The sequence below is a fragment of the Donghicola sp. XS_ASV15 genome, from assembly GCF_041224595.1.
Classification (GTDB): Bacteria; Pseudomonadota; Alphaproteobacteria; order Rhodobacterales; family Rhodobacteraceae; genus Donghicola.
On sequence record NZ_JBGFGN010000119.1, the window covers coordinates 1 to 54,972 of the forward strand.

Consider the following 54,972-nt stretch of genomic DNA (forward strand, 5'->3'; position numbering starts at 1 on the left):
CCTTCAAATACAAGTCCACGGTGTATATCCCCAAGCCCTCCCGAAATCCGAAAGGGCAAAAGTGGACGACTTTTACGCCGCCCGCGACAACACTATGCCGTCGCTACCGTGGCCGAGTATTGCTCCGCCGTTCACACCCAATGGGTCACCGCCATCGGCATCAGACCAATGGTGACTGCGATAGAAAGCCATGCCACCACATGCGCCGAATTCATCTGCGTGCTCAGCTGCTTGGCGATCAAGTAGCTCGTGGCCAGCCCAAGCGATGTTCCGAGCATCGCAATGTGACCTGGATCCAGTTCTCGAAACCCGGGCCGCAAAATGACAACCGCGCCAAGCAGTGCAATCCCCACCGCGATCAATCTGCGCAGCGCGAGCCGTTCCCCTAGAAACAGGCTCGCGCCCAAGGTCACGTAAATTGGATTCAGGTAATTCAGCGCAGTGACATCCGCCAAGGGAATGCGCACCATCGCATAGAACCAAAGAGACACGCCGATGGTGTGCGCGACGCCGCGCGCCGCGATCAACCGCACTTGTCGGCCGGTAGGCAAAGCACGCATCAGCGACGGCACCAACGGGATAAAAAACACCAGCCCCAAAGCGAACCGAAGAAACGCGCTTTGATAGACCGGGATCGCCGTCCCCAGTGATTTTACCAGAGCCGTCATCCCGACGAACTGGAAGCCGGTCAGAACCATCCAGAAAATGCCCCGACCGGGACGATGTGCGCGTGTGTCTTCCATAGCGCTATCACACCCGAAATCCGTGCGTGCGCAAGCCCCTAGAAACGCAGCCCCATCCCTGCAGCAGAAAACACCACTGCTTCTTTTTGCCTTAAATACTCAAAAGGGCGCGCCGGTTTGACCGGTCGCGCCCTTGATGCTTTGCAGAGATGACAGCAGATCAGAGCTGCGCCATGACCTCGTCGCTGGCTTCAAAGTTGGTAGTGACGCGCTGCACGTCATCATCATCTTCGAGCGCGTCAATCAGCTTCATCAGCTTCTGCATGCCTTCCAGATCCAGCTCGGAGGTGGTGGTGGGCTTCCAGATCAGCTTCGTGGATTCCGACTCGCCAAGGTCCGCTTCCAGTGCGTTCGACACTTCGGCCAGATCGGTGTCCGCTGTGTAGATGGTGTGACCATCTTCGGACGACTCGACGTCTTCGGCGCCCGCTTCGATCGCGGCCATCATGACGTCGTCAGCATCGCCGACCGACGCGGGATAGGTGATCTCGCCCTTGCGTTCGAACATAAAGCCGACAGAGCCGGTTTCGCCCAAGTTACCGCCATTCTTGCTAAAGGTCGAACGCACGGTCGATGCGGTGCGGTTGCGGTTGTCGGTCATCGCTTCGACGATCACGGCCACGCCGTTGGGACCGTATCCCTCGTAGCGGATTTCTTCGTAATCGTCGCCTTCGCCCGCCTGCGATTTTTTGATGGCGCGGTCGATCACGTCCTTGGGCACAGAGTTCGACTTGGCTTCCTTCACGGCCAAACGCAGGCGCGGGTTCTTGTCCGGATCTGGGTCACCCATCTTTGCAGCGACGGTGATCTCTTTCGCGAGTTTCGAAAACAGTTTGGAGCGAGCCGCGTCCTGACGACCTTTGCGGTGCTGGATGTTAGCCCATTTAGAGTGGCCGGCCATGGGTGCCTCCGATTACCTAATTCTCAGCTTTGTGCCTCTATAAGGTAGGCACGCGGTGGGCTGCAAGCGCCCCCGTGTGCACAAATCTGGCCAAGCTTAGTTATAAAGAGGCCAAATCATCGGAATAAGCGCCGCAGAGATCAAGCCGATGCTCAGGTTCAAGGGAATGCCGACGCGCATAAAGTCGGTGAACTTGTATCCGCCGGGTCCGTAAACCAGCGTGTTGGTCTGATAGCCAATCGGGGTCGAGAAGCTGGCAGACGCCGCAACCATGACCGCAACAACCAGCGGCCTCGGGTCTGCGCCGATGGCTGCCCCAAGGCCGATGGCGATCGGCGTCACCACCACAGCCACCGCGTTGTTGGTCACCAACTCCGTCAGCACTGAGGTCAGCAAGAAGATCGACCAGATGATGATGAACGGCGGCATGGTTTCCAGCACGGGGGCCACGCCGGACACGATCAGGTCGACCGCGCCCGAGTTCTGCAAGCCCGCTCCGATCGCGAGCATCGAGAAGATAAGTGCGAGCAGTCGTCCTTCGACAAACTCGAACGCCTCGTCGGCATCAATGCAGCGCGTGACCAGCACGATCGCCACCGAAAAGACCGAGAGCATGAGGATGGGCGCGACACCGATTGCGGAGAGAAAAACGATCGCGAACAGGGCGATGATCGCGATGGGAGCCTGCTTGCGGCGATACGCTCGCTCGGTCGGCTGCGCGATATCGACCAGCTCCATGTCGAGGGCGAGACGTTGGATGTCCGCCGGAGAGCCCTCGAGCAGCAGCGTGTCACCGACGCGGACCACCAGATCGTCTAACTGGCGGCCGATGTTCTGGTTTCGGCGATGGACGGCCAAGGGATAGACGCCGTAGCGACGACGCAGACGCATAGAGCCTAGGCTGCGGCCAACCATCTTGCATCCGGGGGTGATCAGGACTTCGACAGTCTGCGTTTCAACCGAGGACAGCTTGTCGACCATCTTCAGGTCTTTGGATTGCTGTAGGCCGAGAAGTTCGGTCATCTCGGTGCGTAGAACCACGCGGTCGCCCGCTTGTAGGACGACAGTCGTTAGATCGCGGCGGAGCGACGCGTCCCCGCGAAGTACGTCGATCAGGCGGACACCGTCGCGCTTGAACAGGTCAATGGACACCACATCCTGACCAATCAGGGCACTGTCTTCGGGGACCGCAACCTCGGTAAAGAACTTCATTTTTGAGCGGTTGCCGACCATACCAGCAAGGCTGTCGCGCTTGGGTAGCAGGCGGCTGCCGATAAACACCATGTAGATCGCGCCCCATGCGACGAGGACGATGCCCAAAGGTGTGACCTCGAAGATGGTAAATGGTTCCATTCCTTGATGGCGGGCGACACCGTCCACCAACAGGTTGGTCGAGGTCCCGATCAGGGTGGTCGTACCGCCTAGGATCGTCGCGAAGCTCAGCGGAATCAGCAACTGCGAAGGCATCATGTTCAGCGTGCGAGATAGCTGAATGAACACGGGAATCATCACAACGACCACTGGCGTGTTCGAAACAAATGCCGAAAAGACAACAACCGCGATCATCAACCCCATCAAAGCCAGCTTGGGATTCTGCTTCGCCTTGAAATCGGCAAATTGGGTAAAGGCCGCCAATGCCCCAGTCCGCACCAAAGCGCCCATTACAATGAACAGAGCGCCGATGGTCCACGGGGCCGGGTTCGACAAAATTTCGAGCGCCCCCTGATAAGGCAAAATCCCCAAGGCCATCATGAGCGCTGCGCCACAAATGCCCACAACTTCAGTGGGATAGGTCTCGCGCATGAACAGAACGAACATGCCGATCACGATGATCAACGCGAGGATCGCCTCATAGGCGTCTGGTAGTGCAAACACTTAAATCAGTCTCCGCTCCCTAGGGCACAGCAGAGGCATTCTTTCGCATGTGCAACTATAGAGCAAGCACGCTGTGCTCGAACATCGCTTTGAACTACGAAGAATGTTAGCGCATTAGGCATCCTCTCAGGACGCAACTGGTCCCGAAGCCTGAAGTCGTCCGCCCTGACGCACCATGCACACTGTTTTTGCCAGTCCCGTGCGGTCGTCGGTTTCGACGTAGACGCCAGACAAGGTCGCCTCGCCATTGGCGGGGGTATAGCGGCCCTTGGACATGCCGGTCACGAATCGGCGCAGGGGTTCTGCTTTGTCCATGCCGATCACACTGTTGTAGTCACCGCACATGCCTGCATCGGTCATGTAGGCTGTGCCGCCGGACATGATCTGGGTGTCGCCGGTGGGGACGTGGGTGTGCGTGCCGACCACAAGACTGGCCTTGCCGTCCATCCAGTGCCCAAGGCCCATCTTTTCACTGGTTGCTTCGGCGTGGACGTCCACGATCGCAGCATTTACGGTTGCGCCCAACTTGTGCGTCTTTAGCACTTGGTCAATCGCTGAGAACGGATCATCAAACGGGCGCTTCATAAACACCTGACCAAGGATCTGCGCCACCAGCACCTTGCGCCCGCCCGGGGCGTTAAAGATGCGGAAACCGCGACCCGGCGCGGTCTTGGCAAAGTTGATCGGGCGGATGATCCGGCTGTCGCTCTCGATATGCTGGAGCATGTCCTTCTGATCGAATGCGTGATCGCCAAGGGTGATGCAGTCCGCGCCAGCCTGAAAGATCAGGTTTGCGTGCTCTGCGCTCAGGCCCATGCCGTTCGAGGTGTTCTCACCATTCACGACCACAAAATCCAGCGCCCACTCTTCTTTCAAGCGGGGCAGGTGCTCTTGGATGGCTGCGCGTCCTGCGCGGCCCACAACATCGCCGAGGAACATTAGTTTCATGGCCTGTCCGTAGGCCCATGCTGGACCAAGAGCAAGTCGCAATGCCGCCGCAGTTCGTGCGAAACCGCAATTTTCCGCCTGAGTTTGCACGACGCTCGTGTGCTTCGTCGGTCTTTCGCGCGCTGTTCTAGCCGATGGCCCATGGGTTGCTGCGATCTGTGTGAACGCGCATCCTCAGGAGAACGATTATGGCCAATATTACCTTTCAATCCCCCATTATGACCCGTGACAAGACCGTCTATGCCGTCGCTGGCAATACACGCACTATCCTTGCCCTCGCAAAGGAATTTAGCATTCCGATCCCCTTCGAGTGTGGCGATGGCAACTGTGGGTCCTGCCTGATCGAGGTGAAGTCGCTGGAAGAAAAGCCCCGTATGAGCATGGCTTTGACAGAAAAGGAGAAGGCACGCCTGAAAGAGCTGCAAAAGCTGTCAGACGCGGAAATTCAGAACGCCGAAGTCAATGACACGCCGCCGCGCTACCGTCTGGCCTGCCAGTTCATTGCCCGCGACGAAGATGTCGTTGTTCGCTTTCCTGGCACGCCCGGTGGGTCTTTCTGATTTAGGGCTGCGATTGGGCGCAATGTTATGGCCCCGCCCGAGAGGACGGGGTCGACTGCCGCTAGATAAGCCGGCGGAATGTTGGCGTCTTTCGGCCTGAACGTTCGAAAGCCGACAAAGCGCGTGTTTGGTGCCACTATGCGGTTCTGAGCCTGTTCACCAAATTGTGCCTGTACGTGCGAGCGGTTCGGTTAGAATGAGTCGATCCGGCAGCACAGACGACCACAGGACGATTCCATGAATACAGGCACAAAGGCGCTGGCGTTTGCCCTGCTCGCCGCAGGGTGTAGCTCTACCAACCACGAAGAAAAGGCAGTGATGGGGTACTATTCTCCGCCATGGCAATCGGGCCTCAAGGAGATCCGGCCCTATCCTTTCCAGAATAGCATCTGCAAAGAGATCGGCTACAATCTGGTGTCGCGCGATTTCTACGACGACTCCAAGCTGCTGGTCGGCTGCCCACGTACCGAGCAAGACGCAATTGCAGACCGGATCGCCGAAGGTGGGGTCGAGGTTGGCTATGTCCATCATTGGACGCTTTTGCACATGCCCAAGCGCTGAGCCAGAACGGGCTCGCGCTGACAGATGGTCGCAGGCCCGATTGATTTTCCTGAATAATTTTTGGTCACTTCGTCCGTGTCCGGCGCACCGACACACGAGATCTCGCGCGGTTTTCCATTTTTGTTGATTGACTAGTCAATAAAAAAACTACTTACTAAGGGCCAAGCCGAGAGGAAAGCTATGCCCAAAGTCGGAATGGAACCGGTGCGCCGCAAAGCGCTTGTCGAAGCCACGATCCACGAGATTGGTCGGGCGGGGACTCTGGACGTGACGGTCAGTCAGATCGCCAAACGCGCAGGTATGTCCAGCGCGCTGGCCCACCATTACTTTGGCGGCAAAACGCAGATTTTCATGGCGGCCATGCGGCACATTCTGTCCCAATACGGGCTCGAGGTGCGGCGCCGCCTGAAAAAGGCCAAGACCCACGAGGAACGCTTGCGCGCCTTGGTCGATGCGAACTTCGCCCCCTCGAACTTCCGCGAGGAAGTGGTGAGCGCGTGGATGAACTTCTACGTGTTGGCCCAGAATGTCGAAGAAGCGCGGCGCCTGCTGACGGTCTATTACCACCGTCTCCATTCCAACTTGGTACACGACCTGCGCCCCTTGGTCGGGGACGAGGCGGTCATCATTGCCCGCCGTATCGAGGCGCTGATCGATGGTGTCTACCTGCGGCAAAGCTTGCGAAACGAACCCGCAAATCCGGCCACCGCGTCGGAATTGGTTCTCGGCACACTTGAAAACGAATTGGCTCGCTGCGGGGCACAGCGCCCTGCGGCCACACTCAGCCTGATTGCACAGAAGGAACGCTCCGAATGACGATCGACGTAAAGCCGACCGCCAGCCATTTCATCAACGGTGAATATGTCGAAGGTGGCACCGAGGATCTGCCCGTTATCTACCCCTACACCGGCGAAGCTGTCGCGACACTGAAACTTGCCGACGATGCGCTGGTGGATCAAGCGGTTGCCGCAGCCAAAGCCGCACAGCCCACTTGGGCCGCCATGTCTGGCGTCGAACGCGGCCGCATTCTGCGCCGCGCCGCCGATATCATGCGCGAGCGTAACCGCGAGCTGTCCGAGATTGAAACCATGGACACCGGTAAACCCCTGCAGGAAACGCTGGTCGCAGACGCTGCCAGCGGGGCAGAGGCTCTTGAATACTTTGGCGGATTAGCTGCCTCTTTGGGCGGTGAACACATCCAGCTTGGGGATGATTTCTGCTATACCCGCCGCGAGGCTTTGGGGGTTTGCGTTGGTATAGGTGCATGGAACTACCCGATTCAGATCGCCAGCTGGAAGGCCGCGCCTGCGCTGGCGTGCGGCAACACCATGGTCTTTAAGCCGTCGGAAACCACGCCATTGTCGGCGTTGAAACTGGCGGAGATCCTGATCGAAGCGGGCGCCCCTGCGGGCGTCTTTAATGTCGTGCAAGGCAAGGGCGCTGTCGGCTCGCGCTTGGTCACGCACCCCGATGTGGCCAAGGTGTCGCTGACCGGTTCGGTTCCGACAGGCCGCAAGGTTTACGCCGCCGCCGCCGAGGGCCTGCGCCACGTAACCATGGAGCTTGGCGGAAAGTCCCCGCTGGTCATTTTTGACGACGCCAATATCGAGAATGCCGTAAGCGCAGCGATCAACGCGAATTTCTATAGCTCTGGTCAGATTTGCTCGAATGGCACCCGCGTTTTCGTCCAAAAGGGCATCAAAGAGGCGTTCCTGTCGCGTCTGGCCGAACGGCTGAAGGGCGTGAAGATGGGCGATCCGATGGACGAAGAGGTCAACTTTGGCCCTATGGTCAGCGAACAGCAGATCAGCATCGTCGAAGGCTATCAGGCGAAAGCACAGGCGGAAGGTGCGCGTCTGATTGCAGGCGGCAAACGTCTGGACGGCCCTGGCTATTGGATGGAACCGACCGTTTACGCCGACGTCACCGACGACATGACCATCGCCAAGGAAGAGATCTTTGGCCCCGTCATGTCTGTTCTGGACTTCGAGACCGAGGAAGAGGCGATCACCCGCGCCAATGCGACCGAATTTGGTCTGGCTGCAGGCGTGTTCACCAACGATCTGTCGCGCGGCCACCGTGTCGCCGCCGCGTTCGAAGCAGGTACGACTTGGATCAACACCTACAACCTGACGCCGGTCGAAGTGCCTTTTGGTGGCTCGAAGATGTCCGGGGTGGGCCGAGAAAACGGTCGTGCTGCGATCGAGCATTATTCCGAGTTGAAAACTGTTTACGTCGCCATGGGTGACACCGAAGCGCCGTTCTAAGGAGGCCCCGATGCAAGCCGATTACGTCATCGTAGGCGCGGGCAGCGCCGGTTGTGCCATTGCCTATCGTCTGGCAGAGGCGGGGAAATCCGTGATCGTCATCGAGCATGGTGGTACGGATGCAGGCCCGTTCATTCAGATGCCCGCCGCTCTGAGCTACCCGATGAACATGCCGATTTATGACTGGGGCTTCCAGTCAGAGCCCGAACCCCATCTGGGCGGACGCCGTCTGGCGACTCCGCGTGGCAAAGTGGTCGGCGGATCGTCCTCGATCAACGGGATGGTATATGTGCGTGGTCACGCGCGCGACTACGACCATTGGGCCCAATCGGGCGCACGCGGTTGGAGCTATGCGGACGTCCTGCCGTACTTCAAGCGGATGGAGCAGTGGGACGACGGCGGCCATGGTGGCGACAAGGAATGGCGCGGCAAGGACGGCCCGCTGCACGTGACGCGCGGTGCCCGCGAAAACCCGCTGTTTGACGCCTTTGTTCAGGCGGGCAAGCAAGCTGGCTATCCGGTCACAGGCGATTACAACGGCGAGCAGCAAGAGGGCTTTGGCCCGATGGAACAGACGGTCTACAAGGGCCGACGCTGGTCTGCCGCGAATGCCTATCTGAAGCCCGCGATCAAGACCGGCAAAGTCGAGGTCGTGCGCGGGCTGGCTTGCCGCATCGTCATCGAAGAGGGGCGGGCCCGCGGAATTGAAATCGAGAAAGGTGGCGACAAGCAGATCATCAAGGCCACCAACGAGGTCATCATCTCGGCATCTTCGATCAATTCGCCCAAGCTGCTGATGCTGTCCGGCATCGGCCCCGCTGAACATCTGGCCGAGCACGGGATTGACGTCATCGCGGATCGCCCCGGTGTGGGGCAAAACTTGCAGGATCACCTAGAGCTGTATCTTCAGGTCGCGTGCAAGCAGCCGATCACACTGTTCAAGTACTGGAACCTCTGGGGCAAGGCGCTGATCGGGGCCCAGTGGCTGTTCACCAAAAAGGGTCTGGGGGCGTCGAACCAGTTTGAAAGCGCCGCGTTCATCCGGTCCAAAGCTGGGGTGGAATATCCCGACATCCAGTACCACTTCCTGCCCATCGCAGTGCGCTACGATGGCCAAGCCGCCGCCGAAGGGCACGGGTTCCAAGCTCATGTCGGCCCCATGCGCAGCCCCTCGCGCGGGCATGTCACGCTGGCGTCGAGCGACCCCAAAGCCGCGCCTAAAATCCTGTTCAACTACATGTCCAGCGAACAGGATTGGGAAGATTTCCGCACCTGTATCCGCCTGACCCGTGAAATCTTTGAGCAGGACGCGTTCAAACCCTACTACAAACACGAGATCCAGCCGGGTGCGGACGTACAAAGCGACGAAGAATTGAACGCCTTCATCAGCGAGCACGTCGAAAGCGCCTATCATCCCTGCGGCACCTGCAAGATGGGCGACCGCAATGATCCGATGGCTGTCGTTGACGAAGAGTGTCGCGTGATTGGAGTGGATGGTTTGCGTGTCGCGGACAGCTCGATCTTTCCGCAAATCACCAACGGTAACCTGAATGGCCCGTCGATCATGACCGGCGAAAAGGCTGCGGACCACATTCTGGGCCGCAAGCTGTCGCGGGATGAAAGCGAGCCGTGGATCAACCCCGACTGGCAAACGTCCCAGCGATAAAGCAAAGAAAGAGGCGAGTTTGATGCGTATCAAAGTCGCCTTTTTTCTGTGCGGTTACTCTGACTGTGAACTTCAAGAGTAAGGAGCCGAGAATGTCTCACACACCGCACCAGCTGACAGAAGAATTCCCGCAGCATGTTGACGCGATCGCGCGCCTAAAGGCCGAGGACGCTCACTTTGCCAAGCTGGTCGACACCTATAACGAGGTGAACCAGCGTGTGTATCTGGCTGAAAGCAACGTCCAACCCATGGAGCAGCTGGCCGAAGAACAACTGCGCAAGGAACGTTCTCTGCTCAAGGACCAGATCTGGTCGGCGCTGTCGGCAGTTTCTGCCTGAATAACGCTGCTAGAGAACTTGGGGTCGGAGTGCCGGAGGGGGCGCTCCGGCCCTTTTTATTTGTCTACGCGGTAGGGCAGCACGCCGCGCTCGTCGGGGGTGATGGTCAGGCGACGCTCCAGCGGTGGGACGGAGCGTTGATGGCAATCCGTGCGCTCGCAAATGCGGCAGGATATGCCGATGGGTTCGAAGGCCGCTGAATTGGTCACGTCCAAGCTGTCCGCATAGACCAGATCACCAGCGTGGCGGACCTCGCACCCAAGACAAATCGCGTAACGACGGGTCGGCGCTCCGAATGCACCCCCCGGTTTTGACACGTCGCGCGCAAGGCAGAGATAACGCACGCCATCGGGCGTTTCGGCCAGCTGGCGCAGGAACTGCGCGGGCGTTTCGAAGGCGCGGTGCACGTTCCAGAGGGGGCAGGCGCCGCCGAAGCGAGCGAATTGCAAGCGTGTGGCCGAATGGCGTTTGGTGATCGTGCCAGCTTGGTCTACGCGAACGAAGAAGAAGGGGATGCCCTTGTTTCCCGGCCGCTGGAGGGTCGAGAGGCGATGCGCGACCTGTTCGATCGACGCGCCGAAACGGGTGGCCAGAAGTTCTAGGTCATGCCGGTATTTCTTCGCTGCCTCGAGAAAGCGGGTGTAGGGCATGAGCGCCGCGCCCGCGAAATAGTTGGCGAGGCCGATCTTGGCGATGGATCGTGCTTCGTTCGAGTGGAAGCGGGCGAGGTCGAGCGTGGCGTCCAGCAGCTTGTTCTGGGTGATCAGCGCGAGTTGCAGCAGGATCTGGAAGCGACGCGTCTCGGGCGCAGCGCGGTTCGAAATCGACAGCACCATGTTTTCGGAATCGAAATGGCGCAGGCGCGCGCCTTCGGTCAAACGCAGGGTAATGCCGTTGTCATTCAGGGCGTGCTCTGCGCCCATAGGGCCTGCGAACTTCTCGGCAAAGTGTTCGGCGGCGCGGTCGACCGCGTCGATGTAGTTGTCGCAGTAGTGGAAGAAGTCGCGCACCTCTTCCCAAGGCGAGGGCTGTACGCGGGCATCCTCGCGGCCCAAGGCTTCGTCCAAGGAAGCCAGTCGTTCGTGGGATTGCCGATAGGCGCGATGTAAATGCAGGAAGGCGCGTGCCAGCGCAGGGGCGTTGCTGGCTGCCAGTCGTAGGTCGGCCAAAGGCGGCGGTTGGTCAGTGAACACTGGGTCTGCAAGGGCTTCACGCATGTCAGACACGAGCCGCTCGCTGTCGCCCGCTGATAGCTCTGTCACATCGAACCCGAACTCCGACGCCAGAGCCAACACGACCGAGGTACTGACGGGGCGATTGTTGTTCTCCATCTGGTTCAGATAGGGCAGGGAGACGCCAAGCTTGGCGGCGAATTCCTTCTGGGTCAGGCCAAGCCGCGAGCGCAGTTCGCGCAGTTTCACGCCTGCATAGAGTTTCTGGGGTGCCATCTGGGTGCCTTTGCGGGTTTGCTAATGCAGATCATACCATTTGCAAATTACAGCCTCAACGGACCAGTTGTCGCTCTCGGTGGTAGACGTAGAAGATGGCCAGAATCGCGGCCACCGCGCTGGCGAACATGATCAGTAAAAGTGGCACTGCACCGGTTTCGAGCGTCAGGAGCGATCCGGCAAGGGCCGACAATGCCGCGCCGCCCCCGATCATGATCGCACCGCCTAAACCGGACGCTGTGCCCGCAAGATGCGGGACCACAGACAAGGAGCCCGAGGTGGCGTTAGGAATCACCATTCCGTTGCCAAAGCCCACGGCTGTCATGAAACCAAAGAACACCAAGACAGAGCCAGCACCGCTCAGGTGGATGAGCAGGGAAATCCCGACGCCCACAGCATTCACGACCGATCCCCACAGAATCATCCGGTTGATTCCCCAACGGCGCGAAAACTTGCCTGACATGAAGTTTCCGGCGAAATAGCCGATGGCAGGGGCACTAAAGTAGAAGCCCAAAGTCTCGGGCGGGAGCTTGTAGATTTCGCTGCCCACAAAGGGTGCGCCGCCGAGATAAGCAAAGAAGGCCCCCGAGGCAGCCGCCGCAGCCAGCGCATATGCCCAAAACCGGCGCGAGGTCAGGAGTACGGGATACTCTCCGAATTGGCGAAAGAGCGAGATGTCGCGCGGGCGGCCAGTCTCCCCCAAGTCGGCCCATGTGAGCCAGAGCATCACGCAGCCCAGTAGGAACAGTCCCCAGAAGTTTGCCTTCCACCCAAAGGCCGCATCTAGCACGCCGCCAATGGCGGGGCTGATCATCGGGACCAAGGCCATGCCCATGGTCACATACCCGATCATACTGGCCGCAGAGTCTTGGTCATGGACGTCGCGGACGATGGCGCGGGACAGGACCATGCCAGTGACGATGACGGCTTGGCTCATCCTGAATACCAAGAAAAGTCCGGCAGTTGGCGCGAACAGACAGCCCAGAGTGGCCACCAAAAACAGCGCAATTCCCCAAAGCAGAACCGGTCTGCGCCCATAGCGGTCCGCGATCGGCCCGATAAACAGCTGCAGCACCGCATTCACGCCTAAATAGAGTGCGACGGATAGCTGCATCAGCCGGTAGTTCGTCTGAAAATACGTCGTCATCCCCGGCAGCGATGGTAGAAAAATGTTCATCGAAAGGGCGGCGAGTCCTGCGAGCATAATCAAGGTCGCGATGTGCGGCGCAGTATTCTTGTTGAGCATTTTAAAAGCCATCTCGGATCTGGACGTAGGCCTGACGCTACGGGGTCGGGGGCTCTGATGTCCAATTCCGATTAGTGATTTAGCAGATTTGCATTTTCAATCGGAGTTGCTGCGAGGAATTTGCAAATTTGCCAATGATTGCTTTGCGGGCGCAGAAACGCACCCTATGGTCGCGTCAAAGCGGAGGGCACAGATGAAAGATATCCTGCAAGAACTCGAAGATCGTCGCGAACTGGCGCGTGCCGGTGGCGGTCAGAAACGCATCGACTCGCAGCACGCCAAAGGCAAGCTGACAGCACGCGAGCGCATCGAATTGCTGCTGGACGAAGACAGCTTTGAAGAGTTCGACATGTTCGTGGCGCACCGCTGCACCGAATTCGGGATGCAGGAAAACCGTCCCTATGGCGACGGCGTTGTCACCGGTTGGGGCACCATCAACGGCCGCATGGTCTATGTGTTCTCTCAGGACTTCACCGTGTTTGGTGGTTCGTTGTCGGAAACCCACGCGCAGAAGATCTGCAAGATCATGGATATGGCGATGCAGAATGGCGCGCCTGTGATCGGCATCAACGACTCTGGCGGCGCGCGTATCCAAGAGGGCGTTGCCTCGCTGGCCGGTTATGCCGAAGTGTTCCAGCGCAACATCGAAGCGTCGGGCGTGATCCCGCAGATCAGTGTGATCATGGGCCCCTGTGCCGGTGGCGCGGTGTACTCGCCTGCGATGACCGACTTCATCTTTATGGTGAAGGACAGCTCCTACATGTTTGTGACCGGTCCTGATGTGGTGAAAACCGTGACCAACGAACAGGTTACCGCCGAGGAACTGGGTGGCGCGATCACGCACACCAAAAAAAGCTCGGTCGCTGATGGCGCGTTCGAGAACGATGTCGAGGCTTTGACCGAAGTGCGCCGTCTGGTGGACTTCCTGCCGCTGTCTAACCGTGAAAAGGCCCCTGTGCGTCCGTTCTTTGACGCGCCGGACCGTGTGGAGAACAGCCTTGATACGCTGATCCCCGAGAACGCGAACACGCCCTACGATATGAAAGAGCTGATCAACAAGATCGCGGACGAGGGTGATTTCTACGAAATTCAGGCCGAATACGCCAAGAACATGATCACCGGCTTCATCCGCCTTGAGGGTCAGACCGTTGGTGTTGTTGCGAACCAGCCGATGGTTCTGGCGGGCTGTCTGGACATCGACTCCAGCCGCAAGGCCGCGCGTTTTGTGCGCTTCTGCGACTGCTTCGAAATCCCGATCCTGACTCTGGTCGACGTTCCTGGCTTCCTGCCCGGTACCAGCCAAGAATATAACGGTGTTATCAAGCACGGTGCGAAGCTGCTGTTTGCTTACGGCGAAGCGACCGTTCCCAAAGTGACCGTGATCACCCGCAAGGCGTACGGCGGCGCGTATGACGTTATGGCGTCCAAGCACCTGCGCTCGGACTTCAACTACGCATGGCCGACCGCGGAAATCGCGGTGATGGGCGCCAAGGGCGCGACCGAAATTCTGTATCGCAGCGAGTTGGGAGATCCCGAAAAGATCGCAGCCCGCACCGCAGAATACGAAGAGCGATTCGCGAATCCCTTTGTCGCGGCAGAGCGTGGGTTCATCGACGAAGTGATCATGCCGCACAGCACCCGCCGCCGTGTGTCCCGCGCCTTTGCGGCGCTGCGCCAGAAGAAGCGCAGCATGCCGTGGAAGAAGCACGACAACATTCCTCTCTAAGGCTGGATAACCATTCAAATGGCAAAAACACGCTGGCATATCGTCAAGGACGGGCAGGGGGGCATCACTTTGTCTCGCCAACTTCCCGCCCGTTTCGACTTTGCGGTCGCAGCGACAGTGCCGGCGTGTCACCCTGTCCGGCTCGCCCATCAGGTGCGGCAGGACATGTGGCGCGCATTACAAGGGTTGCGCGGATTTCTCCCTGTGGTAGAGATCGTTAAGGATGGCAACCAAATGTACATTCGTGCAGGGGGCGCTGTTCAAGGAAGCTTGCCTTTAGCCTATGTTCAGGGTTTAGTTTCACAAATTCTTCATGATCCGAAACGCCGTGCACGTTGGATCATGCACGCAGGGCGGGCAAAGTGATGACTCGTCTTGTAAGCTACAGTTTCGTCGCCCTCCTGGCAGTGGCGACCACGGTTCGGGGGCAGGAGGGGGCCCCCGCCGTGCCCTCGGGCCTGGATCTGACTTTGTACGAGCTGATTCTTGAGGATCAGCCCGATGGTCAGATCTGGGCCCGATACCGTTTTGTGGCACCGGATCTCAAGCAAGAGGACTTCGATCGGGTCGCCGGGGACTTTCCCGCAATCTGCGCGGGCTATGCCTTGCCCGAGCTTGATTCTCGGGGCGCCCATCCTGCGATGATTGTCCTGAGCTACGCAGACCGGCCCATTCCCTTTGGCGAGGCTGCACCTGACGCGGTGCAGTTCGTCGAGAGCTTTCGAATCGATCAGGGTGCGTGCATCTGGGAGGTCTATTAATGAGAGCCTCTCTGAACCGTTTTCCCCTTTGTACACAGGCTTATGGTGATTTTGAGCCACAGGCTGAACATGCAGAATCTGCCCCGTATCAATCGGTAGAGATTCGCGTTATCGTTGCGCTGGGAGTATCCCAAGACCCCCATACCTCGAAGCAGTGGTCGGGGAAGGGCCAAGGGTCCGTCCCGGCAGATAACAATACAAGTACATACAGGAGACACGCATGTCGAAAGTCGTCATCACCTTTGCTGCGCTCGCAGTTGTTGCATCGGTTGCAGGCTGCGCGAAGAAGCCCGCAGAAGAAGAATTCGTGGTCGTTCAGCCCGAACCCATTTCGGTGGAACCCACTTACACCGGCAAGTACAAGTAACCGTACTCTGACGAAACCGGGGCGGGCCGTCGGGCCCGCTTTCACAGGCCGCGACCATCGCCCCTACACCCAAAGGGGGCTTGTATGCTGAAACATCGTGGCTTCCCGGGCCGTATGCCCGGAACTGATTATCAATTCGTAATTCGCCGCGCGAACCCGCGCGGAGTGACGCCGATCAAGGCGATTCGCCGTTTTCCTGACCGCAAGCCTGCGGACAAGAGAGCTGACGAATGCTTCCTTGCCGCACTCTGGCTTCACTTTGGCGAAGAGACCTTTGAGCGGGGCAACCTTGATGCCGGACGCCTGAACTGGCTGTTCGAGCGCGAAGTCGTGCCGGCAGAAGAGCCCTTTGATCCCGCGAATTACGGCGCACTGCTGCGCATCGACATGGACGAAGCAGAGCGGTCCTTTCCTCAGATCTTCAACGGGAGTTCGGAATGGGTCGGCTAAGCTTTGCCCAGTGCATACAGGCAGTTAAGCGGATTTCGGCGCACGTTTTTCGTGCGCCCGCCGCCATGCTTGCAAGCACGGGCGAAGCAGCCAATCTAGGGCTGTGTAAGTCGCGCATTGCGCGGCGGACGATGTCTCTTACCGAGACCCCTTCCCCGACTTGCGCGCTGGGCTCTACAGGCCTGAGCGCGCATTTTTTCGGATTGCCTCACGGTTTCGTGTGGTCTGCTTCTAACGGGCGTGGGAACCAGGTGCAGGGGGGTGACGTTGCTTACACATCAGAACGTCGCACCCGTGTGGGTGGACACGGGATTGTTGAAAGGATTGCACAATGCTTAAGAAAACTTGGATCGTTGCTTCGGTTGCTCTGCTTGGTCTGGCCGCGTGTGGTGACACGCTTGGCGAGCAGGCTCTGCTGGGTGCAGGCGCAGGCGCAGCAGCAGGTGCTGTCACCGGTGGTGACATGGTCACTGGTGCCGTCGTCGGTGGCGCAGGCAACGTCGCGTACTGCCGCACTTACCCCTCGCGCTGTAACTAAGCAGCCGCGCGGCAACGCGCTTATCCATTCTTATGGCTTTTTGGCCACCGGACCTCGTCTGTCCGGTGGCCTTTTCTTTTGCCCAACGGCCGGGATGACCGGCCGAGGCACACTCTGATAAGACGAAAGGGACGGAGACAAATGATCGACAAGATCCTCATTGCCAACCGTGGCGAGATCGCATGCCGCGTGATCAAGACGGCGCAGAAGATGGGCATCAAAACGGTGGCCATCTATTCGGACGCAGACAAGAACGCTCTGCATGTGAGCATGGCAGATGAGGCGGTCCACATCGGTCCTCCGCCCGCGAACCAGTCGTACATCGTTATCGACAAGGTGATGGATGCGATCCGTCAGACTGGCGCCAATGGTGTGCATCCCGGTTATGGCTTCCTGTCGGAAAACTCCAAATTCGCCGAGGCTCTGGAAGCCGAAGGCGTCGCGTTCGTTGGCCCGCCCAAAGGTGCGATCGAGTCGATGGGCGACAAGATCACCTCGAAGAAAATCGCTCAGGAAGCGGGCGTTTCAACCGTTCCCGGCTATATGGGGCTGATTGAGGACGCCGAAGAAGCTGTGAAAATCAGCAACGACATCGGTTACCCCGTCATGATCAAAGCTTCCGCTGGCGGCGGCGGTAAGGGGATGCGGATCGCTTGGAACGATGAAGAGGCCCGCGAAGGCTTCCAGTCCTCCAAGAACGAGGCGGCCAACAGCTTTGGCGACGACCGTATTTTCATCGAGAAATTCGTCACTCAGCCGCGCCACATCGAAATTCAGGTGCTCGCCGACAAGCACGGCAACTGCATCTACCTTGGTGAACGCGAGTGTTCGATTCAACGCCGTAACCAGAAGGTCATCGAAGAAGCGCCGTCGCCTTTCCTGGACGAAACCACCCGCAAAGCGATGGGTGAGCAGGCTTGCGCATTGGCCAAAGCCGTGGGCTACGCCAGCGCAGGTACCGTAGAATTCATCGTTGATGGCGACAAGAATTTCTACTTCCTCGAAATGAACACTCGTCTGCAGGTGGAACATCCTGTGACCGAGCTGATCACCGGTGTCGACCTTGTGGAGCAAATGATCCGCGTGGCGAACGGCGAAGAGCTGTCGCTGAAGCAGGAAGACATCGCCCTGAACGGTTGGGCGATGGAGAGCCGCCTCTACGCAGAAGATCCCTATCGGAACTTCCTGCCGTCGATTGGCCGTCTGACCCGCTACCGTCCCCCCGCCGAGATCGCCGAAGACACACGCGCTGTCCGAAACGACACCGGCGTCTATGAGGGCGGCGAGATCAGCATGTACTACGACCCCATGATTGCAAAGCTGTGCACATGGGCGCCGACTCGTCTGGAAGCCATCGAAGAGATGCGCGTCGCGCTGGACAGCTTCGAGGTAGAAGGCATCGGTCACAACCTGCCGTTCCTAGCGGCTGTGATGGACCACGAGAAATTTGTCAGCGGCGATATCACCACCGCGTTCATCGCCGAAGAATACCCCGAGGGTTTCGCTGGCGTCGATCTGCCCGAAGCGGATTTGCAGCGCATCGCAGCGGCCTGTGCTGCCATGAACCGCGTTGCCGAAATCCGTCGCACTCGAATTTCGGGTACCATGGACAACCACGAGCGCAAGGTCGGTGACGACTGGGTCGTGCGTCTGGGTGGCGCAGAGTTCGCTGTGACCGTTGCTGCGGACCCCAAGGGCTCGGACGTGACCTTTGCCGACGACACCACCCTGCGTGTCGAAAGCGATTGGACCCCAGGTGATCAGCTGGCGAAACTGTCGGTCGGTGGCAGCCCGCTGGTGCTGAAAACGGGCAAGATCACCAACGGCTTCCGCATCCGCAGCCGCGGCGCGGACCTGAAGGTACATGTCTACAGCCCCCGACAGGCGGAACTGGCAACCTTGATGCCCGAGAAGCTGCCGCCCGATACCTCGAAGATGTTGCTCTGCCCGATGCCCGGCGTTCTGGTGAAGATGAACGTCGAAGTTGGCGACGAGGTCCAAGAGGGGCAGGCGCTCTGCACCATCGAGGCAATGAAGATGGAGAACATCTTGCGGGCCGAGAAGAAGTCGGTCGTCACCAAGATCAACGCGGGCGCGGGCGACAGCCTTGCCGTCGACGAAGTGATCATGGAGTTCGAATAAGCCATGGCGTTGGCCGCTGGCATATCGCGCAACTCGCGGGGTAATCAGCGGCTGTCGCGCATTTCTCGCTGGCGCATCGGCATTTTGTCGATCGTCCGCGAGATTTCCCGCACGGTCCACGGGGACGGTTTACGCAGCTTGATGCCGCCGTCCATGCCGATCAGCACAAAGCCAAAGCCTCGCGGATGCAGCGCTTGGCGCAGGGCGGATCGGGCGTCGGGGTCGGTGTCGACCAGAACGATGACGTCCCGCTCGACCAGACCGTCGAGTTCTTCTTCGATCAGCTCCATCTGCTGCACAAAGGCAGGGTCAAACGGGCTGTCGGCGAACACGATCAGCGGGCGGTGCGTCCACTTGAACGCGGCCAGATCGGCGGTCCGACCGTCAAGGATCACGGCCTCTGTCATATCGGTCTCCTGCGCCCACGCGTGCGGGGCGGTCATTGACAATAACATTGCGAATAAAGCGGCAAGTCGGGTCATGGCACCTCCTGTCGCTGTAGAGATAGGGGCGATGTCCCCGATTACGAAGCTTTTTTCCGCGGGATGATCCGATTGTGACTGGCCCGCGTCGATTGGAGGAACGGACAGATGACCCAAGATAAAGACGCCTGGCGCGCACTGGCCGAAAAGGAACTGCGCGGACGCCCCCTTGATGACCTGAACTGGCAAACGCTGGAAGGGATTGAGGTCAAGCCGCTGTACACCGAAGAGGACACGGCCGATCTGCCTCACATGGGCGGCACCCCCGGTTTCGCGCCCTTCACCCGTGGTGTGAAAGCGACCATGTATGCAGGCCGTCCTTGGACGATCCGCCAGTATGCGGGTTTCTCGACGGCCGAAGAATCGAACGCGTTCTATCGCAAGAACCTTGCGGCTGGTCAGCAGGGTGTGTCGGTGGCTTTCGACCTTGCGACCCACCGCGGCTACGACTCGGATCACCCCCGTGTGGTGGGTGACGTTGGCAAGGCCGGTGTGGCCATCGACAGTGTCGAGGACATGAAAATCCTGTTCGACGGCATCCCGCTGGACAAGGTGTCGGTGTCGATGACTATGAACGGCGCGGTGATCCCGATCCTAGCGAACTTCATCGTCGCGGGCGAAGAGCAGGGCCACGATAAGTCGGTTCTGGCGGGAACTATTCAGAACGACATTCTGAAGGAATTCATGGTCCGCAACACCTACATCTATCCGCCTGAACCTTCGATGCAGATCATCGCGGACATCATCGAGTACACCTCGAACGAGATGCCCAAGTTCAACAGCATCTCGATCTCCGGCTACCACATGCAGGAAGCGGGCGCGAACCTTGTCCAAGAGCTGGCCTACACGCTGGCCGATGGCCGCGAATACGTGCGCGCTGCGATTGAGCGTGGCATGGACGTGGACAAGTTCGCGGGCCGTCTGTCGTTCTTCTTTGCGATTGGCATGAACTTCTTCATGGAAGCTGCCAAGCTGCGCGCGGCGCGTCTGCTTTGGTCGCGTATCATGGATGAATTCGAGCCAAAGAACCCCCGTTCGAAAATGCTGCGCACCCACTGCCAGACCTCTGGCGTGTCGCTGCAGGAACAGGATCCCTATAACAACGTGATCCGTACCGCCTACGAGGCGATGTCGGCGGTTCTGGGGGGTACCCAGTCGCTGCACACCAACGCGCTGGACGAAGCTATTGCGCTGCCCACTGAATTCAGCGCCCGCATCGCGCGGAACACCCAGTTGATCCTGCAGGAAGAGACTGGTGTCACCAACGTCGTCGATCCGCTGGCGGGTAGCTACTATGTTGAAAGCCTGACCAATGAACTGGCCGAGAAGGCTTGGGCGCTGATCGAGGAAGTCGAAGAGATGGGCGGTATGACCAAGGCGGTTGCGTCGGGCATGCCCAAGCTGCGCATCGAAGAGACCGCAGCCCGCCGTCAGGCGGACATCGATCGCGGCGACGAGGTGATCGTCGGCGTGAACAAGTACCGCAAAGACAAAGAAGACCCGATCGACATTCTGGAGATCGACAACACTAAGGTGCGCGAAGCTCAGGTCGCGCGTCTGGAGCGCATCCGCGCATCGCGTGACGAGGCAGCTTGCCAAGCCGCGCTGGAAGAACTGACCCGCCGCGCCAAAGAGGGCGGCAACCTGCTCGAGGCGGCTGTGGAAGCAGCCCGTGCTCGTGCCTCTGTCGGAGAGATCAGCATGGCAATGGAGAAAGAGTTTGGCCGCCACCGTGCCGAAGTGAAGACCTTGGCTGGCGTTTATGGCGCGGCCTACGAGGGTGACGAAGGGTTCGCAGCGATCCAGAAATCGGTCGAGGATTTCGCCGAGAAGGAAGGCCGCCGCCCCCGTATGCTGGTGGTGAAGATGGGGCAGGACGGTCACGACCGTGGTGCCAAGGTCATCGCCACTGCCTTTGCCGATATTGGGTTCGACGTGGACGTAGGTCCGCTGTTCCAGACCCCGGAAGAGGCCGCTCAGGACGCGATCGACAACGATGTGCACGTGATCGGGATTTCCTCGCAAGCGGCGGGTCACAAGACACTCGCCCCCGCGCTGATCAAGGTGCTCGAAGAGCAGGGCGCCGGTGACATCATCGTCATCTGCGGCGGTGTGATCCCCCAGCAGGACTATGACTTCCTAAAGGCGGCAGGTGTGAAGGCCATTTTCGGTCCCGGCACGAATATTCCGACAGCAGCTCAGGATATTCTGCGCCTAATTGAAGAGGCGCGCGCCTGAGGCTAGCGTTGCTGAGAGGGGGCTGTCTGCCCCCTCTTGGCGCATCCTGCGCCAATTCACCCCCGAGGGTATTTTGCCCAAGAAAGAGACCGGTTGGCGGTATGCAATTTTCGGTGCGGCAGGCATGCGCGGCTGATGCAGCGTCCATTGCCGAATTGTGGAACGGATTTATCCGCGACACGGCAGTGACATTTACCACATTGGAAAAGACAGAAGACGGCATCGCGGCTGATATTGCGGCGCGAGGGCCTTGTTTTGTCGTGGCCGAGGCGGACGGAGCGCTCTTGGGTTTTGCGACCTGTTTCGCCTTTCGCGGCGGGCCCGGTTACGCGCACACCAAAGAGCACTCTGTAATGTTGGCAGAGCCTGCGCGCGGACAGGGTGTGGGGCGCGCGTTGATGGACACCTTGATGGCGGTGGCCAAGAGCGAAGGGTGCCATTCGATGTTTGCGGGTGTGAGCGGTGAAAACAACGAAGGCGTGGCGTTTCACAAAGCGATTGGATTTACCGAGGTCGCGCGGTTGCCGCAGGTGGGGCGCAAATTTGATCGGTGGATGGACCTTGTGCTGATGCAGAAATTCCTGTGAATGCGGCCTGACAAGTTCTGCGTTCAAAGGTAGTCTGCCCGCCATGTCGATCTGGACCCGCATCTCCGAAGCACTGGCCTCCCTTGCCAAGGGGGAGGGGCTTTCTGCTGTTTTCGAACATTTGCGCACGCCGCCTGAGCGGACGGTGGGTTTTACGATCGCGGTGATCGCTCTGTCGGCCAAGATGGCGAAGGCAGACGGTCTGGTGACGCGCGATGAAGTGACGGCCTTTCGCGAGGTGTTCCACATCGATCCGTCTGAAGAGGCCAACGCGGCGCGGCTATTCAATCTGGCACGCCAAGATGTCGCCGGGTTCGAGGAATATGCACAACGCATTCGGGCGATGTTCGATTCCGAATCCAGCGCTCTTTGCGATTTGATGGAGGGGCTGTTCCACATTGCGATGGCGGACGGCACCTACCACCCTGCCGAGGATGCTTTCCTGCGCCGTGTCGCAGAAATTCTGGGGCTGGATGAGCGCCGGTTCACGTCGCTCAAGTCACGATTTGTGCCGGGGGCAGAGGCGGACCCCTATGACGTATTGGATGTTCCGCATGATGCGCAAAATGCAGAGGTGCGGGCCGCGTGGCGCGCAGCTGTCCGAGAGGCGCACCCCGATCAAATGATGGCGCGCGGCGTTCCGCCAGAGGCGATCAAGCTGGCCGAGGGCCGTATGCAGGCGATCAACCGCGCATGGGAAACGATCCGCGCAGAACGCGGACTCTGACGCACTAGGAATGATGTTGGGCGGTGCCTATATTTTAGGGCATGAAACAGACATTGATTGTTGCGACCCTGATGCTTTTGCCGTTTTCGGCACTGGCGCAAGACCAGAGTGTAGCTGACCCTGCCGAACCCGAAAGCGGGTTCGAACGGATGCAGCGCGGCTTTGGGATGATCTTTGACGGCCTTCGCGAAGAGGTTGATCCGACCGTGGAAAGCCTAAAGGACAAAGCGCGCGAAATGGCGCCGGAGATGCGCGATTGGGTCATGGCGATGGGGCCTGCTCTACGTGATCTGGCGGATAAGATCGGGGATTTGAACGACTACCACGCACCGGAAAAGCTGCCGAACGGTGACATTATCCTGCGCCGAAAAGAGCCGATGCCTGACGCGCCAGATGCCCCACAGGCTGCGCCAATGGGGCCGACCGACATTTAATCTTGGATGACGACTTCGTGTGTGGCGTCTAGTGACTTCGCTAGCGAATCCAGACGCGCGGCCGCCACTTCGGAGTAAAGATCAACGGCGTCTTTGTGCAGGATAATCTTGAGCTCTTTTGCCTGAGGATCCCATTTGAATTTCCCAGGTGCACGGTCCTTGTGCATCCAGAGCATCGCGCCGAACCGCATGGCTTTGCCCAGAACTTCCGCCTCTCGGGTGTCCTCTTCGCTCAGCAGGGGGGCGAGCACATCAAATTGGCTGGCGCTTGGCTTGTTCTTGTAGCGGTACAGCAGCGAAAGGCCGATATAGATACGTTCACTGTGGGACAGACCGCCAAGGTTCGCGCGTGTCGAATTGTCGAAACAGATTTCGGCGCGATAATCAGGGTGCGCGCGCCACGTGACGTCGTGCAGCAAGCAAGCTGCCTTGATGATCCGCGCTTTTTCCGGCGTCATTTGCGGAAACAGCGGTGAGATGAAGCTGAACAGAACCTTCCCGAAGCCGGGCATCCGAGCATCTTTGATTTCCGAAAACCGGCAGGCCTCGATCAAAGGATCACGGTCGCGCAGGTCCTGCGGCATTTGTTCGTACAGCAGCCCTTCGCGGATGCCGTAGCTAGAGATCGCAATGTCATGGGGATCGAGGCGTTTGACCACGGCTTCCAGAACTTCGGCGGCCAAAGGTACCAAAGCCATACGTGCGCTAGAAATACCACAGGCCTTGCGCAGACCCTCTAGGTCTTTGTGATCCTTGATGAAGTCCAGGGTCTCCATCAGTTCGGGGCAGGTCATCCGGTATTCGTGCAGCACGTGCAACGGGTAGTTCATCCGCTCCATGTTGATGCGCCCGATGGCGCGCCAGCTCCCGCCGACGAGGAACAGTCGGTCGTGCTGGGGCCCGAGCTCTTCGAGCAGTTGATCCAGAGTCTCTTCGATATGGGCGCGGCGTGCTTTGACGCCGCCCTCAATGTCCTGCAACTTCAGCGGAGCAAGGGGCGAGGTCACGCATTTCCCGATCTTGCCCTTGCTGATTTCGGCCAACTCCATCGACGAGCCGCCAATGTCACACACCAGACCATAGGCACCGGGCCATCCCAGCAGCACACCCTGTGCGGACAAGCGCGCTTCTTCGGTGCCGTCGACCACATGGATGGTCATGCCGGTTTCGGATTCGATCTGCTCTTTGAATTCGGGGCCGTCTATGGCCTCTCGCATGGCGGCGGTCGCGACCACATGCAATGGTGCGCAGCCAATGCTGCGGGCCAACGCTTGAAACCGGTGGAGAGTCGCGCGTGCTTTGACCTTGCCTTCGGGGTTCAGCATGCCGGTTTCCAGCAATCCTTTGCCCAAGCCGCACATGACCTTCTCGTTAAAGAAATAGGCAGGACTGCGGGCCGCACCGTCAAAAATCACCAAACGGACCGAGTTCGACCCGATGTCCACGACCCCGACCTTGGACATTGCACGGGCTTGGGGATCGATGATCAACGGCCGCGCGAAAACCGCGTGGTCGCCAAACATGGGTTGGCTGGTCGTCATTAGTCGGAACCTAAATAGTTAACAGGTCTTATCCGAGGCACCTTGGGGAAAGCGCCCGCAGAGGTCAATCTTCTGTGTGCGTCAGTTTGGGAACATCTGCGGCGCCGGCGGACCCGCGACCAGAGAGCGAAGGGTTTTCCATAAAGAAGCGATGGCAGCTGAAGGCGAACTTCCCTTCCTCGAGGTGGGCGCGCTGGAACTTGCCATCTGGGCCCATGACCCAGCTTTGGGCGACGTCGGCCATGTTGGCGGCCATGATCTGATCGACGATCTGTGCCTTCACGGTGGGGTTCTCGATCTCGATCAAGGTTTCCACCCGGCGGTTCAGGTTGCGGCCCATCCAGTCGGCCGAGGACATGAACACCCGCGCCTGCCGAGAGGGCAGAGCATGACCGTTGCCAAAGCAGGCGATCCGCGAATGCTCAAGGAACCGGCCCACGATGGATTTCACGCGGATATTTTCTGACATACCTTTGATGCCCGGACGCAACCCGCATATGCCTCGGATGACCAGCGACACGGGAACACCAGCCTGAGATGCACCATACAGAGCGTCGATCACGTCAGGCTCGATCAGCGAATTCATCTTGGCCCAAATACCCGAAGGACGCCCGGCACGGGCGTTCTCTGCTTCCTCTCCGATCATGCGGATCAGGTCGGCCTTCATGTTGGTGGGGCTGATCGACAGGTTTTCTAGGTGCTCGGGCATGGCGTAGCCGGACAGGTAGTTGAACACCTTGACCGCGTCGCGCCCGACAGAGGGGTTGCATGTGAAAAGGCTAAGGTCGGTATAAATCTTGGCCGTAATCGGGTGGTAGTTGCCAGTGCCAAAGTGGCTGTAGGTGACCAGCTGGTCGCCCTCGCGGCGGACCACGGTGCTGATCTTGGCGTGGGTTTTCTGGTCCACAAAGCCATACACCACGTGGGCGCCCGCGCGTTCCAAACGGCGTGACTGACGGATGTTGGCAGCCTCGTCAAAGCGGGCTTTGAGCTCGACCAAGGCGGTGACGGATTTGCCATCCTCAGCAGCCTCGCACAGCGCTTCGACAATGGGGCTGTCCTTGGACGTGCGGTAAAGGGTCTGCTTGATCGCCACCACATTCGGGTCGCGCGCGGCCTGCTGGAGGAAACGCACCACCATATCAAACGTCTCGTAAGGGTGGTGGAGCAGCATGTCCTTCTGGCGGATCGCCTTGAAGATGTCGCCGTCGTGGTCGGTCACACGTTCGGGAACGCGGGGGGTGAAACTGGGCCACAACAGATGTGGCAGGTCGTCGATCACCAGTTCCTTGAGGTCAGAGACGCCGATCACGCCGTCCACTTCGATGACCTCTTCGTCGCTCAGGTGGAGTTCGCGCATGATGATGTCGAGCAGGTTCTTGGGCGCACCGGCAGAGACTTTCATGCGGATCACCTCGCCACGGCGGCGACGCTTTAGGGCGCTTTCGAATTCGCGCACCAGATCTTCGGCTTCTTCTTCGACTTCCAGATCGCTGTCGCGCAGCACGCGGAAGGTACAATGCCCCTTGAGCCGGTAGCCTGGGAACAGCTGGTTCAGATGGAGCAGTAGCAGCTCTTCGAGCGGGATGTAGCGGAACTGGTCAGGCTCGGAGGGCAGGCGGGTGAAACGGGGGACCTGCGCGGGAATAGGCAGCAGGGCGTGCAGGATTTTGCCATCGCGGCTGCGTTCCAGTTGCAGTGCCAGCGAAAAGCCGGTGTTCGGGATGAAGGGGAAGGGGTGGGCAGGGTCAATTGCCAAAGGGGAAAGAACCGCGAAGACCTGATTGAGGAAGACGTCTGCCAGATAGTCTTCGTCCTCTTCGGTCAACGAGGCGCGGTCGTAGATGGTCAAATTGTTTTCTTCCATCTCGGCCCGCAGGGTCCGCCACGCGCTTTGTTGGCGGTCCATCAGGTCGCGGGCGTCCGCATCGATCAGCTTCAATTGCTGGGACGGGGTCAGGCCGTCTTGGGCTGGTGTGGTGTTGCCCTCGCGTTTCAGTTCGCGCAGACCAGCGACGCGGACGGTGTAGAATTCATCGAGGTTGGTGGCGGAAATCGACAGGAAACGCAGCCGTTCCAAGAGCGGCACGCGCGGGTTCTCGGCCTCTTCGAGAACGCGCATGTTGAACCCCAGCCAGCTCAGTTCGCGGTTATAGAGGCGCTTGGGGCCTTCGATCTCTTCGGCGGGCAGCTCGATAGGCTCTGAAAAGCCTGCGTGCAAGAAATCAACTACGTCCACGATCAGAAGTCCTCTTGGGGTGTTATGGCCTAATCAAATTACCTGTTTCGTAGCTTGTCCAGCACCTCTGACGCAAGCTTGCGATTGACCGCGCGGTTCTGTTCCAGACCGGTTTTGTCGATGGCGGCGACCACTTTGATCGCGCTGGAAAAAGAGCGGTCCATATGCCGGAGCAAATAGGTGATCGTGTCGGGGCTGGGGAACAGTTGGCGGTCAGCAAACAGCTTGGTCAGGACGGCGGTCAGCAGAGCGTCATCGGGGGCCTCTAGGCCGATGGACTGCGCGCCCTGCATCCGGCTCTGTAGATCGGGCAGCGTCAGGCCCCAGACCTGCGCGGGGCGGGTGTCGGTCAACAGCAGGCGATTGCCCTCGGCCAGGACCAGATTGTGCAGGTGGAACAGTAGCTCTTCGGCCGCGCGGTCACCCGCAATCGCCGAGATGTCCTCGATCGCGACGTGGTTTTTTGCCAGCGACGGAATGTCGAGCCCCGCCAGATCGCGGCTGTTCAGGATCGTGGCGTTGGTTGTTTCGGCCCACACATGCGCCAAGTGGGTTTTGCCAGAGCCCTCGGGGCCATACAGCACCAGCTTGCCACCCGCCCAATTGCGCCAGCCATCCAGCAGGGCAACCGCCATCGCGTTGCCGGGCGAGACAAAGAAGTCCTCTCGGCCCAAAGCGGGGCGCACTGGCAGATCAAAGCTAAGCTGGCGTGCCATCGGTTACGGTGCGTCCCTGCCGGTCAGGCCGCGATACAGGCGGCTGTCTTTGTATTGTGCGGCGATGTAACGGATCACCACCCCAAGAGAGGCCGCCAGCGGTACAGCAACCAGAAGGCCGATGAAACCGAAAATCGAGCCAAAGACAGACAGGGCAAGGATGAGCCAGACTGGGTGCAAACCCACCGAATTGCCGATGAGCATGGGAGTCAGCACGTTGCCCTCTAGGATCTGGCCAACCTGGAACACGGCAAAGACCGCGGCGATCATCCACCAGTCCCCCCAAAACTGGAATAGCGCCAGACCGATGGACAAGACGCCGCCCACGATTGCGCCCACATAGGGGATAAAGCTGACAATGCCCGCGATGAATCCCACGACGAGGCCAAAGTTCAGGCCCACGATCATCAGCGAAATCGCATAATATGCGCCAAGGATCAGGCAGACTGTGCCTTGGCCGCGGACAAAACTAGCGAGTGTCGCGTCAATGTCGTTGAAGATCTTGCGCACAATGGGTGCATGGTCGCGGGGCAACAGGTCGTCAATCTTGGCGATCATGTTGTCCCAGTCCAAAAGAAGATAGAACGACACCACTGGCACCACGACAAAGAACATAGCGATGTTCAGCAGGGATGCAGCAGAGGAGAGGGCGCCTTGGAGCAGCGTGCCGCCTTTTTCCTGAATGGTCTGCCCTGCGGCGGTCAGCGCGTTGTGCACGGGGCTGCCGCTGGCGATCAGCTCTGGGAAGCGCGACGTCAGGCTCGACTTCAGGCGGTCCATAATCTCTGGCGCGGTTTTGAACAGGTTTACGGCTTGCTCGGCCATGGTCGGGATGATGACCAACGCTGCCGCTGCAAACACCAAAATAGCGACCAAAGTGATGACCACAGTTGCCATCGCGCGCGTCAACCCGCGTTCTTCGAGCCAGTCGGCAACTGGATCTAGGAAATAGGCGACAGCCGCGCCCACAAAGAACGGCAACAGCGTGTCCCCAAGCACCCAAAGAATGGCAAAGAAAACGACGGCGGCGATTCCCCAGTATTTTGCCTGTTGCTTTGCAGGTAGAGCCATGGGTCATCCTCCGATCGATCATTCAGGTTTTCGCCGAAGCGGCGTGATTATGCAAGCGCAGCGCCGGTTTGGCGGGGTCCGGCCCGACTTAGCTGTTTCCAAGGGGCGTTTGGCGCTTTAAACCCCTGCAAAACGAAATCACTGTTCCGAGGGTTCCATGCGCCTGTCCCGCTACTTCCTGCCCGTGCTCAAGGAGACGCCTGCCGACGCGCAGATCGTCAGCCACCGCCTGATGCTGCGGGCCGGTATGATCAAGCAAACCAGCGCCGGTATCTATTCCTGGCTGCCGCTGGGTTTCAAAGTCCTGCGCAAGATCGAAAACATCGTCCATGACGAGCAGATCAAGGCCGGCCACATCCCCATGCAGATGCCCACCCTTCAGTCGGCGGATCTGTGGCGCGAGTCCGGTCGCTATGACGGCTATGGTCAGGAAATGCTGCGGATGAAGGACCGTCACGACCGTGACATGCTGTTCTCGCCTACCGCAGAAGAGCTGTTCACCGACGTCTTCCGCAGCTACGTGCGCAGCTACAAAGATCTGCCGCTGACGCTCTATCAAATCCAGTGGAAATTCCGCGACGAAGTCCGCCCGCGTTTCGGCGTGATGCGTGGCCGCGAATTCTACATGAAGGACGGCTACAACTTCGACCTGACCAAAGAGGACGCGCTGCACGCCTACAACCGTCACCTTGTTAGCTACCTGCGCACCTACGAGCGCATGGGCCTGCAGGCGATTCCGATGCGTGCTGATTCCGGCCCGATTGGCGGCGATAACACCCACGAATTCCTTGTTCTGGCGGACACCGGCGAATCCGAAGTCTTCTACGATGCCGAGATCACCGATCTGACCTTTGGCGACCGCGAGATCGATTTCGCGGACAAAGAGCAGTGCCAGGCCGTACTGGAAGAGTTTACCAGCCGCTACGCGCGCACGGACGAGACCCACGACGAAGCCGTCTACAACGAAATCCCCGAAGAGCGCCGCCGCGTTGCGCGTGGGATCGAAGTTGGCCAGATTTTCTACTTCGGCACCAAGTATTCGGACGCCATGGGTGCGACCGTTCAGGACGCCGAGGGCAACAAGGTTCCCGTTCACATGGGCAGCCACGGCATCGGCGTCAGCCGCTTGCTGGGTGCGATCATCGAAGCCAGCCACGACGAAAACGGCATCATTTGGCCCGAGGGCGTAACCCCGTTCCACGTGGGCATCGTGAACCTAAAGCAAGGTGACGAAGAGACCGACGGCGCTTGCGAAAGCCTCTACGCGGCGCTCGGAGCAGCCGGTCTGGAGCCTCTGTATGACGACCGCAAAGAACGCGCGGGTGCGAAATTCGCAACGATGGATCTAATCGGTCTGCCTTGGCGCATCACCATCGGTCCGCGTGGCCTGAAAAACGGTGTTGTCGAACTGACCAGCCGCCGTACTGGCGAGAGCGAAGAGCTGTCACCCGAAGCCGCGGTTGAAAAAATCAAAGAGATCTACGCGAAACATCCCGATCCCAAGGGCCTGTAAGGTCTGTTATCGAATGCAGTCAAAGGCTCCGGTGCTCTGCCGGAGCCTTTTTTCATGCCCCACTGATTCGCAAAGCTACGGACTAGGCCGGCCCCCCGCCGAACGCATCGCAAATTTCCGCCAAATCGGTACCAAGAGCGCTGACATCGTCGGTTTTGCATAATTCTCTGGTCGCATTTTTGGATACGATCCGATATGCCTACGGGTCAGTTTCAAACGCGAACGGGTCATGTTTTTAAGGGCTTTTGTGGTCAGTCTTGGTATTGTTTCGGGAGCAGGGTTTTCGCAATTTCCCGAGTTTTCGCAACAATACCTCCAGCGATTAGGCGGCGCGGTCGAAGAGTTGTCGACTGTGGTGCGCGACTTTGACCGTTCGGCGGCGACCTTTGGCATGTCCCGCCACAAAGCCTTGGACGAGATGAATGGATCGCCGTTTTTGCAACGGCGGCAGGCAGATTTGCGGCGGACAATCTCGCGATACGAAGAGCTGAACGATGCCTATAGCGCACTGCGGTACGCCGGCCCTTTCACGCGATTCTACGATCTACATTTTATGTTCGATGAAAAGATTCTGGCAGGCACGTGGGAGGACTATCAACCCGCGGTTCCCTTGACGATCGAGGGCGGGCTCTTCGCGATCTTTGGTGCATTATCTGGGGCGAGCGCAGCATCGGTCATCGGCAAGCTTTTCCGACCTTGGCGGAAACGAAAGAAACCCACGGCGGCGTGACTTGACCCGCGAGGCGCGATTTGCGCATCTACGCGCGAACTGTCGAGGAACCTCATGGCCCATACCACACCTCCCTTTGCTCCTTTTGAATTCATGATTGCTTGGCGGTACTTGCGCGCCAAACGCGCCGAAGGGGGCGTAAGTGTCATGACATGGATCTCTTTGCTGGGGATCACGCTGGCGGTCTTTGCTTTGATTGCGACGTTGGCCGTACGCTCCGGTTTCCGCGAAGAGTTTGTGGATACGATCCTAGGGGCAAATGCGCATATCACGGTCTATCAGGACATGCAGGTCTCTGAGACCGGCGCAACCAGTCGCAAGATTGAAGATTACATTGAGATGGCAGAGCGCATTGCCGCAGTGCCTGGCGTTGTGCACGCGGCCCCCTTGGTGAAGGGGCAGGTGATGGCGAGCGCGCGGGGCCGGAATGCAGGGGTCGAGGTCTTTGGTATCAGCGCGGCCGATCTGCAAGGCATCCCTCGTATCGCCAACCCTCAAGAGGCCGTCGGCACATTGGACCGGTTCGAAGACGGCATCGCGATCGGCTCCGGAGTTGCGCGGGAGTTGGGCTTGTTTGTTGGGGATAAAGTGCAGCTCATCTCGCCGAATGGTGTGAAAACCGCCTTTGGCACTAGTCCTCGAGTCAAAGCCTACGAGGTCGTCTACATTTTCACGGCGGGTCGATATGACGTGGACCGCACGCGCGCCTACCTCCCGTTTGCCGAAGCTCAAGCGTATTTCAACTCTCCTGAAGCCGCTGACGAGATCGAAGTTATGCTCGACACGCCCTCGGATGTCGAAGCGATGGTTTTGCCTGTGTTTCAAGCCGCCGGGGACCGAGCAATGATCTGGACTTGGCGCGATGCCAGCGGGGCCTTTTTGCAGGCTCTGGAGGTTGAGGACAACGTAATGTTTGTCATCCTCTCGATCCTCGTGCTGATCGCGGCGATGAACATCACCAGCGGCTTGATTATGCTTGTGAAAAACAAAGGTCGTGACATTGGGATTCTGCGCACAATGGGCCTGACCGAAGGTGCCGTTCTGCGGGTATTTTTCCTGTGTGGGGCGTTCACGGGCGTACTGGGGACGATCGCCGGCGTGATCCTTGGATGTCTCTTCGCGATTTACATCGACCCGATCTTTTCGCTCGTTAACTACGTTGCGGGCGGTGGGGTATGGGATCCTCAAATTCGCGGTTTGTATAACCTGCCTGCCAAACTTGAATTGGCGGATGTGCTGAGCGCGGTGTTCCTGTCCTTGGGCCTGAGCTTTGTCGTGACGATTTTCCCGGCCCGACGCGCGGCGCGGATGAACCCAGTGGAGGCGCTGCGCTATGAGTAAGGCACTGGAACTAAGCGCGATCGAGAAAGTCTACAAGCGGGGCGAGCCCGGCGAAGTGGCCGTTTTGCGCGGGGCAGAGTTGACGTTGGACGCGGGTGAGGTCGTGGCTTTGGTCGCGCCGTCCGGGGCAGGAAAATCGACCTTGCTGCACATCGCGGGGCTCTTGGATACCCCCGATGCGGGGCAGGTCGTTGTGGGCGGTCAGGATGTGACTGGCGCCAGTGACCGGCAGCGGACGCGGGTGCGGCGGGGGGACTTGGGTTTTGTGTACCAGTTCCACCATTTGCTGCCGGAGTTTTCGGCGCTGGAGAACGTGGTTTTGCCGCAGCTTGCAAACGGCGTGGGCGCCAAGGTTGCTGAAGAAAAGGCAAAGAACCTTCTGACTCACATGGGCTTAGAAGGGCGGATGACGCACCGTCCGGCGGCGCTTTCGGGCGGGGAACAGCAGCGGGTTGCGATCGCGCGGGCGCTGGCGAATGGGCCCAAGGTTTTGCTGGCGGACGAGCCGACGGGCAACCTTGATCCGGGGACCAGTGAGCGGGTGTTTAATGCGCTTATGGATCTGGTGCGCGAGACCGGTTTGGCGGCGCTGATTGCCACGCATAACCCTGAATTGGCTGGGAAAATGGACCGGACGGTGACGTTGTCAGACGGGCTTCTGCGCTGAGCTCTTGGGTATCCGAGGGGGTAGGGCATGTCGCCCAAAGAGAGCGCCGATTGGCCCATCGGGCATGTGGTGGCACGGCGGGGGCGTTGGTATCAATGACTTAGGAAGAGCGCCTTAAACCACTTAGATAATCCCGGTAGTGGTCGCGGCGTTTGACTTGCGAAACTCGTTAGTTTCGCCTCCAGAACTCGAACTTTCGCCCAGGGCTTTTGCTCTGGGTATTTTTTTGCCCGATTGCAAATTTTGAGAGTGTTGACGGGGTACGCTGCGGAAATGTCTGGTCTGGATCACGTCTGGCTGACGTATGGCTTGCGTCATGACGTTGCGCCTGACGTGCGTTTTGGCGGCGTGAATTTGCGGATGGTTAAGGACTTGGGTCAGACTGCGCGCTGGGCGGCTCTGGACTGGGTCAGAGGTGGCTGGTGGGCGTGGTTGTGGCTGGCCGCTCGACCTTGGGTATTTTTGGCAAAAAGACGCCTGTGGGTGGCGCTGTGGGGTTGGCGGTCTGGCTTGGGCTGGCCGAAGGGCTGGGCGCGCGGTTTTGGGGCTGTGCGGCGGCGGAGCGGGCGTGCCGGTGAGTATTTTTTCAAAGCAGAAAGAGGGGACTGGGCGCGGGGTGTTTGACGGCTAGGCGCTGGGTGGCTGATTGTTGACCTAGACACCGAGCGTTGACCGTGGGGGCTCTTGGTTTGACGTGCTGTGCTATGAGGTCAAACCCTGCGTTCGGGCCAGCCCGAACGCTGCGCCCGACCCGCCCCCCAGGGCGGGCGCATGTGCGCCCTCCCTCGGGTACGGGCGCTATATGACATTGATATTGGGGTATCTCTGGCTGAGAGAGTGTTCCCAAGAAGGCCTCTAAATCAATTAAAAATATTTGCGATTTGTTGGGGGAAAAATACGACGGACAGCCCCAAAGCGATTGGGAATAATATTTCGATAATTAGTGGGATCGAGTAGGTTGTGATGGATCTGATCTTTTCAAAACGGGCTTCAGTCTTGGATATTCGTTCTAACTCGTCCGAATAAGCCTTTTCCCATGTCTCTGGTTCATAAAGGTCATCTCGCTCTTCTTCTTCGATTTCTTCCGGCGTCTTGCAGTATTGATCTAGAGTGTTCTTCGCTGCTTGCCTTTTTGCTTCGTTGCGAGCTTTCAATGCGACCGAAGCGTCTTCTTGAACCTTCAAAAACGAAAATAGAGAAAAAAATACTAAGAAATAAATTACGACCGTCTGGGAGAGCTTAGTAGGTTCCACTTCGGAGAGCGATAAGCGCATCCCTCCAATCGCGAAAAATTCTCCTTCTATTTGTAACATGTGAACTAGGATTTGAAAGCAACTGGACAGTATCAGCGCGCGCTTCGCGGATTTAATGTCGCCATGTTCTAAAAGAAGCGCAAACATATCTCACACATCCACATCCTCGACGAACTTCGCGTTCTCTTGGATGTATTCAAAGCGCAATTCGGGCTTTTTGCCCATGAGGCGTTCGACGAGGTCTCCGGTTTCGCCGGGTAGGTCTTCGTCGATGGACACGCGGATGAGTTGCCGTGTCGCGGGGTTCATGGTGGTGTCCTTCAGGTCCTTGGCGTCCATTTCACCCAGACCCTTGAAGCGGCTGACGTCGATCTTGCCGCGGCCGCCGAGGCCTTTTTTCAGCCATTCATCACGCTCTGCCTCGTCCTGACAGTAGACGCGTTTTGCGCCTTGGGTCAGGCGGTAAAGGGGCGGGCAGGCCAGATAGAGGTGGCCGTGGTCAATCATGGGGCGCATCTGGGTGAAGAAGAAGGTCATCAGGAGCGCGGCGATGTGGGCGCCGTCCACGTCCGCATCGGTCATGATGATGATCTTGTCGTAGCGCAGGTCGTCCACGCGGAAGCGGGTGCCGAGGCCGACGCCGAGGGCTTGGGTCAGGTCGTTGATTTCCTGGTTCGAGCCGAGTTTGGAGCTGGCCGCGCCTAGGACGTTCAGGATTTTACCGCGCAGGGGCAGGAGGGCTTGGGTCTTGCGGTCGCGGGCCATTTTGGCCGAGCCGCCCGCCGAGTCGCCCTCGACCAGAAAAAGTTCGGTGCCGGCGCGGTTGGAGGCCGAGCAGTCCACCAGCTTGCCCGGCAGGCGCAGCTTCTTGGTGGCGGTTTTGCGGGCTGTTTCCTTCTCGGCGCGGCGGCGCAGGCGCTCTTCGGCGCGCAGGACGAGGTAGTCGAGGATGGCGCCTGCGGATTTGGTGTCGTTGGCGAGCCAGTTGTCAAAGTGGTCGCGGACCGAGTTTTCCACCCATTTGGCGGCCTCTTCGGTGGAGAGGCGGTCCTTGGTCTGGCCGACGAAGGAGGGTTCGCGGATGAAGATCGACAGGAGGGCGCAGCCGCCGGTGGTCAGATCCTCGCGGGTGATTTGGGCGGCCTTTTTGTTGTTTACCAGTTCGCCGTAGGCGCGGATGCCCTTGAGGATCGCGGCCCAGAAGCCGGATTCGTGGGTGCCGCCCTCGGGGGTGGGGACGGTGTTGGTGTAGGACTGGATGAAGCCGTCACGGCTCGGGGTCCAGTTGATCGCCCATTCGACCGAGCCGGGGACGTTGAATTTGTCCTCGAACGAGACTTTGCCCGCGAAGGGGCGGTCGGCGTAGGTGGAGGCGTCCTTGAGCGTTTCGTTCAGGAAGTCCGAGAGTCCGTTGGGGAAGTGGAATGTCGCCTCGGGCGGGGTTTGGCCATCGTCGATGGCGGATTTCCAGCGGATTTCCACGCCCGAGAAGAGATAGGCCTTGGACTGGACCATCTTGTAGAGGCGGGCGGGTTTGAGTTTGAGCGAGCCAAAGATTTCGGGGTCCGCGTGGAAGGTCACCGTGGTGCCGCGGCGGTTCGGGGCGGCGCCGATTTTTTCCACGGGGCCTTGGGGGACGCCGCGCGAGAAGCGCTGTTCAAAGAGCTCTTTGTTTTTGGCGACCTGTACGACCATCGAATCGGAGAGGGCGTTCACGACCGAGGAGCCCACGCCGTTCAGGCCGCCGGAGGTCGAGTAGGCCTTGTTCGAGAATTTGCCGCCTGCGTGGAGGGTGCAGAGGATGACCTCGAGCGCGGATTTGCCCGGGAATTTGGGGTGGGGGTCGATCGGAATGCCGCGGCCGTTGTCGCGGACCGAGATTGCGTAATCCTCGTGGAATTCGACTTCGATGCGGTTGGCGTGGCCAGCGACAGCCTCGTCCATGGAGTTGTCGAGGATTTCTGCCACCATGTGGTGCAGGGCGCGTTCGTCCGTGCCGCCGATATACATGCCGGGGCGTTTGCGCACGGGCTCCAGACCTTCGAGCACCTCGATCGAGGAGGCGTCATAGGTTTCCGCTTCGGTCCCTTTGAGAAGATCGTCGGCCATGCTGCTCGCTTTCCTTGGTAGCTTTGAGCGCTAGAGATACAGCACCTTGTGGGGCCGCTGCAAGCGGAGGGCATAGAGTGAAACGGATAGGGCCTGCGGGCTGTGCCGTGGTGCCGTGAGTATTTAGGCAAAGCAGAAAGAAAGAGGCGCTGCGCGAAAAATCGGGCCGCCGGATGGTGCAAAGCTCTGTCCTGCCTGTTGGGTGCGCTATGCGTCTGCGGTGCAAGAGGGCTGAGGGAATTGAGGGGCTTTGTTTGACCCATCGCAAGGCGAGGGCGGGCCCGTGCTGTCATAGTTCTGTCATGTTGAAAAAGGAGCGCAGGATGGAAGAGGCAATGGGGTCCCTGAACGAAGAGAATGGTCTGGCGGATGTGGTCGACGCGCCAGTGGATGCGGTGCCTGCTGCGCCGCAAGACGCGCCGCCTGCGCTGACCAAAGAGACAGTGCGGCGGCCCCATGCGGCCACGCCAGAGGAGGTGCGCCGCGCCTTTGAAACCGGCGAGTACCCGTACGACACCAAGATGTCGCGCCGCGCCTATGAGCGGGAAAAGGCAAAGCTGCAGGCTGAACTGCTGAAGGTGCAACTGTGGGCGCAAGAGACGGGGCAGCGGTTCGTGATGCTGTTCGAAGGCCGTGATGCGGCGGGCAAGGGCGGCACGATTAAGCGGTTCATGGAGCATCTGAACCCGCGGGCGGCGCGCGTGGTGGCCCTGAACAAGCCCACATGGGAAGAGAAGGGCCAGTGGTATTTCCAGCGCTATGTCAAAGAACTGCCCACCGTCGGCGAAATGGTTCTGTATGACCGCTCTTGGTACAACCGCGCTGGGGTTGAGCGGGTGATGGGGTTCTGTGAGCCCAGTGAATATCTGGAGTTCATGCGGCAGGCCCCCGATCTGGAGCGGATGCTGGTGCGGTCTGGGATCAAGCTGTATAAATACTGGTTCTCGGTCACGCAGGAAGAGCAGCGTCGCCGGTTCAAGGCCCGCGAGACAGACCCCTTGAAGCGTTGGAAGCTGTCGCCGATCGACAAAGCCAGCCTGAGCAAATGGGACGACTATACCGAGGCCAAGGAGGCGATGTTCTTTTACACCGACACAGCGGATGCGCCTTGGACGATTGTGAAGTCCGATGACAAGAAGCGGGCACGGATCAACTGTATGCGCCACTTCCTGAGCACCCTCGATTATCCGGACAAGGATCATCGGATCGTGAAGGCGCCCGACCCCTTGATCGTGGGGGGCGCGAGCCATGTAATCCACAAGTCAGAGCATATTCTGGGGACCGCGCTGCACCCCGATACGCGGCGCACTGGGGACGATGCGTAAGGCTGCATTTCTGCGGGCATAAAAACGCAAGAATATGTGTGCATTCGGGCAGGGGAAACATCTTGCCCGGATGGTGGGGGCGCTCTATGCCGACCGCATGGTCAAAAATGTAGCACTCCCGTATTCCACCCATTTCCGCGCCACGCTGCTGCTGGGCCTGCCGCTGATCGGCGGGCATCTGGCGCAGTTTGTCGTGTGGGCGACCGACACGCTGATGCTGGGGCGCTACGGGGTCGAAGAATTGGCGGCGGTGGTTCTGGCCACCTCGGTGTTTATGACGCTGTTCATCCTTGGGTCGGGGTTCGCGTGGGCGGTGATGCCGCTGGTCGCGGCCTCGCAGGCCGAAGGGGACGAGGTCGCTGTACGCCGCCAGACGCGGATGGGGCTGTGGCTGAGTTTTCTGTTTAGCCTGCTGTGTCTGCCGTTTTTCATCTGGTCCAAGCCGCTGCTCGTTCTGATGGGGCAAGAAGAGGATCTGGCCCAGTTGGCGCAGGATTATCTGCGGATTGCAGGGTGGGGCATGTTGCCCGGCCTGTTCGTGAACGTGATGAAGAGCTATCTGGCCGCGCTAGAGCGGACGGCGGTGGTGCTGTGGATCACGATCGCGGCGGCGGTGGCGAATGCCATTGTGAACTACGCGCTGATTTTCGGGAACTGGGGCGCGCCTGAAATGGGCGTGCGCGGGGCGGCCTTGGCCTCGGTCACGGTGCAAGTTGTGTCGCTGATTGGCTGCGTGTGGTATGCCATGCGGGTGCTGCCCGAACATGCGCTGTTCCAGCGGATGTGGCGCCCCGATTGGGACGTGTTCCTGACGGTGCTGAAGCTGGGCGTGCCGATCGGTGTCACTGCCCTGAGCGAGGTGACGTTGTTCGCCTTTGCAGCGGTTGTGATGGGCTGGCTGGGGGCTGTGCCCTTGGCCGCGCACGGGATCGTGCTGCAGGTGGCGACGGCCACGTTTATGGTCCACGTGGGGCTGTCCAACGCGGCGACGGTGCGCGCAGGCACGGCCTATGGGCGCAAGGATGCGGTCAATCTGGCGCGCGGAGGCATTGCGGCGATGACGCTGTCCTTTGGCGTGTCGGTGATTGCGGTGATCCTGATGCTGGCTTTCCCCGAAAAGATGATCATGCTGTTCATGCGCAAGGACGAGGTCCAGATCGAGGCTATTCTGGCGGTCGGTGTGACCCTGATGGCGATGGCGGCGGCGTTCCAGTTTGTGGACGCGGCGCAGGTGCTGGCCATCGGTTTGCTGCGTGGGCTGCAGGACACAACGCTGCCCATGTGGTTCGCGGCGTTCAGCTACTGGGGCATTGGCGCGCCGGCGGGTCTGGCGTTTGGCTTCTGGCTGGACTGGGGCGCGCAGGGCGTGTGGCTGGGGCTGGTGCTGGGCTTGGCGAGTGCGGCTGTGTTGTTGATGGGCCGCTTCTGGCTGGTCAGCATGCCAAAGATTCGCGCTGCCGAAGCGGCGCAAGAGGCCGAGGCGGCCTAGTCCTCTGTCTTTCCGGCGGCGGCTTGGGCGGCCAGAACGCGCTCGGATTTTTTGCGGGTCAGAACGCTGCGCAGGTCGTGCATGGCAAGCAGCAGCGAATCCGAAATCTGTTCGAGCTGATCGTCGGTTGCTTTGGTCTGGGCCCAGTGGGTGGTCAGGTTCAAGTGATCCACCGTGCGCAGGATGTCGTCGATCTGGCGCTGTGACACAGTTTCGATGCGCTCTTTCATCCAAGCACGGATGACGGTCAGGTCTTCGTCAGTGAGGGCACGGTCGCCGTGGGGTTTGACCTCGCCGTTGCGGATGTTCACAACGGCGATCTGGTCCATTTCAATCCGGCGCATGCGGTTTTCAGTGTCCACACGGAACACAAAGGCCCCGTTTTCTCGGACACGAAAATAGTATGGGGGCAGTTCGGTCGACATAAATCGCTCTCGTCTATGGGCTTATTTCAAATTTGCGCAGAACCGCTGGATGCGGGTGCAAGCCTCTGCGAGGGCCTCGTCAGAGGTAGCGTAGCTGATGCGGAAGTTCGGAGACAAGCCGAACGCTGCGCCAAATACGACAGCTACGTTTTCTTCTTCGAGAAGGGCGGTGGCGAAATCTTCGTCATTTTCGATCTTGGTCCCGCCTGCGCTGGTTTTGCCGATGCAGCCCGCGATGTTGGGGTAGACGTAAAACGCGCCGTTGGGCACGGGGCAGGTGATGCCGTCAGCGGCGTTCAGCCCTTCGACGACCAGATCGCGGCGGCGTTTGAACATGTCGTTGTTAGGCTCGATGAAGTCCTGCGGGCCGTTCAGCGCCTCTAGGGCCGCATATTGGCTGACCGAGCAGGGATTCGAGGTCGACTGGCTCTGGATCTTGCGCATGGCACCGATTAGCTGTTCGGGGCCTGCGGCATAGCCGATGCGCCAGCCGGTCATGGCATAGGCTTTGGACACGCCATTCACGGTCAGGGTGCGGTCATAAAGCTGGGGCTCGACCTGCGCAGGGGTCGCGAATTCGAAGCCGTCAAAGGCAAGGTGTTCGTACATGTCGTCGGTCATCACCCACACGTGGGGATGGCGCAGCAGCACGTCGGTCAGGCCCTTGAGTTCCTCGGCGGTGTAGCCCGCGCCGGTGGGGTTCGAGGGCGAGTTGAAGATGAACCACTTGGTCTTGGGTGTAATCGCAGCTTCGAGTTGCTCTGGCGTCATTTTGAAGCCGGTCTCGATGCCGCATTCGACGGTCACGGGCTCGCCGCCCGCCAGCAGGACCATGTCGGGGTAGCTGACCCAGTAGGGCGCGGGGATGATCACCTCGTCGCCGGGATTCAGGGTCGCCATCAGCGCGTTGTACAGAACCTGCTTGCCGCCGGTGCAGACGATGACCTGTGCGGGCGTGTAACCCAGATTGTTGTCGCGGGCGAATTTAGCGCAGATCGCCTGCTTGAGTTCGAGGATGCCATCGGGGGCCGTATACTTCGTTTTGCCCGCGTCGATTGCCGCTTTCGCTGCGTCCTTGATGTGATCGGGCGTGTCAAAGTCAGGCTCACCAGCCCCGAGGCTGATCACATCCCGTCCCAATGCCGCCAGTTCCCGTGCCTTTTGCGTGACGGCGATGGTGGGCGACGGTTTCACTCGGTCAAGGGCGGTAGACAGGAAAGACATTCTTTAACCTCGGTCATTTGAAAAGCGCTCTGGCCTGTCCTAGTCTCGGCGCGATGACCAATCAAGACAGATCCGAGAAAGGGAGTCTGATGGGAGAGAACTGGTACAGCCCCGATGCTGCAACTTTTGGCGATCGCGTGGCAGCTGCCCGCGAAGCCGCCAGCATGACTCAGGTGCAACTGGCCAAACGGCTGGGTGTGAAACTGGGTACGCTGCAAGGCTGGGAGGACGACACAGCCGAGCCGCGGGCGAATAAACTGCAAATGTTGGCCGGTTTGCTGAACGTTTCGATCATGTGGCTCTTGAACGGTGAGGGTGATGGCGTAGAAGGTCCGGTAGAGGATAACGCCGTTCCCGTCGCCATCACGGACATCATGCGCGAAATGCGCGAGATGAAGATCCAGATGCAGCAGGGGGCGGACCGCCTGGCTCGGCTTGAGAAAAAGCTGCGCCTGACCCTGAAGGAGATCGAGCAGTGACAGACGTCACCGAAACCCACGAAACCCGGTTGAAGCGCCTGAACATGCGCTCCAACTATCGGGGCATCAAGGAAATGGACCTGATCCTGAAATCTTTTGCGGATCGCCGTCTGGCAGAGATGTCAGCAGCCGAGCTGGACCTGTACGAGGACCTGCTCGAGGAGAACGACCATGACCTGTACCAGTGGGTGAGCGGGCAGGGGGCAACCCCTGCGCGGTATCTAGATCTGGTGACCGATATCGCGAGCGGTTTGACGCAATTCTCGAAATAAGGCGCATTTTAGCCATCTTCTTGGGCATTTAACCGAATATTCGGCATTATCCCGTCAGTCTCTGTTTTATCGAAAAACTGCGGAGACATCAGATGGTCCTTCATTCGCCTCCGGCCAAGTCGGCCGACCAAAGCTTTATGGCGCGCTACCTTGACACCCTGTCCTTGGTAGAGCGCCTTCATCGCCTACTGCTTGACGTCATCAAGGACGAATTCGAACGCGTCGGCGTTCTAGAGATCAATGCAGTGCAGGGCCTACTGCTGTTCAATATTGGTGAACACGAGGTCACTGCGGGCGAACTCAAATCCCGCGGATATTATCAGGGCAGCAACGTCAGCTATAACCTGAAGAAGCTGGTGGATATGGGCTACATGCACCACGAACGCTGCGCCATGGACCGCCGCGCCGTGCGCGTGCGCCTGACCGAACGGGGCCGCGCGGTGCGGGATGTGGTCGCTGACCTGTTCATGCGCCATGCGGACGGGCTTCAGTCCAAGGCCGTGCTGGATATGGACGGGGTGGACACCATCGCTGGCGCGCTAAAGCGCGTGGAACGTTACTGGACCGACCAGATCCGCTACATCTACTGACAAACGCCGGGGGGATGCTTTGTCTGCCAAATGAAAAGGGCCTCACGCTATTGCGGAGGCCCTTTTCCTTGTGTCGCGGATCGTGGATTACCAGTGACCGGTGTTCTCCATGCTGGCCCAAGGCTCTGCGGGGGCCAGTGCGTCACCCTCTTGCAACAGTTCGATGGACACGTTGTCGGGCGAGCGGACAAACGCCATGTGGCCATCGCGGGGCGGACGGTTGATCGTCACGCCATTGTCCATCAAGTGCTGGCACATCTCGTAGATATTGGGCACGCGGTAGGCCAGGTGTCCGAAATGGCGGCTGTCCGAGGGCAGCCCATCATCGCCATCCCAGTTATAGGTCAGCTCGACCGGACACTCTTCCTGACCTTCGGGCGCCATGAAAACAAGGCTGAAGCGGCCTTTTTCATTGTCGACGCGGCGGGTCTCTTTCAAGCCGAGCAGTTCAAAGAAAGCCATGGTTTTTTCCAGATCCAGCACGCGGACCATGGTGTGCAAATAACGAACGGACATAATAACTCCTTTGTCTTTGGCGCTAACGTAGGTGGCGTGGGGCCATGATCAAAGGGCCAACTGGCATTTCCCGATTTGCACCGATAGAACATCAGGCAACGACGCAGCGAACTCGGAGGCCCCCGTGCAGCAATATCACGAGGCACTACAGACCATTCTCGATCATGGGGAACAATCGACCGACCGCACAGGCACCGGCACGATCAGTTATTTCGGGATGCAGCAGCGCTATTCCTTGGCTGACGGGTTTCCGCTGGTCACCACCAAGAAGCTGCACCTGCGGTCGATCATCCATGAACTGCTGTGGTTCCTGTCAGGGGATACCAACATCAAGTACCTCAAGGACAACGGTGTTTCGATCTGGGACGAGTGGGCGGACGAGCACGGCGATTTGGGTCCCGTCTACGGCAAGCAGTGGCGGGATTTCGGCGGTGTCGACCAGATCCAGAGCCTGCTTCAGATGATCAAAACCAGCCCCGACAGCCGCCGCCTAATTGTGTCCGCGTGGAATCCTGTGGACGTGCCGAACATGGCGCTGCCCCCGTGCCACACCATGTGGCAGGTCCGCATTGTGGGGCGCAAAATGCACCTGCAACTGTACCAGCGCTCGGCGGACATGTTCCTTGGGGTGCCGTTCAACATCGCCTCTTATGCGCTGCTGCTAAAGATGCTGGCGCATGTCACGGGCTACGAGGCCGGCGATTTCGTCCACGCCATCGGCGACGCACATATCTATTCCAACCACATGGAGCAGGTGAACTTGCAGCTGTCGCGCACCCCCAAAGCGCTGCCGCAGCTGAACATCACCCGCGATGTGCAGTCCCTGTTTGACTTCAAATACGAAGACTTCGAGGTGGTCGGCTACGACCCCGATCCAGCAATCAAAGCACCGGTGGCCGTATGATTTCCTTGATAGTAGCGCGCGACAAAAACGGCGCGATTGGCAAAGACAACACCATCCCGTGGGAAGCGCCCGAAGACCTGAAGTTCTTTCAGCGCGAAACCAGCGGGGCGGCGATTATCATGGGCCGGAATACGTGGGATAGCCTGCCGTTCAAGCCTCTGAAAAATCGCATGAATATCGTCGTGACCTCGCAAGAGGTCAGCGCCGAACATACCGCTGCCTCGGTTCAGGACGCGATCGATATGGCGCACGCTGCAGGCCACCGACGCGTCTACGGCATCGGCGGCGCGGGCATTTACCGCGAAATGCTGGCCTATGCAGACCGCTTGCTGATCACCGAAGTGGACACCGAAGTGACTGCGCCGGACACCCACTTTCCCGAAGTCTTGGATGCGGACTGGCGGCTGATCGGCACGACCCTGTTGCGGACCGAAGCGCCCCGCTGCGCTGTGCGTGAACTTCTGCGCCGCGGGTAACGTCGGAACTTTGCCCCTTCATCTTGGTGAAATACCCAAGTTGGTCAGCCAAAGAAAAACCGAGGCACGGAGGGCGCCTCGGATTATAAATTCAATGGGTAGAATGCCTCGAAGTCAGAGGAGGGTCAGATCGCCTGCCATCTGGCGGCCATCACGGCCTTCTTTCAGCTCGTAGCCCACTTTCTGGTTGTCAGCCAGACCGGTCAGACCCGACCGCTCTACTGCAGAGATGTGTACGAACACGTCCTTGCCGCCGCCATCGGGCGCGATAAAGCCATATCCTTTGGTGGTGTTGAACCACTTGACGGTTCCTGTGGGCATAGCCCCTTACTCCTTCTAGTCGTCTTCCCCGCGCAGCGGGGCCTTGGCGTAACTTCCACGCGACAGTCAAACGACTCGCTCCGAGGTTTCGGCTGCTTCGAGGTGGTCACAACTCCAGCGTTGCATGCCCAACGTAAAAATCAAGCAAAACACAGTTGTATTCGCCGTCACTTTCTCGAAAGTGGCAAAAAAATAGGAGAAGCGAATGATCCTCTATGGGCTAAAGACCTGTGATACTTGCCGCAAAGCGGTCAAAGCGCTGCCCGATGCCGAATACGTCGATGTGCGCAAGGATGGGGTTGCGCCAGAGGTTTTGGAGCGGGCATTTGCCCAATTCGGAGAGAAATTGGTTAACAAATCCAGCACAACCTGGCGCCAGTTGGACGAGGATCAGCGCGCCCGTCCGCCGCTGGACCTGATCGCCGAGCATCCGACCCTGATGAAGCGCCCCTTGATCGAAGAGGGCGACAAGATGTGGCTGGGCTGGGGTAAAGACGTGCAGGCGGAGCTGGCGGGATGATCACGCGCATCTACCGCGTGCGCATTCATCCCGAACTGCGGGATGAGTTCGAACCGCTGTTCCAGACGGTTGCGCAGGGGTCTGTGACCAAATTCGCGGGCTGTGCGCGGGTTGTGATCGGCGGTCCGGCAGAGGGGACGCCGGACGAATATGCGATGATCACCGAATGGACGGATGCCGCCGCCCTGACCGAATGCGCCGGAGCGGACTGGTCCGTCGCCCACATCCCGCCGGGGATGGAGAAGTTTGTGCAGGAATGCTGGGTGCACCACTTCGAGCACATGGCAGAATAAAAAAGGGCCGCTCTGATCAGAGCGGCCCTCGGTATTCTTACTTCAGGTCGGGCGGGGTGCCTTCGGCCTTCAGGGTGGTGACGATCTCGTCCAGCGTCGCCATGGAGGTCTGCTTTTCCCCCAAGCGGCGGACCGAGACGGTGCGCTCTTCGACTTCTTTCATGCCGACCGCGATGATCACAGGCACCTTGCCGAGCGAGTGCTCGCGGACCTTGTAGTTGATCTTCTCGTTGCGGAAGTCGGCTTCGGCGCGGACGCCAACGGCCCGCAGTGCGTCGACCACTTCTTGGACATAGCCGTCCGCGTCCGAGACGATGGATGCGACAACCACTTGGCGCGGGGCCAGCCAGAAGGGCAGTTTCCCTGCTGAGTTTTCGATCAGGATGCCGATGAAACGCTCGAACGAGCCAAGGCAGGCACGGTGCAGCATGTAGGGCCGGTGCTTGGACCCGTCTGCGCCGATGAAGTTGGCGTCCAGACGTTCGGGCAGGTTGGGGTCAACCTGCAGGGTGCCGCACTGCCAGTTCCGGCCGATCGCGTCGGTCAGGGTGAACTCGAGCTTGGGACCGTAGAACGCGCCTTCGCCCTCGAGGATTTCGTAGTCATATCCCGCCGCGCGGCAGGCATCGCCAAGGGCCTTTTCCACGAAGTCCCAGCTTTCATCGCTGCCGATCCGCTTTTCAGGGCGGGTGGACAGTTTGATGGTCCAGTCGTGGAAGCCGAGGTCTGCATAGACCTTGGACAAGAAGGCGATGAACTTGGCGGTTTCGGACTCGATCTGGTCCTCGGCGCAGAAGATGTGGCCGTCATCTTGGGTAAAGCCGCGCACACGCATGATGCCGTGCAGGGCGCCCGAGGGCTCATAACGGGCACAGCTGCCAAATTCGGCCATGCGCAGGGGCAGGTCGCGATAGGATTTCAGACCCTGATTGAACACCTGCACATGGCAGGGACAGTTCATGGGTTTCAGAGCGTTGATCGCCTTTTCGCGGGCATGATCTTCGTCGACTTCGACGATGAACATGTTTTCCTGATACTTGTCCCAGTGCCCCGATTTTTCCCACAGCTTGCGGTCCACGACTTGCGGGGTGTTCACCTCGACATAGCCGTCGCGTTCCTGCTGGCGGCGCATGTAGTCCTGCAGGGTGGTGTAGATTTTCCAGCCGTTCGGGTGCCAGAAGATCTGGCCGGGCGCCTCTTCTTGCAGGTGGAACAGGCCCATATCCTTGCCAAGTTTGCGGTGATCGCGCTTGGCGGCCTCTTCCATCATGGTTTCCCATGCCTTGAGGTCTTTGCGGTTCTTGAACGCCACACCGTAGATGCGCTGTAGCATCGGACGCGAGCTGTCCCCCAGCCAATAAGCACCAGCCACGTGGGTCAGTTTGAAGCCATCCGCGGGCACCTGACCGGTGGTTTGCAGGTGCGGGCCACGGCACAGATCCTGCCAGTCGCCGTGCCAGTACATCCGCAGGTCTTCGCCTTCGGGGATGCGATTGATCAGCTCGACCTTAAAGGGTTCTCCGCGATCCTCGTAGTATTTGATCGCGCGCTCGCGGTCCCAGACCTCGGTGGTCACGGCGTCGCGGGCGTTGATGATGTCCTTCATCTTGGCTTCGATCTGGCCAAGGTCCTCGGGGGTAAAGGGCTCTTCGCGGTCGAAGTCGTAGAACCAGCCGTTGTCGCGCACGGGGCCGATGGTGACTTTGACGTCGGGCCAAATTTCCTGCACGGCGCGGGCCATGATGTGCGCCAGATCGTGGCGGATCAGTTCCAGCGCTTGGGTGTCATCCTGCATGGTGTGGATGGCGACGCTGGCGTCTTCGGTAATCGGCCACTGCATGTCCCAATGCGCGCCGTTCACGGTCGCGCTAATTGCTTTTTTCTGCAGTGACTTGGAGATCGATTCAGCGACTTGCGCGGGCGTCACGCCTGCGTCGTAATCGCGAGAGTTTCCATCGGGGAAGGTCAGGGAAATCTGGGCCATAAGCCTTGATGCTCCTCGTCGGTTTGGCGCCTACGGGACGCCCGGTTGCGGGTTTGGTTTCGCGGGCTATGTGACTGCCTGAGGGAGGCAAGTCAAGTTTAGGTTCTGATTGATGACAAAAGACATTTCTGCAGAGGTTTTCGAAGCACTCAGCGGCGCAGAGAATGATGCGCCCGACCTGAGTGACCACGCCCAACAGGCCGAGGCCCCCAACGGGCTGCGCCACATGGCATCCCTGAGCATGACCAAGGTCGCGGATGGGTTGATCGACCCGAAACTGGTGTTGAGTTGGCTGCTCAATGCCTTGGGCGCGCCTGCGGTGTTTGTGGGGCTGCTGGTCCCGATCCGCGAGGCGGGGGCACTGCTGCCGCAAATGTTCTTGGCCGGATGGGTTGGGCGACTGCGTCACAAGAAATGGGCATGGACCGTGGGCAGCGCGGGGCAGGGGATCGCGGCTGCGGTGATCGTGCTGGTCGCGCTGATGCTCGAAGGCGCTGCGGCGGGGGCGCTGATTTGTGCTGCGCTGGCTGTTTTGGCCGTCGCGCGCAGTGCGTGTTCGGTCAGTTTCAAGGAAATCTTGGGCAAAACAGTTGGCAAATCGCGGCGCGGGGCAATCACGGGGACCGCAGGCACGGCCAGTTCGGCGGCGGTTCTGGTGTTTGCCGCGATCCTGATCTGGCAAGGCGCGAGCGAGGTTCTGGTGATCAGCGCTATCGCTCTGGCTGCCGTGTTTTGGCTGTTGGCGGCTGGGCTTTTTTCGACCCTGAACGAAGAGAAGAGCGAAACAGATGATCGCGGCGGGCTGCCTGATATCAAGCTCTTGTGGCAAGAGCAGGACTTGCGCCGGTTCATCATGACGCGCGGCTTGTTGGTCGGGACTGCACTGGCGCCACCCTATCTGGTGGTCATCTCAGAGCGTGCGGAACTGGAGCAGCTTGGCGCGATGTTGGTCGCCAGCGCGGCGGCCAGTTTCCTGAGCTCATATGTCTGGGGGCGTCTGTCGGATCGGTCCAGCCGCAAGGTTCTGGCCTTGGCCGGGTTTGTCGCGGCGCTGGCGCTGTTTGGCGGCGTGGCGCTGTCTTGGATGGGCTATGGCGACACGCCCTATGCCATTCCGGGCGTGCTGTTTGTGTTGATGATCGCCTATCATGGGGTGCGTCAGGGACGCTCGACCTACCTGGTGGACATGGCCCCAAAGGACGAGAAGGCAGCCTATGCCGCCCTATCTAATACAGTGATCGGAACGCTGCTGCTGGTCGCTGGACTTGGCGGCGGTTTGGCCGCACTGATTTCGGCGCAGTGGGCGCTGGTGGTGTTCGGCGTGATGTCACTGGCGGCTGTCGCCTCGGCCCTGTCGATGCGCGAAGTCGAATAAGTTGATGCCCCCAGCGGCGCTGCATATGGTGGCGCCGCAATCAAAGGAGACACCTATGACCACCCCCAGCTTCCTGACGACCTCGACCGGTCGCAAGATCGCCTATCACCGGACCGAAGGCACAGAGCCGGGCATCGTGTTTCTGGGGGGCTTCAAGTCCGATATGGACGGGACCAAGGCTGTCTGGCTGGAGGAATGGGCCAAGTCCCAAGGGCGCGCGTTTCTGCGGTTCGATTATTCGGGACACGGGCAGTCTTCGGAAAAGTTTGTGGACGGTGCGATTGGCGATTGGGCGGCGGATGCGCAGGAGGTGATCGAAACGCTGACCTCTTGTCCGCAGGTTTTGGTCGGCTCCAGCATGGGCGGATGGATCAGTTTGCTGATGACCCAGCGTATCCCTCAGCGGGTGTGCGGTCTGGTGGGGATCGCTGCGGCGCCCGATTTCACCGAGGATGGCTTCTGGGCCGGGTTCACCGAAGAGCAGCGCGCGGCGCTGGAGGCGGACGGCCAGATCGCGCTGCCCTCGGATTACGACGAGCCCTACATCATCACCAAGCGCCTGATCGAGGATGGGCGGGATCAGTTGGTGCTACGTACGCCGCTGCCGCTGCCTTTCCCCGTGCGGTTCTTGCAAGGCACGGCGGATACCTCGGTGTCTGTCGCGACGGCGGTGAAGCTGCTTGACCATGCAGAGGGCGCGGACATGCGACTGACGCTGGTGGATGGCGCGGATCACTCATTCTCGGCGCCCGACTGCCTAGAGTTGATCAGAAGTAGCATTTTGGACGTCACGGCACGGGCCTAATTGTTTTCCAGAGTTACGGGGATAAGATGCCAACCTGTGGATAACTCGGTGCACAGATCTGGATAGGTCTTAACTTCCTATGGAAAACTCTATCTATCGCCCTGTATCTTGTATGTTTTCCCTTTTGGATAGGAATATATCCGAAGGGGTATGCCGATTTTAGGACATGAAAGTTAATGCGCCGGTTTGGGACAACTTTTCCCGCTCAGATTGAGGGTGTAATGTCTGATAACGATTTCCGCTGAGCTTGTTTGCAAAGTAAAAAGGCCAGACGTGGTTACGTCTGGCCTTTGGTTTTTCCTGTGGTGCCGTAGATTATTCAGCGGCGGCTTTGGACTTGGTGCGCTGGTTGGCGTCAATAAATTCGAGCACCAGCGGACGGATGTTGTTGCGCCAGCTCTTGCCCGCAAAGATGCCGTAGTGGCCGGCATCGGGTTCCAGATGGTTGGCTTTCATGTTGTCGGGCAGGCCAGTGCACAGCTCCAGCGCTGCGACACATTGTCCAGGCGCAGAGATGTCATCCTTGGCGCCTTCGACGGTTTTCACGGCCACATCAGTGATTTTTCCGATGTCCACACGCTTGCCCGCGACCACAAAGTTGTTCTTGGCGACTTCGCAATTCTTGAAGATTCGCTCGACGGTCGAGAGGTAGAACTCGGCGGGCATGTCCATTACGGCGAGGTATTCGTCGTAGAACCGGTTGTGACGGTCGTTGTCACGCGCCTCGCCTTTGGCGGCGCGCATCATCTGGTCGGTGAAGGCTTTGGAGTGGGTCTCGGCGTTCATCGCCATGAACGATGTCAGCTGTAGAAGGCCGGGATAAACCTGACGGCCAACGCCCGGATATTTGAAGCCAACGCGCTGGACCATCATCTCTTCGAGTTGGCCCATGGTGACGCGGTTGCCGAAATCGGTAACGTCTGTGGGGGCTGCTTCGGGGTCAATCGGACCGCCGATGAGCGTCAGCGACGAGGGCTGCGCAGCGGGGTCTTCTTCGGCCAGATAGGCGGTCGCGGCCAGTGTCAGCGGGGCAGGCTGGCATACGGCGATCACATGGGTGTCGGGACCGAGCTGCTTCATGAAATCGACAAGATAGAGCGTGTAGTCTTCGACGTCGAATTTCCCAGCGGAAACAGGGATATCACGGGCATTGTGCCAGTCGGTGCAATACACTTCGCAGTCCGGCAGAAGACTGACAACGGTCGAGCGCAGGAGTGTGGCGTAGTGCCCCGACATCGGCGCAACCAGCAGTACTTTGCGCGGCTTTTCGGGACGGCCCAGAACATGGAAATGAACCAAATCACCAAAGGGCTTTTCGACGACCGTGTCGACGGTGACGATGTGGTCGCGCCCATCTTCGCAGGTATACGAATGAATACCCCAGTCGGGCTTGGCCACCATCCGCGCGAAGCTGCGTTCGGTCACTTCGCCCCATGCTCCCATCCATTGGAAGACTGGATTCGGAAAGGCCGCGATGGCGGGATATCCAGCGATTGCCTTGGCCGTTGCACCAAGCCATTGGTTCGTGTTGCGAACCGTTTCCATCAGATCATACGTCGCCATATAGCGCATGTCGTTCTCCTTCGTTGCCGGTCGGTCCGGTTCAAATCGTCACTTTGCCCCCTCCGGCTTGCAACGTTATGCTGCTGGCAGAGTAGGGGGGAATCGCAGGCATGACAACGCACGACGGCGATACTGGAACTGAACTGGTCCGTTTGAACGAAAACATCTCGAAAATCGAAGAACTTTCCAAGCGTCTTGTTACAGCACTTTCGCATTATAAGGCGATTAACCCCGCCCTTCAGGGCCCCGGCCAAGATCTATATATGAAGGCAGCTGTCGGGTATTGGGCCGAATGGGTGCAAAACCCCGCAAAAATACTGGAACATCAGGTCGAGTACTGGGGAAAGTCACTACAGCACTACGTGGACGCGCAAACGGCGCTGACGAATGGCGCTGGCGCACCCGCAGAGATGGATGCCCCAAAGGACAGGCGATTTGCCAATCCGCTTTGGCACAGCCACCCTTATTTCAACTACGTAAAGCAGCAGTATCTTCTGAATTCCGAAGCGATCACCAAGGCCGTCGACGATGTGGTCGATCTGGACGATGTAGACCGCAAGCGCCTGCGTTATTTCTCGCGTCAGATCGTTGACCTGATGGCGCCGACAAACTTTCTGGCGACCAACCCTGATGCCCTGGAGCGCGCGCTGGAGACCGAGGGTCAGAGCCTTGTCGACGGTCTAGAGAACCTTGTCAGCGATCTGGAGGAGAATGACGGCAGACTTCTGGTCACGCTGGCAGACGAGAAAGCCTTTGAGGTGGGGGGCAATATTGCAACCTCCAAGGGCAAGGTCGTCTACCGCAACCACATGTTCGAGTTGTTGCAGTACAGCCCGACCACTGAGTCCGTGCACGAAATCCCATTGCTGATCTTCCCGCCATGGATCAACCGATTCTACATCCTCGATCTCAAGGAAAAGAACTCGATGATCAAATGGGCGGTCGACCAAGGCTACACGGTCTTTGTGGTCAGCTGGATCAATCCAGATCCGTCCTATCGCGACGTGAAACTGGATGACTACATCACCGACGGCTACCTGACCGCGATCAACGAAGTGCGAGCTATCTGCGATGTGAAGCAGGTGAACGCGGTTGGGTATTGTATCGCCGGGACGACATTGTCGCTGACTATGGCACTGCTCAAAAAACGGGGCGAGACCCCGATCAAGTCGGCGACCCTGTTTACCACGCTGACCGATTTCTCGGATCAAGGGGAATTCACAGTCTTTCTCGGGGACGACTTTGTAGATGGCATCGAAGAAGAGGCCATGGCCGAGGGCTATCTGAACAGCTTCTTCATGTCGCGGACCTTCAGCTTCTTGCGGTCGAACGACTTGATCTATGGTCCGGCGATCAACCGCTACATGAAGGGGGAGGCCCCGCCTGCCTTTGATCTGTTGTTCTGGAATGGGGACAGCACGAACCTGCCGGGCGCTATGGCGATCCAGTATCTGCGAGACCTGTGTCAGAAGAACAAATTCGCCGATGGCGGTATCGAGATCTGCGGCGAGGTCCTGAACATCAAGGATGTTACGGTGCCGATCTGCGCGATTGCCTGCGAGACCGACCATATCGCGGCGTGGAAAGCCAGCTTCAATGGGGTTCGCCAGATGGGCAGCCGATCAAAGAAGTTTATCCTGTCCCAGTCTGGTCACATCGCCGGGATCGTAAACCCGCCGTCCAAGGGCAAATACGGCCACTACACCCACACCAAGATTGCAATGGAACCTGAAGACTGGCGCGCCGAGGCGGAGTTTACCCCCGGATCGTGGTGGCCGCGTTGGAACGAGTGGCTGGCGAACCGCTCTGGCAAGCAAATCCCTGCGCGAAAGGAGGGTGATTCTAATCATCCTGTGCTTGCGGACGCGCCCGGAACCTATGTGACCATGCAGTCAACGGGTTGATCCCCATCTCCTTTTCCCTGTTTTGCTGCAGTGCAGAAAAATAACTTGATTTTCTGCGCTGCAGCATTCATATTGTCTGTAGCTGATCAACGGGGTGGGCCCGAACACAGCAACAAAAGGGATTTGGAACTATGACTGCTAAGACACCTGACTTCACCGCTATGATCAAAGACATGATGGGTGCATTCCCCATGGACATGTCGGCAATGGAAGGCTCGTTCAAGTCGCAGGCCGCTCTGTCGGAGAAGCTGTCGGCAGTTGCTCTGGACGCCGCTGAGAAGTCGACCGAGATTTCGACCAAGTGGACCAAAGACGCGCTGACCAAGATGGGTGACCTGACCAAAGCAAAGGCAGAGCCCGCAGAATACGCCAAAGCAATGACCGACTTCGCAAGCGCGTCGGCTGAAATGGCTGCAGAGAACATGGCTGCTTTCGCAGAAGTTGCGAAAAAAGTTCAGACCGAAACCGTTGAGCTGATGATGGCTGCCGGCAAGGACATGAGCGAAGAAATGACCGCTGCTGCCAAAAAAGCGACCACCGAGATGACTGCAACCGCTAAAAAAGCAACCGCTGCAGCGAAGTAATAAAGGCCCGGACATAGGGTGCCCTCCCGCCCGTAGTCCGGTAAGTTGAGGGCAGGCGAAAGCCTGCCCTTTCTTTTTTTATTTTTACACCCTAGGCTTTTTGCAGCGATGCAGCATGGGAGGGGAGTCCTTGTCAGATAACGATAAACCGCTTTTGATCAAGCGATACGCAAGCCGCCGTTTATACAATACCGAAACCAGTGATTATGTTACGCTGGAAGACATCGCAGGGTTTATTCGTGCGGGTCGTGAAGTCAAAATTGTCGACCTGAAATCGGGCGACGATCTCACCCGTCAATACCTGCTTCAGATCATTGCTGAACACGAAAGCAAAGGCGAAAGCGTGCTGCCCTTGGCAGTGCTCAATGACCTTGTTCGCAGCTACACAACCCAAGCGACCAGCGTGGTTCCGCAATTCCTCGCCATGTCGTTCGAGATGTTGCAGGACGGCCAGTCCAAGATGGTCGAAAACATGTCCGCGATGAACCCGATGGCCAAGATGCCTGGTTTCGAAGCTATGCAAGCGCAGCAGCAGGCCTTTCTCAAGGCAATGACGGGCGGCCTTGCCGGCAACTGGGGCCCCAGTTCTCCGTCTCCTGAGAATGGAGAGGAAGAGGGACTTGATGACATCAAAAAGCAACTGGCCGAGCTGCAGGCCAAGCTGTCGAAGATGAGCAAGTAAAGAATGGTCGATTCCCCGGGAAGGATTACCCTCTGGGGGATCGAGGTTTTTGTGGCCACGGCCGAAGAAGGCGCAATCTCTGCCGCCGCGCGCCGCTTGGGGACCAGCCCCTCTACGGTTTCACAACAGTTGACCGGACTCGAGACTGCGTTGGGCACCACGCTGATGGTGCGCAACGCGCGGCCCATGTCGCTGACCCCTGCCGGAGAGGTGTTTCGCCGCCGCGCCAGCGCCATCCTGAACGAAGCGGCTCTGGCGCGCGCCGAATTGGCGATGTCGGACCTATCATCTTTGACACGCCTGCGCCTTGGCATGATCGAGGATCTGGAGGCAGATGTCACACCCGCCCTGATCACGCGCCTCGCGAACGACATCTCGGGCAGTCAGTTTTTGCTTGAGACGGGGCCCTCTCACGCACTTTACGGCCAGCTCGATGATCGGGCGCTCGATATGGTTGTTGCGGCAGAAATGGGGGCGGAAGCCGATTGGATGGAAGTCCACCCACTGCTCACTGAACCCTTTGTTCTCGCAGTGCCCAAGGGACGTGTAGACCCAGACGCGGACGTTCTCGCACAGCTCAGAGACTTGCCGCTGATTCAATATTCGGCGCGCTTGGCAATGGGACGGATGATTGCGGCACATCTCGTTCGCCAAAACCTGAAGCTCTCTCATCGGTTCGAAATCGACAGCTATCACTCCGTGCTCGCCTTGGTCGCGGGGCAGGTGGGCTGGTCAATCCTCACGCCGTTGGCACTCATGCGGGCACGGCGTTGGTTGGACCGCGTCGACGTTTTTCCGCTGCCTTTCGAGCCGCTTACGCGAAACATCTCCTTGACCGCACGCCAAGGCTTGCTCGGCGACCTCCCTGCGCAAATCGCGGTTCACCTCAAGGGACTGCTGTCCCAGCACGTCGTGACGCCAGCGCAGTCGGATTTCCCATGGCTCAAAGGCGCTCTGACCCTGCGCTGACGAAAAAAGGAGAGCTCGCGCCCTCCTTTCTGCTTTGCAAAAATACTCAAATCCCACAAGTGAGCAGAGGCGCTGCGCTTAGGTCCC

57 protein-coding genes (1 of these 57 only partly in view) are annotated in these 54,972 nt (G+C 59.1%); 37 read left to right on the plus strand and 20 right to left on the minus strand.

Annotated features, from left to right (window positions below; genetic code table 11):
- Positions 1-131: 131 nt before the first annotated feature.
- The 4 genes from AB9K37_RS06335 to AB9K37_RS06350 all read right to left on the minus strand — a co-directional run bounded on the left by AB9K37_RS06335 (position 132) and on the right by AB9K37_RS06350 (position 4,467).
- Positions 132-743 carry a DMT family transporter gene (locus AB9K37_RS06335; protein WP_369836135.1) on the minus strand — a complete coding sequence of 204 codons (612 nt, stop codon included), beginning with the start codon at positions 741-743 and terminating at the stop codon, positions 132-134.
- A 160-nt stretch (positions 744-903) separates the two neighbouring features.
- Positions 904-1,644 (minus strand): YebC/PmpR family DNA-binding transcriptional regulator, encoded by a 741-nt coding sequence (locus AB9K37_RS06340; protein WP_072707427.1) that lies wholly within the window; start codon positions 1,642-1,644, stop codon positions 904-906.
- A gap of 96 nt (positions 1,645-1,740) precedes the next feature.
- Positions 1,741-3,462, minus strand: a complete 1,722-nt coding sequence (locus AB9K37_RS06345; RefSeq protein ID WP_369836275.1) for an SLC13 family permease — start codon at positions 3,460-3,462, stop codon at positions 1,741-1,743.
- A gap of 183 nt (positions 3,463-3,645) precedes the next feature.
- On the minus strand, positions 3,646-4,467 hold the full coding sequence (locus AB9K37_RS06350) for a TIGR00282 family metallophosphoesterase (protein WP_369836137.1): 822 nt from the start codon (positions 4,465-4,467) through the stop codon (positions 3,646-3,648).
- Positions 4,468-4,655: 188 nt separating this feature from the next.
- Here AB9K37_RS06350 and AB9K37_RS06355 point away from each other — a divergent pair, with 188 nt between their 5' ends.
- The 6 genes from AB9K37_RS06355 (at position 4,656) to AB9K37_RS06380 (ending at position 9,859) form a co-directional block, all read left to right on the plus strand.
- Positions 4,656-5,027 (plus strand): 2Fe-2S iron-sulfur cluster binding domain-containing protein, encoded by a 372-nt coding sequence (locus AB9K37_RS06355; protein WP_176853544.1) that lies wholly within the window; start codon positions 4,656-4,658, stop codon positions 5,025-5,027.
- Positions 5,028-5,264: 237 nt separating this feature from the next.
- Positions 5,265-5,588: a hypothetical protein gene (locus tag AB9K37_RS06360; RefSeq protein ID WP_369836138.1), complete on the plus strand. Its 324-nt coding sequence runs from the start codon at positions 5,265-5,267 to the stop codon at positions 5,586-5,588.
- 180 nt (positions 5,589-5,768) lie between these two features.
- Positions 5,769-6,404, plus strand: a complete 636-nt coding sequence (gene betI, locus AB9K37_RS06365; protein ID WP_369836140.1) for a transcriptional regulator BetI — start codon at positions 5,769-5,771, stop codon at positions 6,402-6,404.
- Positions 6,401-7,855: a betaine-aldehyde dehydrogenase gene (gene betB / locus AB9K37_RS06370; protein ID WP_369836142.1), complete on the plus strand. Its 1,455-nt coding sequence runs from the start codon at positions 6,401-6,403 to the stop codon at positions 7,853-7,855. The genes betI and betB overlap by 4 nt, the downstream gene beginning before the upstream one ends.
- A gap of 10 nt (positions 7,856-7,865) precedes the next feature.
- Complete coding sequence (gene betA, locus AB9K37_RS06375) at positions 7,866-9,521, plus strand: choline dehydrogenase (protein WP_369836144.1); 1,656 nt, start codon at positions 7,866-7,868, stop codon at positions 9,519-9,521.
- Between the two features lie 92 nt (positions 9,522-9,613).
- On the plus strand, positions 9,614-9,859 hold the full coding sequence (locus AB9K37_RS06380; RefSeq protein WP_072707416.1) for a YdcH family protein: 246 nt from the start codon (positions 9,614-9,616) through the stop codon (positions 9,857-9,859).
- 56 nt (positions 9,860-9,915) lie between these two features.
- Here the strand turns inward: AB9K37_RS06380 and AB9K37_RS06385 are convergent, their stop codons facing one another.
- Together AB9K37_RS06385 and AB9K37_RS06390 are read right to left on the minus strand one after the other, a co-directional pair.
- Entirely contained in the window at positions 9,916-11,307 is a 1,392-nt protein-coding gene (locus AB9K37_RS06385) for a short-chain fatty acyl-CoA regulator family protein (RefSeq protein ID WP_369836146.1), read from the minus strand.
- A 55-nt stretch (positions 11,308-11,362) separates the two neighbouring features.
- Positions 11,363-12,553: a multidrug effflux MFS transporter gene (locus AB9K37_RS06390; protein ID WP_369836148.1), complete on the minus strand. Its 1,191-nt coding sequence runs from the start codon at positions 12,551-12,553 to the stop codon at positions 11,363-11,365.
- Between the two features lie 193 nt (positions 12,554-12,746).
- On the opposite strand from AB9K37_RS06390, the gene AB9K37_RS06395 reads away from it, so the two are divergent.
- From AB9K37_RS06395 to AB9K37_RS06425, 7 genes are all read left to right on the plus strand, one after another.
- Entirely contained in the window at positions 12,747-14,279 is a 1,533-nt protein-coding gene (locus AB9K37_RS06395; protein ID WP_369836149.1) for an acyl-CoA carboxylase subunit beta, read from the plus strand.
- A gap of 18 nt (positions 14,280-14,297) precedes the next feature.
- On the plus strand, positions 14,298-14,645 hold the full coding sequence (locus tag AB9K37_RS06400) for a hypothetical protein (protein WP_369836150.1): 348 nt from the start codon (positions 14,298-14,300) through the stop codon (positions 14,643-14,645).
- Complete coding sequence (locus tag AB9K37_RS06405) at positions 14,645-15,040, plus strand: DUF6497 family protein (RefSeq protein WP_369836152.1); 396 nt, start codon at positions 14,645-14,647, stop codon at positions 15,038-15,040. The genes AB9K37_RS06400 and AB9K37_RS06405 overlap by 1 nt, the downstream gene beginning before the upstream one ends.
- Before the next feature lie 220 nt (positions 15,041-15,260).
- Positions 15,261-15,407 (plus strand): hypothetical protein, encoded by a 147-nt coding sequence (locus tag AB9K37_RS06410; protein ID WP_369836154.1) that lies wholly within the window; start codon positions 15,261-15,263, stop codon positions 15,405-15,407.
- A gap of 84 nt (positions 15,408-15,491) precedes the next feature.
- A complete protein-coding gene (locus AB9K37_RS06415; RefSeq protein WP_369836156.1) occupies positions 15,492-15,857 on the plus strand; it encodes a hypothetical protein in 366 nt (121 codons plus the stop codon).
- Positions 15,858-16,188: 331 nt separating this feature from the next.
- The gene (locus AB9K37_RS06420) at positions 16,189-16,395 is read left to right on the plus strand and encodes a hypothetical protein (RefSeq protein ID WP_072707401.1); all 207 of its coding nucleotides are present in this window, start codon (positions 16,189-16,191) and stop codon (positions 16,393-16,395) included.
- A 141-nt stretch (positions 16,396-16,536) separates the two neighbouring features.
- The gene (locus AB9K37_RS06425) at positions 16,537-18,537 is read left to right on the plus strand and encodes an acetyl-CoA carboxylase biotin carboxylase subunit (RefSeq protein WP_369836158.1); all 2,001 of its coding nucleotides are present in this window, start codon (positions 16,537-16,539) and stop codon (positions 18,535-18,537) included.
- A gap of 44 nt (positions 18,538-18,581) precedes the next feature.
- On the opposite strand, the gene AB9K37_RS06430 is transcribed toward AB9K37_RS06425, so the two are convergent.
- Positions 18,582-19,019, minus strand: coding sequence for a DUF4174 domain-containing protein (locus tag AB9K37_RS06430; RefSeq protein ID WP_369836159.1), 438 nt, complete (start codon positions 19,017-19,019; stop codon positions 18,582-18,584).
- 108 nt (positions 19,020-19,127) lie between these two features.
- Between AB9K37_RS06430 and scpA the strand changes: the two genes are divergently transcribed.
- From scpA to AB9K37_RS06450, 4 genes are all read left to right on the plus strand, one after another.
- Complete coding sequence (gene scpA, locus AB9K37_RS06435; RefSeq protein WP_369836161.1) at positions 19,128-21,257, plus strand: methylmalonyl-CoA mutase; 2,130 nt, start codon at positions 19,128-19,130, stop codon at positions 21,255-21,257.
- 101 nt (positions 21,258-21,358) lie between these two features.
- Positions 21,359-21,844 (plus strand): N-acetyltransferase family protein, encoded by a 486-nt coding sequence (locus AB9K37_RS06440; RefSeq protein WP_369836162.1) that lies wholly within the window; start codon positions 21,359-21,361, stop codon positions 21,842-21,844.
- 43 nt (positions 21,845-21,887) lie between these two features.
- A complete protein-coding gene (locus AB9K37_RS06445; protein WP_369836163.1) occupies positions 21,888-22,571 on the plus strand; it encodes a TerB family tellurite resistance protein in 684 nt (227 codons plus the stop codon).
- Between the two features lie 41 nt (positions 22,572-22,612).
- Complete coding sequence (locus AB9K37_RS06450; protein WP_369836164.1) at positions 22,613-23,005, plus strand: hypothetical protein; 393 nt, start codon at positions 22,613-22,615, stop codon at positions 23,003-23,005.
- Here AB9K37_RS06450 and AB9K37_RS06455 read toward each other — a convergent pair.
- The 4 genes from AB9K37_RS06455 to AB9K37_RS06470 all read right to left on the minus strand — a co-directional run bounded on the left by AB9K37_RS06455 (position 23,002) and on the right by AB9K37_RS06470 (position 28,572).
- On the minus strand, positions 23,002-24,546 hold the full coding sequence (locus tag AB9K37_RS06455) for a Ppx/GppA family phosphatase (protein WP_369836166.1): 1,545 nt from the start codon (positions 24,544-24,546) through the stop codon (positions 23,002-23,004). The two genes, AB9K37_RS06450 and AB9K37_RS06455, sit on opposite strands and share 4 nt — an antisense overlap.
- A 64-nt stretch (positions 24,547-24,610) precedes the next feature.
- Positions 24,611-26,785, minus strand: coding sequence for an RNA degradosome polyphosphate kinase (locus AB9K37_RS06460; RefSeq protein WP_369836167.1), 2,175 nt, complete (start codon positions 26,783-26,785; stop codon positions 24,611-24,613).
- Between the two features lie 38 nt (positions 26,786-26,823).
- Positions 26,824-27,501, minus strand: coding sequence for a DnaA ATPase domain-containing protein (locus AB9K37_RS06465; protein WP_369836168.1), 678 nt, complete (start codon positions 27,499-27,501; stop codon positions 26,824-26,826).
- A gap of 3 nt (positions 27,502-27,504) precedes the next feature.
- Positions 27,505-28,572: an AI-2E family transporter gene (locus AB9K37_RS06470; RefSeq protein ID WP_369836170.1), complete on the minus strand. Its 1,068-nt coding sequence runs from the start codon at positions 28,570-28,572 to the stop codon at positions 27,505-27,507.
- Between the two features lie 157 nt (positions 28,573-28,729).
- Between AB9K37_RS06470 and proS the strand changes: the two genes are divergently transcribed.
- The 5 genes from proS (at position 28,730) to AB9K37_RS06495 (ending at position 33,401) form a co-directional block, all read left to right on the plus strand.
- Positions 28,730-30,085, plus strand: a complete 1,356-nt coding sequence (gene proS / locus AB9K37_RS06475; protein ID WP_369836172.1) for a proline--tRNA ligase — start codon at positions 28,730-28,732, stop codon at positions 30,083-30,085.
- 229 nt (positions 30,086-30,314) lie between these two features.
- A complete protein-coding gene (locus tag AB9K37_RS06480) occupies positions 30,315-30,815 on the plus strand; it encodes a DUF2937 family protein (protein WP_369836174.1) in 501 nt (166 codons plus the stop codon).
- Between the two features lie 54 nt (positions 30,816-30,869).
- The gene (locus AB9K37_RS06485; protein WP_369836176.1) at positions 30,870-32,156 is read left to right on the plus strand and encodes a lipoprotein-releasing ABC transporter permease subunit; all 1,287 of its coding nucleotides are present in this window, start codon (positions 30,870-30,872) and stop codon (positions 32,154-32,156) included.
- Positions 32,149-32,823 (plus strand): ABC transporter ATP-binding protein, encoded by a 675-nt coding sequence (locus tag AB9K37_RS06490; protein ID WP_369836178.1) that lies wholly within the window; start codon positions 32,149-32,151, stop codon positions 32,821-32,823. The genes AB9K37_RS06485 and AB9K37_RS06490 overlap by 8 nt, the downstream gene beginning before the upstream one ends.
- Positions 32,824-33,245: 422 nt before the next feature.
- Positions 33,246-33,401: a hypothetical protein gene (locus AB9K37_RS06495; protein ID WP_369836179.1), complete on the plus strand. Its 156-nt coding sequence runs from the start codon at positions 33,246-33,248 to the stop codon at positions 33,399-33,401.
- Between the two features lie 282 nt (positions 33,402-33,683).
- On the opposite strand, the gene AB9K37_RS06500 is transcribed toward AB9K37_RS06495, so the two are convergent.
- Complete coding sequence (locus AB9K37_RS06500; protein ID WP_369836181.1) at positions 33,684-34,223, minus strand: hypothetical protein; 540 nt, start codon at positions 34,221-34,223, stop codon at positions 33,684-33,686.
- Between the two features lie 3 nt (positions 34,224-34,226).
- Positions 34,227-36,185 carry a DNA topoisomerase IV subunit B gene (gene parE / locus AB9K37_RS06505; RefSeq protein WP_369836183.1) on the minus strand — a complete coding sequence of 653 codons (1,959 nt, stop codon included), beginning with the start codon at positions 36,183-36,185 and terminating at the stop codon, positions 34,227-34,229.
- Positions 36,186-36,508: 323 nt separating this feature from the next.
- Between parE and ppk2 the strand changes: the two genes are divergently transcribed.
- Positions 36,509-37,510, plus strand: a complete 1,002-nt coding sequence (ppk2, locus tag AB9K37_RS06510) for a polyphosphate kinase 2 (RefSeq protein ID WP_369836185.1) — start codon at positions 36,509-36,511, stop codon at positions 37,508-37,510.
- Between the two features lie 70 nt (positions 37,511-37,580).
- Positions 37,581-38,999 (plus strand): MATE family efflux transporter, encoded by a 1,419-nt coding sequence (locus AB9K37_RS06515; RefSeq protein ID WP_369836187.1) that lies wholly within the window; start codon positions 37,581-37,583, stop codon positions 38,997-38,999.
- On the opposite strand, the gene AB9K37_RS06520 is transcribed toward AB9K37_RS06515, so the two are convergent.
- Together AB9K37_RS06520 and AB9K37_RS06525 are read right to left on the minus strand one after the other, a co-directional pair.
- A complete protein-coding gene (locus AB9K37_RS06520) occupies positions 38,996-39,424 on the minus strand; it encodes a hypothetical protein (RefSeq protein ID WP_369836189.1) in 429 nt (142 codons plus the stop codon). The genes AB9K37_RS06515 and AB9K37_RS06520 overlap by 4 nt on opposite strands.
- 21 nt (positions 39,425-39,445) lie before the next feature.
- Positions 39,446-40,648, minus strand: coding sequence for a pyridoxal phosphate-dependent aminotransferase (locus tag AB9K37_RS06525; RefSeq protein ID WP_369836191.1), 1,203 nt, complete (start codon positions 40,646-40,648; stop codon positions 39,446-39,448).
- A gap of 89 nt (positions 40,649-40,737) precedes the next feature.
- On the opposite strand from AB9K37_RS06525, the gene AB9K37_RS06530 reads away from it, so the two are divergent.
- From AB9K37_RS06530 to AB9K37_RS06540, 3 genes are all read left to right on the plus strand, one after another.
- Positions 40,738-41,127 (plus strand): multiprotein-bridging factor 1 family protein, encoded by a 390-nt coding sequence (locus AB9K37_RS06530; protein WP_369836194.1) that lies wholly within the window; start codon positions 40,738-40,740, stop codon positions 41,125-41,127.
- Between the two features lie 44 nt (positions 41,128-41,171).
- Positions 41,172-41,399: a succinate dehydrogenase assembly factor 2 gene (locus tag AB9K37_RS06535; RefSeq protein WP_369836278.1), complete on the plus strand. Its 228-nt coding sequence runs from the start codon at positions 41,172-41,174 to the stop codon at positions 41,397-41,399.
- Between the two features lie 92 nt (positions 41,400-41,491).
- The gene (locus AB9K37_RS06540) at positions 41,492-41,989 is read left to right on the plus strand and encodes a MarR family winged helix-turn-helix transcriptional regulator (RefSeq protein ID WP_072707363.1); all 498 of its coding nucleotides are present in this window, start codon (positions 41,492-41,494) and stop codon (positions 41,987-41,989) included.
- An 87-nt stretch (positions 41,990-42,076) separates the two neighbouring features.
- Here the strand turns inward: AB9K37_RS06540 and AB9K37_RS06545 are convergent, their stop codons facing one another.
- Positions 42,077-42,505 carry a VOC family protein gene (locus AB9K37_RS06545; protein ID WP_369836197.1) on the minus strand — a complete coding sequence of 143 codons (429 nt, stop codon included), beginning with the start codon at positions 42,503-42,505 and terminating at the stop codon, positions 42,077-42,079.
- A 124-nt stretch (positions 42,506-42,629) separates the two neighbouring features.
- Between AB9K37_RS06545 and AB9K37_RS06550 the strand changes: the two genes are divergently transcribed.
- Together AB9K37_RS06550 and AB9K37_RS06555 are read left to right on the plus strand one after the other, a co-directional pair.
- Positions 42,630-43,409, plus strand: a complete 780-nt coding sequence (locus AB9K37_RS06550) for a thymidylate synthase (RefSeq protein ID WP_369836200.1) — start codon at positions 42,630-42,632, stop codon at positions 43,407-43,409.
- Positions 43,406-43,885, plus strand: coding sequence for a dihydrofolate reductase (locus tag AB9K37_RS06555; protein ID WP_303968155.1), 480 nt, complete (start codon positions 43,406-43,408; stop codon positions 43,883-43,885). Before AB9K37_RS06550 ends, AB9K37_RS06555 begins: the two co-directional genes overlap by 4 nt.
- A 114-nt stretch (positions 43,886-43,999) precedes the next feature.
- On the opposite strand, the gene AB9K37_RS06560 is transcribed toward AB9K37_RS06555, so the two are convergent.
- Positions 44,000-44,206 carry a cold-shock protein gene (locus AB9K37_RS06560; protein WP_072707354.1) on the minus strand — a complete coding sequence of 69 codons (207 nt, stop codon included), beginning with the start codon at positions 44,204-44,206 and terminating at the stop codon, positions 44,000-44,002.
- Between the two features lie 205 nt (positions 44,207-44,411).
- Between AB9K37_RS06560 and AB9K37_RS06565 the strand changes: the two genes are divergently transcribed.
- Together AB9K37_RS06565 and AB9K37_RS06570 are read left to right on the plus strand one after the other, a co-directional pair.
- Entirely contained in the window at positions 44,412-44,726 is a 315-nt protein-coding gene (locus tag AB9K37_RS06565) for an ArsC/Spx/MgsR family protein (RefSeq protein ID WP_369836204.1), read from the plus strand.
- Positions 44,723-45,019: an antibiotic biosynthesis monooxygenase gene (locus tag AB9K37_RS06570; protein WP_369836207.1), complete on the plus strand. Its 297-nt coding sequence runs from the start codon at positions 44,723-44,725 to the stop codon at positions 45,017-45,019. Before AB9K37_RS06565 ends, AB9K37_RS06570 begins: the two co-directional genes overlap by 4 nt.
- A 37-nt stretch (positions 45,020-45,056) precedes the next feature.
- On the opposite strand, the gene thrS is transcribed toward AB9K37_RS06570, so the two are convergent.
- Positions 45,057-47,003, minus strand: coding sequence for a threonine--tRNA ligase (thrS, locus tag AB9K37_RS06575; RefSeq protein ID WP_369836210.1), 1,947 nt, complete (start codon positions 47,001-47,003; stop codon positions 45,057-45,059).
- Between the two features lie 112 nt (positions 47,004-47,115).
- Here thrS and AB9K37_RS06580 point away from each other — a divergent pair, with 112 nt between their 5' ends.
- Positions 47,116-48,378, plus strand: a complete 1,263-nt coding sequence (locus tag AB9K37_RS06580; protein WP_369836213.1) for an MFS transporter — start codon at positions 47,116-47,118, stop codon at positions 48,376-48,378.
- Between the two features lie 55 nt (positions 48,379-48,433).
- Positions 48,434-49,183 carry an alpha/beta fold hydrolase gene (locus AB9K37_RS06585; protein ID WP_369836216.1) on the plus strand — a complete coding sequence of 250 codons (750 nt, stop codon included), beginning with the start codon at positions 48,434-48,436 and terminating at the stop codon, positions 49,181-49,183.
- 315 nt (positions 49,184-49,498) lie between these two features.
- Here the strand turns inward: AB9K37_RS06585 and phaZ are convergent, their stop codons facing one another.
- Positions 49,499-50,755 carry a polyhydroxyalkanoate depolymerase gene (gene phaZ / locus AB9K37_RS06590; protein WP_369836219.1) on the minus strand — a complete coding sequence of 419 codons (1,257 nt, stop codon included), beginning with the start codon at positions 50,753-50,755 and terminating at the stop codon, positions 49,499-49,501.
- Positions 50,756-50,856: 101 nt separating this feature from the next.
- On the opposite strand from phaZ, the gene AB9K37_RS06595 reads away from it, so the two are divergent.
- The 4 genes from AB9K37_RS06595 (at position 50,857) to AB9K37_RS06610 (ending at position 54,885) form a co-directional block, all read left to right on the plus strand.
- Positions 50,857-52,650, plus strand: a complete 1,794-nt coding sequence (locus tag AB9K37_RS06595) for a PHA/PHB synthase family protein (protein ID WP_369836221.1) — start codon at positions 50,857-50,859, stop codon at positions 52,648-52,650.
- 131 nt (positions 52,651-52,781) lie between these two features.
- Complete coding sequence (locus tag AB9K37_RS06600; protein ID WP_369836224.1) at positions 52,782-53,234, plus strand: phasin, PhaP; 453 nt, start codon at positions 52,782-52,784, stop codon at positions 53,232-53,234.
- Positions 53,235-53,364: 130 nt separating this feature from the next.
- Positions 53,365-53,916, plus strand: coding sequence for a polyhydroxyalkanoate synthesis repressor PhaR (gene phaR / locus AB9K37_RS06605; RefSeq protein ID WP_369836227.1), 552 nt, complete (start codon positions 53,365-53,367; stop codon positions 53,914-53,916).
- Between the two features lie 3 nt (positions 53,917-53,919).
- Positions 53,920-54,885, plus strand: coding sequence for a LysR family transcriptional regulator (locus tag AB9K37_RS06610; protein ID WP_369836230.1), 966 nt, complete (start codon positions 53,920-53,922; stop codon positions 54,883-54,885).
- Between the two features lie 78 nt (positions 54,886-54,963).
- Here AB9K37_RS06610 and AB9K37_RS06615 read toward each other — a convergent pair whose 3' ends face one another.
- Positions 54,964-54,972 carry the 3' end of a DegT/DnrJ/EryC1/StrS family aminotransferase gene (locus tag AB9K37_RS06615; protein WP_369836233.1) on the minus strand. It continues 1,209 nt past the right edge of the window, so 9 of the gene's 1,218 nt are visible here — the last part of the coding sequence; its start codon lies beyond the right edge, outside the window — the gene reads right to left on this strand; the stop codon is at positions 54,964-54,966.

Excerpts from the sequence above, each read along its gene's own strand:
- parE (WP_369836183.1), bottom strand. The coding sequence starts at position 36,185 with ATGGCCGACGATCTTCTCAAAGGGACCGAAGCGGAAACCTATGACGCC.
- ppk2 (WP_369836185.1), top strand. The coding sequence starts at position 36,509 with ATGGAAGAGGCAATGGGGTCCCTGAACGAAGAGAATGGTCTGGCGGAT.
- AB9K37_RS06425 (WP_369836158.1), top strand. The coding sequence starts at position 16,537 with ATGATCGACAAGATCCTCATTGCCAACCGTGGCGAGATCGCATGCCGC.
- betI (WP_369836140.1), top strand. The coding sequence starts at position 5,769 with ATGCCCAAAGTCGGAATGGAACCGGTGCGCCGCAAAGCGCTTGTCGAA.
- AB9K37_RS06540 (WP_072707363.1), top strand. The coding sequence starts at position 41,492 with ATGGTCCTTCATTCGCCTCCGGCCAAGTCGGCCGACCAAAGCTTTATG.
- AB9K37_RS06345 (WP_369836275.1), bottom strand. The coding sequence starts at position 3,462 with ATGTTCGTTCTGTTCATGCGCGAGACCTATCCCACTGAAGTTGTGGGC.
- AB9K37_RS06395 (WP_369836149.1), top strand. The coding sequence starts at position 12,747 with ATGAAAGATATCCTGCAAGAACTCGAAGATCGTCGCGAACTGGCGCGT.
- betA (WP_369836144.1), top strand. The coding sequence starts at position 7,866 with ATGCAAGCCGATTACGTCATCGTAGGCGCGGGCAGCGCCGGTTGTGCC.
- AB9K37_RS06355 (WP_176853544.1), top strand. The coding sequence starts at position 4,656 with ATGGCCAATATTACCTTTCAATCCCCCATTATGACCCGTGACAAGACC.
- AB9K37_RS06450 (WP_369836164.1), top strand. The coding sequence starts at position 22,613 with ATGAAACAGACATTGATTGTTGCGACCCTGATGCTTTTGCCGTTTTCG.
- thrS (WP_369836210.1), bottom strand. The coding sequence starts at position 47,003 with ATGGCCCAGATTTCCCTGACCTTCCCCGATGGAAACTCTCGCGATTAC.
- AB9K37_RS06335 (WP_369836135.1), bottom strand. The coding sequence starts at position 743 with ATGGAAGACACACGCGCACATCGTCCCGGTCGGGGCATTTTCTGGATG.
- AB9K37_RS06430 (WP_369836159.1), bottom strand. The coding sequence starts at position 19,019 with ATGACCCGACTTGCCGCTTTATTCGCAATGTTATTGTCAATGACCGCC.
- AB9K37_RS06410 (WP_369836154.1), top strand. The coding sequence starts at position 15,261 with ATGTCGAAAGTCGTCATCACCTTTGCTGCGCTCGCAGTTGTTGCATCG.
- AB9K37_RS06420 (WP_072707401.1), top strand. The coding sequence starts at position 16,189 with ATGCTTAAGAAAACTTGGATCGTTGCTTCGGTTGCTCTGCTTGGTCTG.
- phaZ (WP_369836219.1), bottom strand. The coding sequence starts at position 50,755 with ATGCGCTATATGGCGACGTATGATCTGATGGAAACGGTTCGCAACACG.
- AB9K37_RS06440 (WP_369836162.1), top strand. The coding sequence starts at position 21,359 with ATGCAATTTTCGGTGCGGCAGGCATGCGCGGCTGATGCAGCGTCCATT.
- AB9K37_RS06385 (WP_369836146.1), bottom strand. The coding sequence starts at position 11,307 with ATGGCACCCCAGAAACTCTATGCAGGCGTGAAACTGCGCGAACTGCGC.
- AB9K37_RS06530 (WP_369836194.1), top strand. The coding sequence starts at position 40,738 with ATGGGAGAGAACTGGTACAGCCCCGATGCTGCAACTTTTGGCGATCGC.
- AB9K37_RS06535 (WP_369836278.1), top strand. The coding sequence starts at position 41,172 with ATGCGCTCCAACTATCGGGGCATCAAGGAAATGGACCTGATCCTGAAA.
- AB9K37_RS06545 (WP_369836197.1), bottom strand. The coding sequence starts at position 42,505 with ATGTCCGTTCGTTATTTGCACACCATGGTCCGCGTGCTGGATCTGGAA.
- AB9K37_RS06515 (WP_369836187.1), top strand. The coding sequence starts at position 37,581 with ATGGTGGGGGCGCTCTATGCCGACCGCATGGTCAAAAATGTAGCACTC.
- AB9K37_RS06445 (WP_369836163.1), top strand. The coding sequence starts at position 21,888 with ATGTCGATCTGGACCCGCATCTCCGAAGCACTGGCCTCCCTTGCCAAG.
- AB9K37_RS06390 (WP_369836148.1), bottom strand. The coding sequence starts at position 12,553 with ATGCTCAACAAGAATACTGCGCCGCACATCGCGACCTTGATTATGCTC.
- AB9K37_RS06595 (WP_369836221.1), top strand. The coding sequence starts at position 50,857 with ATGACAACGCACGACGGCGATACTGGAACTGAACTGGTCCGTTTGAAC.
- AB9K37_RS06610 (WP_369836230.1), top strand. The coding sequence starts at position 53,920 with ATGGTCGATTCCCCGGGAAGGATTACCCTCTGGGGGATCGAGGTTTTT.
- AB9K37_RS06360 (WP_369836138.1), top strand. The coding sequence starts at position 5,265 with ATGAATACAGGCACAAAGGCGCTGGCGTTTGCCCTGCTCGCCGCAGGG.
- AB9K37_RS06585 (WP_369836216.1), top strand. The coding sequence starts at position 48,434 with ATGACCACCCCCAGCTTCCTGACGACCTCGACCGGTCGCAAGATCGCC.
- AB9K37_RS06415 (WP_369836156.1), top strand. The coding sequence starts at position 15,492 with ATGCTGAAACATCGTGGCTTCCCGGGCCGTATGCCCGGAACTGATTAT.
- AB9K37_RS06380 (WP_072707416.1), top strand. The coding sequence starts at position 9,614 with ATGTCTCACACACCGCACCAGCTGACAGAAGAATTCCCGCAGCATGTT.
- AB9K37_RS06405 (WP_369836152.1), top strand. The coding sequence starts at position 14,645 with ATGACTCGTCTTGTAAGCTACAGTTTCGTCGCCCTCCTGGCAGTGGCG.
- betB (WP_369836142.1), top strand. The coding sequence starts at position 6,401 with ATGACGATCGACGTAAAGCCGACCGCCAGCCATTTCATCAACGGTGAA.
- AB9K37_RS06570 (WP_369836207.1), top strand. The coding sequence starts at position 44,723 with ATGATCACGCGCATCTACCGCGTGCGCATTCATCCCGAACTGCGGGAT.
- AB9K37_RS06465 (WP_369836168.1), bottom strand. The coding sequence starts at position 27,501 with ATGGCACGCCAGCTTAGCTTTGATCTGCCAGTGCGCCCCGCTTTGGGC.
- AB9K37_RS06560 (WP_072707354.1), bottom strand. The coding sequence starts at position 44,206 with ATGCCCACAGGAACCGTCAAGTGGTTCAACACCACCAAAGGATATGGC.
- AB9K37_RS06600 (WP_369836224.1), top strand. The coding sequence starts at position 52,782 with ATGACTGCTAAGACACCTGACTTCACCGCTATGATCAAAGACATGATG.
- AB9K37_RS06500 (WP_369836181.1), bottom strand. The coding sequence starts at position 34,223 with ATGTTTGCGCTTCTTTTAGAACATGGCGACATTAAATCCGCGAAGCGC.
- AB9K37_RS06350 (WP_369836137.1), bottom strand. The coding sequence starts at position 4,467 with ATGAAACTAATGTTCCTCGGCGATGTTGTGGGCCGCGCAGGACGCGCA.
- scpA (WP_369836161.1), top strand. The coding sequence starts at position 19,128 with ATGACCCAAGATAAAGACGCCTGGCGCGCACTGGCCGAAAAGGAACTG.
- AB9K37_RS06485 (WP_369836176.1), top strand. The coding sequence starts at position 30,870 with ATGGCCCATACCACACCTCCCTTTGCTCCTTTTGAATTCATGATTGCT.
- AB9K37_RS06480 (WP_369836174.1), top strand. The coding sequence starts at position 30,315 with ATGTTTTTAAGGGCTTTTGTGGTCAGTCTTGGTATTGTTTCGGGAGCA.
- AB9K37_RS06400 (WP_369836150.1), top strand. The coding sequence starts at position 14,298 with ATGGCAAAAACACGCTGGCATATCGTCAAGGACGGGCAGGGGGGCATC.
- AB9K37_RS06340 (WP_072707427.1), bottom strand. The coding sequence starts at position 1,644 with ATGGCCGGCCACTCTAAATGGGCTAACATCCAGCACCGCAAAGGTCGT.
- AB9K37_RS06455 (WP_369836166.1), bottom strand. The coding sequence starts at position 24,546 with ATGACGACCAGCCAACCCATGTTTGGCGACCACGCGGTTTTCGCGCGG.
- AB9K37_RS06470 (WP_369836170.1), bottom strand. The coding sequence starts at position 28,572 with ATGGCTCTACCTGCAAAGCAACAGGCAAAATACTGGGGAATCGCCGCC.
- AB9K37_RS06520 (WP_369836189.1), bottom strand. The coding sequence starts at position 39,424 with ATGTCGACCGAACTGCCCCCATACTATTTTCGTGTCCGAGAAAACGGG.
- AB9K37_RS06580 (WP_369836213.1), top strand. The coding sequence starts at position 47,116 with ATGACAAAAGACATTTCTGCAGAGGTTTTCGAAGCACTCAGCGGCGCA.
- AB9K37_RS06565 (WP_369836204.1), top strand. The coding sequence starts at position 44,412 with ATGATCCTCTATGGGCTAAAGACCTGTGATACTTGCCGCAAAGCGGTC.
- proS (WP_369836172.1), top strand. The coding sequence starts at position 28,730 with ATGCGCCTGTCCCGCTACTTCCTGCCCGTGCTCAAGGAGACGCCTGCC.
- AB9K37_RS06490 (WP_369836178.1), top strand. The coding sequence starts at position 32,149 with ATGAGTAAGGCACTGGAACTAAGCGCGATCGAGAAAGTCTACAAGCGG.
- AB9K37_RS06525 (WP_369836191.1), bottom strand. The coding sequence starts at position 40,648 with ATGTCTTTCCTGTCTACCGCCCTTGACCGAGTGAAACCGTCGCCCACC.
- AB9K37_RS06555 (WP_303968155.1), top strand. The coding sequence starts at position 43,406 with ATGATTTCCTTGATAGTAGCGCGCGACAAAAACGGCGCGATTGGCAAA.